This window comes from Pseudomonas faucium (genome assembly GCF_021602585.1).
GTDB classification, from domain to species: Bacteria; Pseudomonadota; Gammaproteobacteria; order Pseudomonadales; family Pseudomonadaceae; genus Aquipseudomonas; species Aquipseudomonas faucium.
This window is the reverse complement of sequence record NZ_BQIP01000029.1, coordinates 1-56,608: the sequence shown is the minus strand read 5'-3', so window position 1 is coordinate 56,608 and position 56,608 is coordinate 1. Positions and strand designations below refer to the sequence as shown.

General features: G+C 64.7%; 49 protein-coding genes, 1 tRNA gene and 3 pseudogenes (1 of these 53 cut by a window edge). 21 read left to right on the top strand and 32 right to left on the bottom strand.

Annotation, left to right across the window (positions count from 1 at the left end; translation table 11 throughout):
• Both rssB and L6D75_RS24465 read right to left on the bottom strand, forming a co-directional pair.
• Window positions 1-888: the 5' portion of a two-component system response regulator RssB gene (gene rssB / locus L6D75_RS24470; RefSeq protein WP_176514530.1), read on the bottom strand. The gene continues 297 nt to the left of window position 1, outside the view; the window shows 888 of its 1,185 coding nt (coding positions 1-888); it begins with the start codon at window positions 886-888; its stop codon lies off the left edge, out of view.
• A 294-nt stretch (window positions 889-1,182) separates the two neighbouring features.
• Complete coding sequence (locus L6D75_RS24465) at window positions 1,183-1,890, bottom strand: MlaA family lipoprotein (RefSeq protein ID WP_176514506.1); 708 nt, start codon at window positions 1,888-1,890, stop codon at window positions 1,183-1,185.
• A gap of 190 nt (window positions 1,891-2,080) precedes the next feature.
• On the opposite strand from L6D75_RS24465, the gene L6D75_RS24460 reads away from it, so the two are divergent.
• Together L6D75_RS24460 and L6D75_RS24455 are read left to right on the top strand one after the other, a co-directional pair.
• On the top strand, window positions 2,081-2,644 hold the full coding sequence (locus tag L6D75_RS24460; protein ID WP_176514508.1) for an HAD superfamily inactivated hydrolase PcrP: 564 nt from the start codon (window positions 2,081-2,083) through the stop codon (window positions 2,642-2,644).
• 122 nt (window positions 2,645-2,766) lie between these two features.
• Window positions 2,767-3,030: a DUF4404 family protein gene (locus L6D75_RS24455; RefSeq protein WP_176514510.1), complete on the top strand. Its 264-nt coding sequence runs from the start codon at window positions 2,767-2,769 to the stop codon at window positions 3,028-3,030.
• 39 nt (window positions 3,031-3,069) lie between these two features.
• Here the strand turns inward: L6D75_RS24455 and queF are convergent, their stop codons facing one another.
• The gene (gene queF, locus L6D75_RS24450; RefSeq protein WP_176514512.1) at window positions 3,070-3,900 is read right to left on the bottom strand and encodes an NADPH-dependent 7-cyano-7-deazaguanine reductase QueF; all 831 of its coding nucleotides are present in this window, start codon (window positions 3,898-3,900) and stop codon (window positions 3,070-3,072) included.
• A 68-nt stretch (window positions 3,901-3,968) separates the two neighbouring features.
• A complete protein-coding gene (locus L6D75_RS24445) occupies window positions 3,969-4,472 on the bottom strand; it encodes a cupredoxin domain-containing protein (RefSeq protein WP_176514514.1) in 504 nt (167 codons plus the stop codon).
• Between the two features lie 149 nt (window positions 4,473-4,621).
• On the opposite strand from L6D75_RS24445, the gene cinR reads away from it, so the two are divergent.
• Both cinR and L6D75_RS24435 read left to right on the top strand, forming a co-directional pair.
• Window positions 4,622-5,302, top strand: a complete 681-nt coding sequence (gene cinR, locus L6D75_RS24440; protein ID WP_176514515.1) for a two-component system response regulator CinR — start codon at window positions 4,622-4,624, stop codon at window positions 5,300-5,302.
• Entirely contained in the window at window positions 5,299-6,639 is a 1,341-nt protein-coding gene (locus tag L6D75_RS24435) for a heavy metal sensor histidine kinase (RefSeq protein ID WP_219824859.1), read from the top strand. Before cinR ends, L6D75_RS24435 begins: the two co-directional genes overlap by 4 nt.
• 18 nt (window positions 6,640-6,657) lie before the next feature.
• On the opposite strand, the pseudogene L6D75_RS24430 reads toward L6D75_RS24435, so the two are convergent.
• From L6D75_RS24430 to L6D75_RS24420, 3 genes and pseudogenes are all read right to left on the bottom strand, one after another.
• Window positions 6,658-7,881 (bottom strand): annotated as a pseudogene (locus L6D75_RS24430) (lipoprotein-releasing ABC transporter permease subunit); the annotation flags it as partial.
• A 40-nt stretch (window positions 7,882-7,921) separates the two neighbouring features.
• Window positions 7,922-8,605 carry a lipoprotein-releasing ABC transporter ATP-binding protein LolD gene (gene lolD / locus L6D75_RS24425; RefSeq protein ID WP_176514519.1) on the bottom strand — a complete coding sequence of 228 codons (684 nt, stop codon included), beginning with the start codon at window positions 8,603-8,605 and terminating at the stop codon, window positions 7,922-7,924.
• 7 nt (window positions 8,606-8,612) lie between these two features.
• Window positions 8,613-9,863 carry a lipoprotein-releasing ABC transporter permease subunit gene (locus tag L6D75_RS24420; protein WP_176514521.1) on the bottom strand — a complete coding sequence of 417 codons (1,251 nt, stop codon included), beginning with the start codon at window positions 9,861-9,863 and terminating at the stop codon, window positions 8,613-8,615.
• 93 nt (window positions 9,864-9,956) lie between these two features.
• Here L6D75_RS24420 and L6D75_RS24415 point away from each other — a divergent pair, with 93 nt between their 5' ends.
• Both L6D75_RS24415 and L6D75_RS24410 read left to right on the top strand, forming a co-directional pair.
• Complete coding sequence (locus L6D75_RS24415) at window positions 9,957-10,541, top strand: PilZ domain-containing protein (RefSeq protein WP_176514523.1); 585 nt, start codon at window positions 9,957-9,959, stop codon at window positions 10,539-10,541.
• A gap of 32 nt (window positions 10,542-10,573) precedes the next feature.
• Window positions 10,574-11,290 carry a glycerophosphodiester phosphodiesterase gene (locus tag L6D75_RS24410; RefSeq protein WP_176514525.1) on the top strand — a complete coding sequence of 239 codons (717 nt, stop codon included), beginning with the start codon at window positions 10,574-10,576 and terminating at the stop codon, window positions 11,288-11,290.
• A gap of 48 nt (window positions 11,291-11,338) precedes the next feature.
• Here L6D75_RS24410 and sthA read toward each other — a convergent pair whose 3' ends face one another.
• The 3 genes from sthA to L6D75_RS24395 form a co-directional block, all read right to left on the bottom strand.
• Window positions 11,339-12,733 carry a Si-specific NAD(P)(+) transhydrogenase gene (sthA, locus tag L6D75_RS24405; RefSeq protein WP_176514527.1) on the bottom strand — a complete coding sequence of 465 codons (1,395 nt, stop codon included), beginning with the start codon at window positions 12,731-12,733 and terminating at the stop codon, window positions 11,339-11,341.
• A 203-nt stretch (window positions 12,734-12,936) separates the two neighbouring features.
• Window positions 12,937-13,935, bottom strand: a complete 999-nt coding sequence (locus tag L6D75_RS24400) for an FAD:protein FMN transferase (RefSeq protein WP_176514529.1) — start codon at window positions 13,933-13,935, stop codon at window positions 12,937-12,939.
• A 181-nt stretch (window positions 13,936-14,116) separates the two neighbouring features.
• The gene (locus tag L6D75_RS24395; protein ID WP_176511690.1) at window positions 14,117-15,580 is read right to left on the bottom strand and encodes a glyceraldehyde-3-phosphate dehydrogenase; all 1,464 of its coding nucleotides are present in this window, start codon (window positions 15,578-15,580) and stop codon (window positions 14,117-14,119) included.
• Between the two features lie 169 nt (window positions 15,581-15,749).
• Here L6D75_RS24395 and mfd point away from each other — a divergent pair, with 169 nt between their 5' ends.
• The 3 genes from mfd to L6D75_RS24380 are packed head-to-tail and all read left to right on the top strand — an operon-like array spanning window position 15,750 to window position 23,103.
• Window positions 15,750-19,199, top strand: a complete 3,450-nt coding sequence (gene mfd / locus L6D75_RS24390; RefSeq protein WP_176511689.1) for a transcription-repair coupling factor — start codon at window positions 15,750-15,752, stop codon at window positions 19,197-19,199.
• A gap of 9 nt (window positions 19,200-19,208) precedes the next feature.
• Window positions 19,209-19,781, top strand: a complete 573-nt coding sequence (locus L6D75_RS24385; RefSeq protein WP_176511688.1) for a CsiV family protein — start codon at window positions 19,209-19,211, stop codon at window positions 19,779-19,781.
• 1 nt (window position 19,782) lies between these two features.
• On the top strand, window positions 19,783-23,103 hold the full coding sequence (locus tag L6D75_RS24380) for a DEAD/DEAH box helicase (protein WP_176511687.1): 3,321 nt from the start codon (window positions 19,783-19,785) through the stop codon (window positions 23,101-23,103).
• A gap of 117 nt (window positions 23,104-23,220) precedes the next feature.
• On the opposite strand, the gene nagZ is transcribed toward L6D75_RS24380, so the two are convergent.
• From nagZ to L6D75_RS24365, 3 genes are read right to left on the bottom strand one after another with little or no spacing between them, the layout of a single operon-like run.
• Window positions 23,221-24,219, bottom strand: coding sequence for a beta-N-acetylhexosaminidase (nagZ, locus tag L6D75_RS24375; protein WP_176511691.1), 999 nt, complete (start codon window positions 24,217-24,219; stop codon window positions 23,221-23,223).
• Window positions 24,220-24,241: 22 nt separating this feature from the next.
• Window positions 24,242-24,766, bottom strand: a complete 525-nt coding sequence (locus L6D75_RS24370) for a L,D-transpeptidase (protein ID WP_176511686.1) — start codon at window positions 24,764-24,766, stop codon at window positions 24,242-24,244.
• Between the two features lie 40 nt (window positions 24,767-24,806).
• Window positions 24,807-25,514: a TetR/AcrR family transcriptional regulator gene (locus L6D75_RS24365; protein ID WP_176511685.1), complete on the bottom strand. Its 708-nt coding sequence runs from the start codon at window positions 25,512-25,514 to the stop codon at window positions 24,807-24,809.
• Between the two features lie 220 nt (window positions 25,515-25,734).
• Between L6D75_RS24365 and lexA the strand changes: the two genes are divergently transcribed.
• On the top strand, window positions 25,735-26,343 hold the full coding sequence (gene lexA / locus L6D75_RS24360) for a transcriptional repressor LexA (RefSeq protein WP_176511684.1): 609 nt from the start codon (window positions 25,735-25,737) through the stop codon (window positions 26,341-26,343).
• Between the two features lie 13 nt (window positions 26,344-26,356).
• Window positions 26,357-26,833, top strand: a complete 477-nt coding sequence (sulA, locus tag L6D75_RS24355) for an SOS-induced cell division inhibitor SulA (protein ID WP_176511683.1) — start codon at window positions 26,357-26,359, stop codon at window positions 26,831-26,833.
• Window positions 26,834-26,875: 42 nt separating this feature from the next.
• Here the strand turns inward: sulA and L6D75_RS24350 are convergent, their stop codons facing one another.
• From L6D75_RS24350 to L6D75_RS24320, 7 genes are all read right to left on the bottom strand, one after another.
• Window positions 26,876-27,109, bottom strand: a complete 234-nt coding sequence (locus tag L6D75_RS24350) for a hypothetical protein (protein WP_133970879.1) — start codon at window positions 27,107-27,109, stop codon at window positions 26,876-26,878.
• Window positions 27,110-27,159: 50 nt separating this feature from the next.
• A complete protein-coding gene (locus L6D75_RS24345) occupies window positions 27,160-27,675 on the bottom strand; it encodes a DUF6586 family protein (RefSeq protein ID WP_176511682.1) in 516 nt (171 codons plus the stop codon).
• Between the two features lie 183 nt (window positions 27,676-27,858).
• Window positions 27,859-30,471 carry a type I DNA topoisomerase gene (topA, locus tag L6D75_RS24340; protein WP_176511681.1) on the bottom strand — a complete coding sequence of 871 codons (2,613 nt, stop codon included), beginning with the start codon at window positions 30,469-30,471 and terminating at the stop codon, window positions 27,859-27,861.
• 100 nt (window positions 30,472-30,571) lie between these two features.
• The gene (locus L6D75_RS24335) at window positions 30,572-30,823 is read right to left on the bottom strand and encodes a DUF1653 domain-containing protein (RefSeq protein WP_176511680.1); all 252 of its coding nucleotides are present in this window, start codon (window positions 30,821-30,823) and stop codon (window positions 30,572-30,574) included.
• 80 nt (window positions 30,824-30,903) lie between these two features.
• Window positions 30,904-32,079 carry an acetyl-CoA C-acyltransferase FadA gene (fadA, locus tag L6D75_RS24330; protein WP_176511679.1) on the bottom strand — a complete coding sequence of 392 codons (1,176 nt, stop codon included), beginning with the start codon at window positions 32,077-32,079 and terminating at the stop codon, window positions 30,904-30,906.
• A gap of 31 nt (window positions 32,080-32,110) precedes the next feature.
• Complete coding sequence (fadB, locus tag L6D75_RS24325) at window positions 32,111-34,258, bottom strand: fatty acid oxidation complex subunit alpha FadB (RefSeq protein ID WP_176511678.1); 2,148 nt, start codon at window positions 34,256-34,258, stop codon at window positions 32,111-32,113.
• Between the two features lie 500 nt (window positions 34,259-34,758).
• Window positions 34,759-35,196, bottom strand: a complete 438-nt coding sequence (locus L6D75_RS24320; RefSeq protein ID WP_176511677.1) for a hypothetical protein — start codon at window positions 35,194-35,196, stop codon at window positions 34,759-34,761.
• Between the two features lie 109 nt (window positions 35,197-35,305).
• Here L6D75_RS24320 and L6D75_RS24315 point away from each other — a divergent pair, with 109 nt between their 5' ends.
• Window positions 35,306-35,746: a universal stress protein gene (locus L6D75_RS24315; RefSeq protein WP_176511676.1), complete on the top strand. Its 441-nt coding sequence runs from the start codon at window positions 35,306-35,308 to the stop codon at window positions 35,744-35,746.
• Between the two features lie 110 nt (window positions 35,747-35,856).
• Here the strand turns inward: L6D75_RS24315 and L6D75_RS24310 are convergent, their stop codons facing one another.
• A complete protein-coding gene (locus tag L6D75_RS24310) occupies window positions 35,857-37,785 on the bottom strand; it encodes an ATP-binding cassette domain-containing protein (RefSeq protein ID WP_176511675.1) in 1,929 nt (642 codons plus the stop codon).
• Between the two features lie 221 nt (window positions 37,786-38,006).
• On the opposite strand from L6D75_RS24310, the gene L6D75_RS24305 reads away from it, so the two are divergent.
• On the top strand, window positions 38,007-39,935 hold the full coding sequence (locus L6D75_RS24305) for a transglycosylase SLT domain-containing protein (protein WP_176511674.1): 1,929 nt from the start codon (window positions 38,007-38,009) through the stop codon (window positions 39,933-39,935).
• A gap of 67 nt (window positions 39,936-40,002) precedes the next feature.
• On the opposite strand, the gene L6D75_RS24300 is transcribed toward L6D75_RS24305, so the two are convergent.
• Both L6D75_RS24300 and L6D75_RS24295 read right to left on the bottom strand, forming a co-directional pair.
• The gene (locus tag L6D75_RS24300) at window positions 40,003-40,806 is read right to left on the bottom strand and encodes an MOSC domain-containing protein (protein ID WP_176511673.1); all 804 of its coding nucleotides are present in this window, start codon (window positions 40,804-40,806) and stop codon (window positions 40,003-40,005) included.
• 57 nt (window positions 40,807-40,863) lie between these two features.
• Window positions 40,864-41,799, bottom strand: coding sequence for a chemotaxis protein CheV (locus tag L6D75_RS24295; protein WP_176511672.1), 936 nt, complete (start codon window positions 41,797-41,799; stop codon window positions 40,864-40,866).
• Window positions 41,800-42,152: 353 nt separating this feature from the next.
• Between L6D75_RS24295 and L6D75_RS24290 the strand changes: the two genes are divergently transcribed.
• From L6D75_RS24290 to L6D75_RS24280, 3 genes are all read left to right on the top strand, one after another.
• The gene (locus tag L6D75_RS24290) at window positions 42,153-42,665 is read left to right on the top strand and encodes a histidine kinase (RefSeq protein ID WP_371871922.1); all 513 of its coding nucleotides are present in this window, start codon (window positions 42,153-42,155) and stop codon (window positions 42,663-42,665) included.
• 321 nt (window positions 42,666-42,986) lie between these two features.
• On the top strand, window positions 42,987-43,874 hold the full coding sequence (locus L6D75_RS24285) for a sensor histidine kinase (protein ID WP_176511670.1): 888 nt from the start codon (window positions 42,987-42,989) through the stop codon (window positions 43,872-43,874).
• Window positions 43,871-44,530 carry a response regulator gene (locus L6D75_RS24280; protein WP_176511669.1) on the top strand — a complete coding sequence of 220 codons (660 nt, stop codon included), beginning with the start codon at window positions 43,871-43,873 and terminating at the stop codon, window positions 44,528-44,530. The genes L6D75_RS24285 and L6D75_RS24280 overlap by 4 nt, the downstream gene beginning before the upstream one ends.
• Here the strand turns inward: L6D75_RS24280 and yegS are convergent.
• A complete protein-coding gene (yegS, locus tag L6D75_RS24275; protein ID WP_176511668.1) occupies window positions 44,514-45,401 on the bottom strand; it encodes a lipid kinase YegS in 888 nt (295 codons plus the stop codon). The genes L6D75_RS24280 and yegS overlap by 17 nt on opposite strands.
• Window positions 45,402-45,708: 307 nt before the next feature.
• Between yegS and L6D75_RS24270 the strand changes: the two genes are divergently transcribed.
• Together L6D75_RS24270 and L6D75_RS24265 are read left to right on the top strand one after the other, a co-directional pair.
• On the top strand, window positions 45,709-47,163 hold the full coding sequence (locus L6D75_RS24270) for a mannose-1-phosphate guanylyltransferase/mannose-6-phosphate isomerase (protein ID WP_176511667.1): 1,455 nt from the start codon (window positions 45,709-45,711) through the stop codon (window positions 47,161-47,163).
• Window positions 47,164-47,217: 54 nt separating this feature from the next.
• Window positions 47,218-48,465 carry a glycosyltransferase family 4 protein gene (locus L6D75_RS24265; protein WP_176511666.1) on the top strand — a complete coding sequence of 416 codons (1,248 nt, stop codon included), beginning with the start codon at window positions 47,218-47,220 and terminating at the stop codon, window positions 48,463-48,465.
• Here the strand turns inward: L6D75_RS24265 and L6D75_RS24260 are convergent.
• Together L6D75_RS24260 and moaB are read right to left on the bottom strand one after the other, a co-directional pair.
• Window positions 48,454-49,680 (bottom strand): molybdopterin molybdotransferase MoeA, encoded by a 1,227-nt coding sequence (locus tag L6D75_RS24260; protein WP_176511665.1) that lies wholly within the window; start codon window positions 49,678-49,680, stop codon window positions 48,454-48,456. The genes L6D75_RS24265 and L6D75_RS24260 overlap by 12 nt on opposite strands.
• On the bottom strand, window positions 49,664-50,203 hold the full coding sequence (gene moaB, locus L6D75_RS24255; RefSeq protein WP_176511664.1) for a molybdenum cofactor biosynthesis protein B: 540 nt from the start codon (window positions 50,201-50,203) through the stop codon (window positions 49,664-49,666). Before moaB ends, L6D75_RS24260 begins: the two co-directional genes overlap by 17 nt.
• Before the next feature lie 175 nt (window positions 50,204-50,378).
• Between moaB and L6D75_RS24250 the strand changes: the two genes are divergently transcribed.
• Together L6D75_RS24250 and L6D75_RS24245 are read left to right on the top strand one after the other, a co-directional pair.
• Window positions 50,379-50,600, top strand: coding sequence for a YgdI/YgdR family lipoprotein (locus L6D75_RS24250; protein ID WP_176511663.1), 222 nt, complete (start codon window positions 50,379-50,381; stop codon window positions 50,598-50,600).
• An 81-nt stretch (window positions 50,601-50,681) separates the two neighbouring features.
• Window positions 50,682-50,758 (top strand) — tRNA-Pro (locus L6D75_RS24245).
• Between the two features lie 86 nt (window positions 50,759-50,844).
• Here the strand turns inward: L6D75_RS24245 and L6D75_RS27530 are convergent.
• The 3 genes and pseudogenes from L6D75_RS27530 to L6D75_RS24235 form a co-directional block, all read right to left on the bottom strand.
• A complete protein-coding gene (locus tag L6D75_RS27530; RefSeq protein WP_371871923.1) occupies window positions 50,845-51,558 on the bottom strand; it encodes a methyl-accepting chemotaxis protein in 714 nt (237 codons plus the stop codon).
• Window positions 51,559-51,729: 171 nt separating this feature from the next.
• Window positions 51,730-51,888, bottom strand: a pseudogene (locus L6D75_RS27525) (HAMP domain-containing protein); the annotation flags it as partial.
• Between the two features lie 762 nt (window positions 51,889-52,650).
• Window positions 52,651-54,411, bottom strand: coding sequence for an ABC transporter transmembrane domain-containing protein (locus L6D75_RS24235; protein WP_176511661.1), 1,761 nt, complete (start codon window positions 54,409-54,411; stop codon window positions 52,651-52,653).
• A gap of 203 nt (window positions 54,412-54,614) precedes the next feature.
• On the opposite strand from L6D75_RS24235, the gene L6D75_RS24230 reads away from it, so the two are divergent.
• Entirely contained in the window at window positions 54,615-54,788 is a 174-nt protein-coding gene (locus L6D75_RS24230) for a PA1571 family protein (protein ID WP_176511660.1), read from the top strand.
• A 158-nt stretch (window positions 54,789-54,946) separates the two neighbouring features.
• On the opposite strand, the gene pdxB is transcribed toward L6D75_RS24230, so the two are convergent.
• The 3 genes and pseudogenes from pdxB to L6D75_RS24215 all read right to left on the bottom strand — a co-directional run.
• Window positions 54,947-56,089, bottom strand: coding sequence for a 4-phosphoerythronate dehydrogenase PdxB (gene pdxB, locus L6D75_RS24225; RefSeq protein ID WP_176511659.1), 1,143 nt, complete (start codon window positions 56,087-56,089; stop codon window positions 54,947-54,949).
• A gap of 60 nt (window positions 56,090-56,149) precedes the next feature.
• Window positions 56,150-56,392, bottom strand: coding sequence for a sulfurtransferase TusA (gene tusA / locus L6D75_RS24220; protein WP_176511658.1), 243 nt, complete (start codon window positions 56,390-56,392; stop codon window positions 56,150-56,152).
• A 103-nt stretch (window positions 56,393-56,495) separates the two neighbouring features.
• Window positions 56,496-56,608: pseudogene (locus L6D75_RS24215) on the bottom strand (IS110 family transposase); the annotation flags it as partial.

The window sequence follows — 56,608 nt, the reverse complement described above, 5'->3', positions numbered from 1 at the left end:
GGTATACAGCACCGGCAGCGGCAAGTGGCCACCCACGGCGTAGGTCAGCAGGCCGGTTTCTTCGTCGATCACCCCGCCGACCATGGTCACATGCTTGCCCAGCTTGCAGTTGATCAGCCCGCGGTTGATGTGGCTAAGCACTTCCGAGGGCTTGAATTCGCGCAGCTTGCTGTTGCGCTTGAATTCGAACAGCAGGCGCGTGGTCATGAACTTCAGCAGCACCGTGACGAAGGCCGACGATGCGCCATGCCCCGACACATCGGCCAGGTAGAAGGCAATGCGCCGATCATCCACGCGGAAGTAGTCGGTAAAATCGCCCGACAGGTACAGCGACGGGATGATCTGGTGCTCGAAGGCAAACTCACCCAGGGCCCGGGGGCTCTCCGGCAGCATGTTCATCTGCACCTGGCGACCGGCGGTCTGGTCCTCCTGCAACAGGTGCAGGCTGGCCTCCAGTTCGCGGTTGGCCGCTTCGAGCTTGTCGCGGTAGCGCTGGTTTTCCAGCACCAGGCGCGAACGGTCCAGTGCCCGGCGCACCGAGTGCTCGAGCACGGCCAGGTCTTCCAGTGGCTTGATCAGGTAGTCGGCGGCGCCCAGGCGCAAGGCCTCGACCGCGTCGCTCATCACCCCGGCACCCGAGACCACGATCACCGGCAACTGCGGCGCTCGCTCGCTGATCTGGCGGATCAGTTCGAGCCCGCCCATCTGCGGCATGCGCAGATCGCAGATCACAAGGTCAGGCTGGTGTTCTTCGAAGACCTGGAGCCCCTGCTGGCCGTTACTGGCCTGAAGGACGCTGAAGCCACTGTCTTCCAGATAGGCGGCGAGGCTCGCACGGACCACGTCGTCATCATCGATGATCAGCAGCGTTGCACTGATTTTCTGCATGTGGGCGAACGGCGCCGATTTGGGGTGATGCAGGGGCGTCTGCAAGGCTGACATCCGACTGCTGGAATTCTTGGTAGTAACGCTCTACTTGAGTTGTAGGCCAATTACGCAGGCCAGGCAACCGGCAGAGGTACCTCGTAAGGCGCAGACGGTACTCCCATCCGCCAGGGGTTTCAAGCATACGAGGGTCGAGTCGCCTGCAGTTTGAACGGCAAATTCCCGGCAGTTATAAGAAAGGCCAGCACAGTGACTAAAAAGGCGACCCGAAGGTCGCCTTTTTAGTCAGGGCATGAATCAGAAATCGTCTTCGACTTCGCCGTCCTTGACCTTGAACTCGCGGTTCTGCAGGTAGGCATTGCGAATGAAGATGTACTTGTCGCCCTGGATCAGCTTCTCCGCCGACAGCAGGCTGGCACGGGTGTCGACCACGTCCAGCGCGAAGATCGAGTTGCGGGTCGGCACGTGGTCGATGTAGCGGTAGGGTTCGGTGTAGGTGTCCGGGTACTTGGCCAGGCCGTCACGCACGGTGCTCGGGCCCAGCAGCGGGATCACCACGTAGGGGCCGCTCGGCACGCCCCAGTAGCCCAGGGTCTGGCCGAAGTCTTCGTCGCTGCGGGTCAGGCCCATCTTGGTGCCGACGTCGAAGAAACCGCCCAGGCCGAAGGTGGTGTTGACGATCAACCGCGCGGTGTCCACGCCCGCGGCATGCGGCTTGAACTGCAGCAGGTTGTTGGCCAGGTTGGTGACATCGCCCAGGTTGCGGAAGATGTTGTGAATGCCGTCCTCGAGGAACTGCGGGGTGACCGCCTGGTAGCCTTTGGCCAATGGCTTGAGGGCATACGTGTCGAGGGTATCGTTGAAGCGGAAGATCGGTCGGTTGACCGCCTCCCAGGGATCCTCCTCGGTGGCTGCCTGGGTGGCCGCCACGGGTGCCAGCAGCAAGCTGGCACAGACAAAGGCCTGGGTGACTCGCTCGATCACACCGGCACCGATCCTACGCATAGATGATTCTCCATCAGAATTCTTGGCCGCAAGCGCAACGGGTCGCGCAGCTGGTAAGGCGGCAGTATAGAGGCTTGCGGGCTGATAAACAGCTTTACACATTTTTGCTCAATATTTTGTGAACATCTGTTGCCGTCACAGCACCGTAACAATCAGCGCCTAGCCTGCGGACTATTTCAGGGACGTTGCCATGCACGATGCATCCGCCTTCACCGCTGTGCTGTTCGGCCTGCGCGGTTGCCTGGTCCAGGCTGCCAACGGCAGCCCCCTGCCCGCCCCCGGCGCCCTCGAGGCCCTGGCCAGCCTGCGCCGCCAGCAAGTGCCGTGCATCTGGCTGGATGACCTGAGCAACACCCAGAGCCAGCGCCTGGCCAGCGTTTTGCCGGACTGGCTGCCGGGCCAGCGGGTCAATGCCGTGCAGTGGCCGGCGCCCAATGCCTGCTGGCAGGCCCTGATGACCCTGGACAGCCAACGCCTGGACGGCTGCGTGCTGGTCAGCGGCGAACCGCGCCTGCTGCAGTCGGGCCTCAATGCCGGGCTGTGGACCATCGGCCTGGCCGCCTGCAGCCCTTCCTGCGACCTGGGCTCACAGCACTGGCAGGCCATGAGCGCGCAAGAACAGGAGCTGGCCCGCGGCAAGGCCACCCTCGAGCTGTTCGGCCTGGGCGTGCATTCGGTGATCGACCACCTCGAAGCGCTGGACACCTGCCTGGTGGACATCGCCCAGCGCCGGCGCAAGGGTGAAAAACCCTGATCCAGGCCGTTGATGCGGATCATGCAAAGCGACGGCGAGTGGATTACGCTTGGAGACAGGTGCGAACCTTTGCCGCTTCGCTGAGGTCCATGCCTTGCCAAGCCATTGATGGAGAACAGCCAATGCCTGCCCGCGAATTGCAAGAGCGCCTGAACAGCTTGCGCGAGCAACTGGATAGAAACGTACCGCTTACCGATGAAGAACTGGCCGCGCTGCACGAGGAGGCCAGGCAGATAGAGGCGCAGCTGAAAATCGAGGAAGCCACCCCGGACAACAACCTGGTCGATGGCGTGAACCTGGCGATCGAGCGCTTCGAGGCCGAACACCCCGACCTCACCGCCACCCTGCGCAGCATTGCCAACTCGCTGCACAGCATGGGTATCTGAAACAACCAGGGGCCGCTTTGCGGCCCCTGCCATTGCACGTTACTGACGAACCAGGCGCAGATTCTTCGGGCTGATCGCCCCGGTGCTGCGGTACGGGTTGATATCCAGCCCACCCCTGCGCACATAACGCGCGTACACCGTCAGGTGCTCCGGCTGCAGCAGGTTCTTCAGGTCCAGGTAAATCCGCTCCACGCACTGCTCGTGGAAGTCGGCGTGCTGGCGGAAGCTGATCAGGTAGGTCAGCAGGCTGGCATGGTCCAGCGCCCTGCCCTTGTATTCCACCACCACACTGCCCCAGTCCGGCTGGCCGGTCACCGGGCAGTTGGACTTGAGCAGGTGGCTGTGTACGGTTTCTTCCACCTGCCGGTCCGGGCTGCACTGCAGCAACTCAGGCTGCGGCTGCTCATAATTGCTGATGGCCACGTCCAGCGCATCGATGCACAGGCCCGGCAGCGCCGTCACGCCTTGCGCCTCGACCTCGGCCAGGGTGTGCACCTGCACGCCCACGGGCTTGCCCGCGGCTGCCGACAGGTCCTTTTCCAGGCACGCGCGCAGCTCGGCGATCGAGGCGAACACGGTCTGGTTCAGCGAGTTGAGGTAGAGCTTGAACGACTTCGATTCGATGATGTTCGGCGAATCGGCCGGGATGGCGAATTCGCCAATCGCCACCACCGGCTTGCCCGACGGCAGCAGCCAGGACAGCTCGAAGCAGTTCCAGAAGTCCACGCCCTGCCACGGCAGGGTCTGGGCAGTCACGCCCAGTTCGGCCCACTTGGCCGTGCGCGGGATCGGAAACAGCAGCGAAGGGGTGTAGGTGGCGATGTATTCGCTGGACTTGCCCAGCGGAGAGTGTTCGGCAGCAGGGTGCATGGAAACTGACCTGAAGGTTCGGAAATGCACCTAGTTTACCGGTTTTACCCTGCGCCTTGGAGCGCAAGTCACTCGATGGTCAACGGCCCGACCATGCCGGCCTGGTAATGCCCCGGCACGTTGCAGGCAAACTCGATGGGGGCGGCCTTGCGGAAGGTCCAGGTCAGCTCGGCGCGCTGGCCAGGCTGCACCAGCACGGTGTTGCCGGTGTCATGGCCATGGGCGCCATGGTTCATCTGGCCGTGGTCCATGCCTTCGTGGTTCATGCCTGCGGTAAAGATCTTGCCTTGCATGGCGAGCATTTCTTTCTGGTGCTCGGCGTGCATGGCCTTGTCGCCCAGGTTGAACTCATGGGGCAGCTGGCCCTGGTTGATCAGCACGAAGCGCACGGTTTCGCCGGCCTTGACCTGCAAGCTCTTGGGTTCGAAGGCAATATCCTTGAGCACCACCTCGACGGTGCGGGTGGCCTTGGCCGCCGGGGCCGGCTCACCGAAGGCGAAGGTGTTCGCTTCGCCAGCGAAGACAGGCAGGCTTGCCAAGGCAAGCGTGGCGGCGATGAACAGTTGCTTCATGATGACTCCAGAACTTTCAACGAGATAAGGCCACTTTAAAAAGGGCTGACTGGCAGCGACCTGACAGCGAGATTACAACTTTGTCAGCTTGGGCGACGCCGGGCAGAGTCACGTATCATTTCAGCCATCACCCAGACTGCGGACACTGCATGAAACTGCTGATCGTCGAAGACCAGGCCCGCACCGGCCAGTACCTGAGCCAGGGCCTCAACGAAGCCGGCTTCGCCACTGAGCTTGCGGCCGATGGCGAGACCGGCCAGTTCCTGGCACTGACCGGCGATCACGACCTGCTGATCCTCGACGTGATGCTGCCCGGGCGCGACGGTTGGCAGATTCTCCAGGCGGTGCGCCAGGCAGGCCTGGATACCCCGGTGCTGTTCCTGACCGCCCGCGACGCCGTGGAGGACCGCGTGCACGGCCTGGAACTGGGCGCCGACGATTACCTGGTCAAGCCCTTCGCCTTCTCCGAACTGCTGGCCCGGGTGCGCAGCCTGCTGCGCCGCGGCTCTAGCCCCAGCCAGGAGACCACCCTGAGCCTGGCCGACCTGCGCCTGGACCTGCTGCGCCGCCGCGCCGAACGCGCCGGCCAGCGCATCGACCTGACTGCCAAGGAGTTCGCCCTGCTTGAGTTGCTGCTGCGTCGCCAGGGCGAAGTGCTGCCCAAGTCGCTGATCGCCTCGCAGGTGTGGGACATGAATTTCGACAGTGATACCAATGTCATCGAAGTGGCCATCCGCCGCCTGCGCCTGAAACTCGACGACCCGCACCCGACCAAGCTGATCCACACCGTGCGCGGCATGGGCTATGTGCTCGAGGAGCGCCCCGACTGATGCGCAGGCTTTCCCTCGGCACCCGCCTGGCCCTGTTGTTCGCAGCCTGTACCGCCGCCGTGTCGCTTGGCGCGGGCCTGCTGTTCAACCACGCCAGCAAGCAGCACTTCATCGAACTGGACCAGCAATTGCTGGAATCGCGCCTATCGCTGTTTCGCACCCAGCTCGCCGGCCTGGCCAACCCGGCCGACCTGCAGAACCGCCTTCCAGCCCTGCGCGAGGAGCTCAGCCACCAGGCCGACCTGGCCTTGCGCATCACCGGCCGCGATGGCGCCCCCTGGTACGCCAGCCGCGCCGCCTTGCCCGAGGCGCCCTCCACCACGGGCCTGGCGACCGTGCACGCCGACGGCATCGACTACCGCAGCCTGGCCGTGCCCTTGAACGAAAACGCCCGGCTGACCCTGTTCCTCGACATCACCCACCACCAGCACTTCCTGCAGGGCATGCAGCGCCTGATCTGGCTGACCGTGGGTCTGTCGGCACTGGCCACCGCGCTGCTCGGCGCCTGGGCCGCACGCCGCGGGCTGCGGCCGCTGCGCCAGATGGGCCAGGTGGCCGACAGCGTCTCGGCGCGTTCGCTGACCACCCGCCTGCCCGTGGAACAGATGCCCGAGGAGCTGGCGGCATTGGCCAGCACCGTGAATGCCATGCTGCAACGCCTGGACGACGCCTTCCAGCGCCTCTCGGCGTTTTCCGCCGACATCGCCCATGAGCTGCGCACGCCGCTGTCCAACCTGCTGACCCACACCCAGGTCACCCTCACCCGCCCGCGCAGCCTCGAGGAATACCGCGAAGCGCTGCACGGCAACCTGGAAGAGCTGCAGTGGATGGCGCAGATGATCAACGACATGCTGTTCCTGGCCAAGGCCGACCACGGCCTGCTGGTGCCGGGGCAGGCGCCGCTGGCGCTGCATGAGGAAGTGGACGCACTGCTGGAGTACTACGCACCGCTGGCTGAGGACGGCGAAGTGGCGCTGGTGCGCGAAGGTCAGGCGATGCTTAGCGGTGACCGGCACATGCTGCGCCGGGCCTTGTCCAACTTGCTCGACAATGCCTTGCGCTTTACCCCGGCCGGCGGGCAGATTCGCGTGTCGCTTTCGCCTGGTTCACGGATTTGCGTGGCCAATACCGGGGCGCCGATCGACAGCGCTGCGTTGCCTCGGCTGTTCGATCGGTTCTATCGCGTGGACCCGGCGCGGCGAGAAGGCAGCAGCGAGCATGCGGGGTTGGGGCTGGCGATTACCCGCTCGATCGTGCAGGCCCATGGCGGGCAGATTCGCGCGGAATGTGAGGGTGGCTGGACGCGGTTCGTGATCGAATTCGGGGCAACCCGTTAGGGCTGCCTTGCAGCCCATCGCCGGCTGCACCTGCGACGCCCGATACGCCGGGTAAATGGTCGCCAGGAAGCTCATCACCAACCCCGCCACGCAGATCATCGCCACATCCCCCCACTGCAACTCCGACGGCAAGCTGCTGATGAAGTACACATCCGAGGTAAAGATGTGCTGCCCGCTCACCCGCTCCAGCCAGCCGACGATCTGGCTGACATTGAACGCGGCGATCACCCCGAGCACCCCACCGATCAGCGTGCCGACGATGCCGATCAGGCTGCCCTGGACCATGAACGTGCCCATGATCTGCGCCGGCGTGGCGCCCAGGGTGCGCAGGATGGCGATGTCCGGCCCCTTGTCGTTCACCACCATCACCAGGGTGGCGATGATGTTGAAGGCGGCCACGGCGATGATCATCATCAGCAGCAGGCCAATCATGGTCTTTTCCATCTTCATGGCACTGAACAGGCTGCCCTGGGTGTGCGACCAGTCGTCAGCGCGGTAGGCATCGCCAAGCCCCGTGACAATCGCCTTGGACACCTGCGGCGCGGCGTACAGGTCGTGCAGCTTCAGGCGCACGCCCTGCACCTGGCCCGGCGCCCAGCGCTGCATTTCGCCGGCATCGGCGACGTGCATGTAGGCCTGGGAGCCATCGAGCTCAGCGCCGACCTTGAAGATGCCGACCACGGTCAGGCGCTGCATGCGCGGGGTGATGCCGCCCGGCTCCTTGCTGATTTCCGGCACGATCAAGGTCAGCTTGTCGCCGGTATTGAGGCGAAAGCGCCGTGCGGTCAGCTCGCCGATCACCACGCCGTATTCACCCGGCTGCAGGTCCTGCAGGCGGCCCTGGACGATATGCTGGCCGACGATCGACACCTTGCCTTCTTCGGCCGGGTCGATGCCGCTGACCTGGATCGGCTGCATCGACCCCTTGTAGGAGAGCATGCCCTCCATTTCGGTGATCGGCGCCGCCGCCATCACGGCCGGGTTCTTCAACGCGGCATCGGCGGTCGCGCGCCAGTCATCCAGCGGCTGCACGCCAAGAATCGCGGCATGCGGCACCAGGCCGAGAATGCGCGAACTCATCTCGCGCTGGAAGCCGTTCATCACCGACAGCACCACGATCATCGCCAGCACGCCCAGGGACAGGCCGATCATCGAGGTCATCGAGATGAACGAGATGAAATGGTTGCGGCGCTTGGCACGGGTGTAGCGAGCACCGATGAACAAGGGCAAGGGTCTGAACATGTACGAAAATACCCAATGAAATAAGGTGGGGCGGCCTGGCTCAGATCGCGACCAGGTGGCCGTCGTCGAGCTTCAGCACACGGTCCATCTGGCGCGCCAGGTTGAGGTCGTGGGTCACCACCAGGAACGCCGTGCGCGAGGAGCTGGACAGCTCCTGCATCAGCTCCTGGATGCCTTGGGCGGTGTGGTGGTCGAGGTTGCCGGTCGGCTCGTCGAGCATCACCAGGCCCGGGCGGTTGACCAGCGCGCGGGCGATCGCCACACGCTGACGCTCGCCGCCGGACAGTTCGGCCGGCTTGTGGTGCAGGCGGTGGCCCAGGCCCACGCGCTTGAGCAGCGCCTCGGCGCGCTCACGGGCTTCGGGGATGGCGGTGCGGCCGATCAGCAGCGGCATGCACACGTTCTCCATGGCGGTGAACTCAGGCAGCAGGTGGTGGAACTGGTAGACGAACCCCAGCTCGCGATTGCGCAGCAGGCCGCGGGCGCGCTCGCCCAGGGCCGACAGTTCTTCGCCGGCCAGCCAGACGCTGCCCTGGGTCGGCCGGTCGAGGCCGCCCAGCAGGTTGAGCAAGGTACTCTTGCCCGAGCCCGAACTGCCGACGATGGCCACCCGCTCACCGGCGTGCAGCTCCAGGTTCAGGCCCGACAACACCTGCACCGACTCCGGGCCCTCGTCGTAGGACTTGCCCAGGTTGCGGCAACTCAGAACGGCTTTATCACTCATGCGCGACTCACTCATAACGTAGCGCCTCTGCAGGCTGGGTGCGGGCCGCACGCCAGGCCGGGTACAGGGTGGCGAAGAAACTCAGGACCAACGCCGCACCACAGACCATGTACACGTCCTGGGCCTGGATCTGCGACGGCAGGTAATCGATGAAGTACACGTCGGCATTGAGGAACTTGTGCCCGATCAGTTTCTCGATGCCGGCGATCGCCGCGCTGACATTGAGCGCGGCGAGGATCCCGACCACGGCGCCGATCAGGGTGCCGATCACCCCGATCACCGTGCCCTGAACCATGAAGATGGCCATGATCTGCCCGGGCGTGGCGCCCAGGGTGCGCAGGATGGCGATGTCGCCGCGCTTGTCGTTGACCACCATCACCAGGGTGGAAATGATGTTGAACGCCGCCACCGCGACGATCAGCAGCAGCAGCAGGCCGATCATGGCCTTCTCCATGCGGATCGCCTGGTACAGGTTGCCGTGGGTGCGGGTCCAGTCGCGGCTGTAGTACTCCTGCTCGCCCAGCTGCTGGGCGATGCTCCAGGCCACTCGTGGCGCCTGGAACAGGTCGTCGAACCTCAGCCGCAGGCCCTGCACCTGGTCGGCCTTCCAGCGGTGCAGGCGGGACAGGTCGGCGATGTTGGTCAGGCCCAGGTAGCCGTCGATCTCGCCGGCGCCGACGTGGAAGGTGCCGACCACCGTGAAGCGCTTCATGCGCGGGAACATGCCGGCCGGGGTCACGCTGACCTCGGGGGCGACGAAGGTCAGCTTGTCGCCGACGGCCACGCCCAGCTTGGCGGCGGCCTTGTCGCCGATCATGATGCCCCACTCACCCGGCGCCAGCTGGTCGAGGCGGCCTTGCAGGATGAAGTTGTCGATGATCGACACCTCACGCTCGCGCGTCGGGTCGATGCCGTTGAGCAGCACCTTCTGCACCTTGCCGTCATGGGTCAGCAGGCCCTGCATCTGGGTGTAGGGCGCAACCGCCAGCACCTGCGGATTCTGCTTTACTTGTTGGGCAAGGGCAGGCCAGTCGTTGATCGGCTGGCCGCTCTCCAGCGTGGCATGCGGGATCATGCCCAGCACGCGGGTACGCATCTCGTGGTCGAAACCGTTCATGACCGAGAGCACCACGATCATCACCACCACGCCCAGGGCGAGGCCGATCATCGAGGTCAGGGAAATGAACGAGACGAAGTGATTACGGCGCTTGGCACGGGTGTAACGCGTACCGATGAATGCGAAAAGAGGTCTGAACATGTCGGGGCTTGTTCGGATGAAAGGGAACGTCCTTGTGGCGAGGCGCCTGTGGCGGCTTTACACTCGGACCACCGCCGCTACCATGGGTTCGCCATGACGACATTAGACGAAGAAGATCGCCGCGAATACTACCGCATCGAAGATCGGATCGCACTGGAAATAAGCCCCTTGAGCGCGGCCCAAGCCCTTGAGCCAGAACTGTTGCAGGATGATTCACCACTGTTCAACCTGCTCAGCGAGCTGCACCTGTCAGACTTCGAGTCACAGCACCTGCTGCGCCAATTGAGCGAGAAGGACCGCACCCTGGCGGCTTTCCTGCGGGCGCAGAACAAACGCCTGGACCTGCTCAGCGCGGTGGTCGCGCAAAGCCTGATCGGCGAGATCGGCCAGCCGCAACGGGTGATCATCTCCGAGGGCGGCGTCGAGTTCGCCCAGCCCCAGCAGATTGCCCCTGGCACCCGGGTGAAGGTGAAGATGGTGCTGATGCCACGCGCCCACGGCCTGCTGCTGCGCGGGCGCATCACCCACTGCGACCCGCGCCCGGAAGGCGACTACGAGGTCGGCACCGAATTCATCGACATGACCGATGCCCAGCGCCAACTGCTGGCCCGCTATATCCTGCAGCGCCAGCAGCAACAACGGCGCCAGCAGCTGGAACAGAACGACCCCGCCTCCTGAGCCTTATTCATTCTTGACCTGAAGGAACGAACGTGACCCTTATCTACGGCCACCGTGGCGCCAAGGGCGAAGCGCCCGAGAACACCCTGACCAGCTTCCGTCAGTGCCTGTCCCACGGCGTCAATCGCTGCGAGCTGGACCTGCACCTGTCGGCCGACAACGAGCTGATGGTCATCCACGACCCCACCCTCAAGCGCACCACCGGCCGGCGCGGCAAGGTGGCCGAACACCCGGCCGTCGACCTGGTCACCTACGACGCGCGCAAGGGCGGCCCGGGCCATGTGCAGCCCTGCCCTATCCCGCGGCTTGAGGAGTTGTTCGAGAAATGCGCCTTCGAGCACTGGCAGCTCGAAGTCAAGAGCGCCTCGCGCACCCGCGCGGCCACCACGGTGCTGGCGATCCGCGAACTGGCCCAGCAGTACGGCTTGCTGGACAAGGTGACCATCACCTCCAGCTCACGCGAGGTGCTGGGCGCGGCGCTGGAACTGGTACCGGACGTGAAACGCGGGCTGGTCGCCGAATACGCCTGGCTCGACCCGCTGAAGGTCGCGCAGAACTATGGCTGCGAGATGCTGGCGTTGAACTGGACACTGTGCACCCCAGAGCGCCTGCTCAAGGCACAGGGCCAGGGTTTGCACGTGTCGGTGTGGACGGTCAACGAACCGGCACTGATGCGCCGGCTCGCTGACTTTGGCGTGGACAGCCTGATTACAGACTTTCCCGGTTTGGCCAAGACCACCCTCGGGTAGGGCTGAAATCGGTCTCCCCGACCGGCTCAGGCCACCGGCCGGAGCCGCTCAAAAAAGCCGGTTCAGGCCGTCGTAGGCAGCTACCCGATAGGCTTCGGCCATGGTCGGGTAGTTGAACGTGGTGTTGACGAAGTACTTCAGGTTATTCAGCTCGCCCGGCTGGTTCATGATCGCCTGGCCGATGTGGACGATTTCCGAAGCCTGGTAGCCGAAGCAGTGCACGCCGAGGATTTCCAGGGTTTCGCGGTGGAACAGGATCTTCAGCATGCCCTGCGGCTCGCCGGCGATCTGTGCACGCGCCATGCCCTTGAAGAACGCCTTGCCCACTTCGTATGGCACCTTGGCCTGGGTCAGCTCCTGCTCGTTCTTGCCGATCGAGCTGATCTCCGGGATGGTGTAGATGCCGGTCGGCACGTCGTTGACGAAACGCCAGCTGCCGTTGTCGACGATGCTGCCCGCCGCCGAGCGGCCCTGGTCGTGGGCGGCACTGGCCAGGCTCGGCCAGCCGATCACGTCACCGGCGCCGTAGATGTTCGGCACGCTGGTGCGGTAGGCCTCGTCGACCTCGATCTGGCCACGGCTGTTGACCTTGATGCCGATGTTCTCCAGGCCCAGCTTGTCGGTGTTGCCGGTACGGCCGTTGCACCACAGCAAGGCGTCGGCCTTGATCTTCTTGCCCGACTTCAGGTGCAGGACCACGCCGTTGTCCAGGCCTTCGACCCGCTCGTACTCCTCGTTGTGGCGCACGGTGATGTTGTTGTTGCTGAAGTGGTAGCTCAGCGCCTGGGAGATTTCCGAGTCCAGGAAGCTCAGCAGCTGGCCGCGGTTGTCGACCAGCTCCACCAGCACACCCAGGCCGCTGAAGATCGAGGCGTATTCGCAACCGATCACGCCGGCGCCGTAGACGATCAGCTTGCGCGGGGTGTGGCTGAGGCTGAGGATGGTGTCGCTGTCATAGACGCGCGGGTGGTGGAAATCGATGTCGGCCGGGCGATACGGGCGCGAGCCGGTGGCGATGATGATGTGCTTGGCGTTGAGTTTTTCCACCACGCCGTTGGGGCACACCACTTCCACGGTCTGCTCGTCGGCGAAGCTGCCGGTGCCGAAGAACACGTCGACGCGGTTGCGCGCGTAGTAGCCGGTGCGCGAGGCAACCTGCTTGGAGATCACCTTCTCGGCGCTCTTGAGCACGTCGGGGAAGGAGAACCAGCGCGGCTCGCCGATGGCACGGAACATCGGGTTGGTGTTGAACTGCATGATCTGCCGCACCGAGTGACGCAGTGCCTTGGACGGGATGGTGCCCAGGTGGGTGCAGTTGCCACCGACCTGACGACGGCTATCGACCATCGCCACCTTGCGCCCTGCTTTGGCGGCGTTCATTGCCGCACCTTCTCCGGCCGGGCCGGAACCCAACACCACTACGTCGTAGTTGTAGACAGCCATGCGTACTCCTTCAGAACTGGCCCGCCAGCCACGGTCGCCGCGGGACTCGATCATGCCGCCGGAGCGCCATGAGAAAATTCGTGTGCAGTCTAATCAAGCGTGAACGCCGCGCACATTAACCCTTGGTCGCGTCGTAGGCCAATTTTGCCTGCACTACATATGGTTTACCGGTTCCCTGGCGTGGATCTTCCTTGCTTGCGCTTTCATTCGCCTTTCACGGCCCGTTCGAACGCGGGCGTAGCTCGGGAGACGAAGCCACCCGCCACCCGAGTCACCAGCACGGCGGCCAGGTCATGGGCAACGGCAAAATCCCAACCTTGCTCCGGCCCGAGGATCAGCAGCAGGGTCGAATAACCGTCCGCTTGCAGCGCCGAGCCATCGAGCACGGTCACCGCTGCCAGGCCATGCTCGACCGGCCGCCCGAGGCGGGCATCGAAGGTGTGCGAATAGCGCCGGCCATTCTCCTCGAAATAGTGGCGATAGTCACCCGAGGTCGACAACGCCAGGCCATCGACCGGGATGACCTGGCGGGCAATCTGCAGGTCGTCGCGCGGCAGCTCCAGGGCGATGCGCCAGGGGCTGCCATCGGGCTTGCGGCCGAGCGCCTTGAGCTCGCCGGTGACTTCGGCGACGAAGCTGGCCACGCCCATGGCGCGCAGGCGTTCGGCAATCAGGTCGACCGCGTGGCCGGCGGCGATGCTGTTGAAATCCAGCTCCACGGGGGCGTCCTTGCACAGCGCCTGGCCGTCCAGGTGCAGGTGCCGGTAGCCGACGCGCTGGCGGGCCTGGGCCAGCGCCTTGGGGTCGGGCACCTGTTCGTGGCGGGCCTGGGGGCCGAAGCCCCAGAGGTCGAGCAGCGGCTCGACGGTGAGGTCGAAGGCGCCGTCGCTCTGCTCGGCCAGGTGCTGGCCGAGGGCGACCAGTTCGAGCATGTCGGCGGGCAAGGCCAGGCACTGGTTGGCGGGGAGCTGGTTGAACTGGCTGACGGTGGAGTCGCCGCGGTAGGTCGAGTAATGCAGGTCGATGTCCTGCAGGATGGACTCGACCGCCGCCTGCACCTGGGCCGGTGCCGGGCCGCCGGGTTCGCGCACGTATTGGATGCTGTAGCTGCTGCCCATGGTCGGGCCGCCCAGGCGCTCCAGGGCCGGGCCCTGGTTGCAGGCGGTGAGGAGCATCAGGATGAACAGCAGGGCTGTGCGCACAGTTGGAGTCTCGCTTGTCGGCAACGGCCCTATCGCCGGCAAGCCGGCTCCCACGGGTACGACGGTGCTGTCATTATGGGAGCCGGCTTGCCGGCGATAGGGCCGGTAGATACACCCTAAAAGCTGGTCAAAAAAAACGGGAACCCGAAGGTTCCCGTTTCTCTAGCACTTTACAAGCGAATCAGCGTGGAAACGCTGGCGGGTTCACACCGGCCATCTCTTCCATCACGCGAACCACCTGGCAGCTGTAACCGAACTCGTTGTCGTACCAGACGTACAGCACAACGCGGTTGTCGTTGGCGATGGTCGCCTCGGCATCGACCACACCGGCGTGGCGCGAACCCACGAAGTCGGTCGAAACCACCTCCTGGGAGCTGACGTAGTCGATCTGCTTGTGCAGTTCCGAGTGCATGGCGGTCTGGCGCAGGTACTCGTTGATTTCGTCGCGGTTGGTGCCTTTCTCAAGGTTCAGGTTGAGGATGGCCATCGACACGTTAGGCGTCGGCACGCGAATGGCGTTGCCGGTCAGCTTGCCCTTGAGCACTGGCAGTGCCTTGGCGGCTGCGGTGGCAGCACCGGTTTCGGTGATGACCATGTTCAGCGGCGCGGCGCGGCCACGACGGCTGCCCTTGTGGAAGTTGTCGATCAGGTTCTGGTCGTTGGTGAACGAGTGAACGGTTTCGACGTGGCCGTTGACGATGCCGTACTTGTCGTTGATGGCCTTGAGCACCGGCACGATGGCGTTGGTGGTGCAGGAGGCGGCCGAGATGATCTTGTCATCGGCGGCGATGTCACCGTGGTTGATGCCGTGCACGATGTTCTTCAGCGCGCCCTTGCCAGGTGCGGTGAGGATCACGCGGGCAGCGCCCGGGCAGGCCAGGTGCTGGCCCAGGCCGTCGGCGTCACGCCATACGCCGGTGTTGTCGACGATCAGGGCGTTGTCGATGCCGTACTGGGTGTAGTCGACTTCGCTCGGGCTCTTGGCGTAGATGACCTGGATCAGGTTGCCGTTGGCGGTGATGGTGTTGTTGGCTTCGTCGATGGTGATGGTGCCATCGAACGGGCCGTGCACCGAGTCACGGCGCAGCAGGCTGGCACGCTTGACCAGGTCGTTCTCGGCGCCCTTGCGCACGACGATGGCGCGCAGGCGCAGGCCGTCGCCGCCACCGGTCTTCTCGATCAGGATGCGCGCCAGCAGGCGGCCGATGCGGCCGAAGCCGTACAGGACGACGTCGGTGCCCTTGCGCGCCGAAGCGTTCTGCTGGCCAACCACGTCGGCCAGTTCTTCACGCACGAACTGCTCGGCGCTGCGGCCGTTGCCTTCCTGCTTGAACTTGTTCGCCAGCTTGCCCAGGTCGACCGAGGCGGCGCCCAGCTTCAGCTCGCTCATGGCCTTGAGCAGGGGGAATGTCTCGTGGACGGACAGCTCGGTTTCGTCGGTTTGACGGTGACGCGCAAAGCGGTGTGCCTTGAGGATCGAGATAACCGAACGGTTGATCAGGCTGCGGCCATAAATCGAGCTCACCACATTGTTGTTGCGGTAGAGCTGACCGATAAGCGGGATCATCGCTTCAGCCAGAGCTTCACGATCAATCCACTCACCAAGACACTGGTCGGGCTTCTGAGTCACGGGAACCTTCCACATGTAGGGGGAGAAAAAAGGGGCTACATTATGACGCCCCAACGCGTAACCGGCAATGAGCGCCTGTCGATGCAGCGCCAGCCCGCGTCCATGCCCCTTTCCGAGCCTGACAGCACGCACTGGCACCGGTACAATCGACCTCTTTGCCGCAACGCTTGGAGTGCAATCTCCCGTGTCAGTTCTGCGCCTACCGCAACTGTCGGCCACGGCCGGCAAACAAACCTGGGGCAACCTGCCCGGGGCCGCCCTCAGCCTGGCCATCGCCGAAGCCGCCAGCAGCGCCGGGCGCTTCACCCTGTTGCTGACAGCCGACAGCCAGGCCGCCGACCGCCTGGAACAGGAGCTGCGCTTCTTCGCCCCGGAGCTGCCGGTGCTGCCGTTCCCTGATTGGGAAACCCTGCCCTACGACCTGTTCTCGCCGCACCAGGACATCATCTCCCAGCGCATCGCCAGCCTCTACCGGCTACCGGAGCTGAGCCATGGCATCCTCGTCGTGCCGATCACCACGGCCCTGCACCGCCTGGCGCCGACGCGCTTTCTGCTCGGCAGCAGCCTGGTGCTGGACGTGGGCCAGACCATCGACGTGGAGCAGATGCGCACGCGCCTGGAGGCCAGCGGCTACCGCTGCGTCGACACGGTCTACGAGCACGGCGAGTTCGCCGTGCGCGGCGCACTGATCGACCTGTTCCCGATGGGCAGCAAGCTGCCCTACCGCATCGACCTGTTCGATGACGAAATCGAAACCCTGCGCACCTTCGACCCGGAGACCCAGCGCTCGATCGACAAGGTCGACTCGATCCGCCTGCTGCCGGCGCGCGAATTCCCCATGCAGAAGGAGGAAGTGACCCGCTTCAAGGCGCGCTTCCGCGAGCGTTTCGACGTCGACTTTCGCCGCAGCGCGATCTTCCAGGACCTGGCCAGCGGCATCATCCCCGCCGGCATCGAGTACTACCTGCCGCTGTTCTTCGAAGAAACCTCGACCCTGTTCGACTACCTGCCCAGCGACACCCAGGTGTTCTCCCTGCCGGGCGTGGAACAGGCTGCCGAGCACTTCTGGAACGATGTGCGCGGGCGCTATGAAGACCGCCGCGGCGACCTGACCCGCCCGCTGCTGCCCCCGGCCGAGCTGTTCCTGCCGGTGGAAGACTGCTTCGCCCAGCTCAAGCAGTGGCCACGGGTGGTGGTCAGCGCCGACGACATCGAGGCCGGCGGCGGCCGCGAACGCTTCCCCGCCCGCGCTCTGCCCAACCTGGCCATCGAGGCCAAGGCCAACCAGCCGCTGGCGGCGCTGTCGGCGTTTCTCGACCAGTTCGACGGCCGCGTGCTGTTCACCGCCGAATCGGCGGGCCGCCGCGAGGTGCTGCTGGAGCTGCTCGAACGCCTCAAGCTGAGGCCGCAGACAGTCGAAAGCTGGGCCGACTTCATCACCGGCAGCGAGCGCCTGGCGATCACCATCGCCCCGCTCGACGAAGGCCTGCTGCTCGAAGACCCGGGCCTGGCCCTGGTCGCCGAAAGCCCGCTGTTCGGCCAGCGCGTGATGCAGCGCCGGCGCCGCGACAAACGCGGCGAGGCGGCCAACGATGCGGTCATCAAGAACCTCACCGAATTACGTGAAGGCGCCCCGGTGGTGCACATCGACCACGGTGTGGGCCGCTACCTGGGCCTGGCCACCCTGGAAATCGAAGGCCAGGCCGCCGAGTTCCTGACCCTGGAATACGCCGAAGGCGCCAAGCTCTACGTGCCAGTGGCCAACCTGCACCTGATCGCCCGCTACACCGGCAGCGACGATGCCCTGGCACCGCTGCACCGGCTCGGTTCGGAAACCTGGCAGAAGGCCAAGCGCAAGGCCGCCGAGCAGGTGCGCGACGTGGCCGCCGAGCTGCTCGACATCTATGCCCGCCGCGCCGCGCGCAAAGGCTATGCCTTCGCCGACCCGGCCGCCGACTACGCCACCTTCAGCGCCGGCTTCCCGTTCGAGGAAACCCCGGACCAGCAGAACGCCATCGAAGCCGTGCGCGCCGACATGCTCGCCGCCAAGCCGATGGACCGCCTGGTGTGCGGCGACGTCGGCTTCGGCAAGACCGAAGTGGCCATGCGCGCAGCCTTCATTGCCGTGCACAGCGGCCGCCAGGTGGCAGTACTGGTGCCCACCACCCTGCTCGCCCAGCAGCACTACAACAGCTTCCGCGACCGCTTCGCCGACTGGCCGGTGACGGTCGAGGTGATGAGCCGCTTCAAGTCGGCCAAGGAAGTGGCCGCGGCCGCCGCCGACCTTGCCGAGGGCAAGATCGACATCCTCATCGGCACCCACAAGCTGCTGCAGGATGACGTGCGCTTCAAGGACCTGGGCCTGGTGGTGATCGACGAAGAGCACCGCTTCGGCGTGCGCCAGAAGGAGCAGCTCAAGGCCCTGCGCAGCGAAGTCGACATCCTCACCCTTACCGCCACGCCAATCCCGCGCACCCTGAACATGGCCGTGGCCGGCATGCGCGACCTGTCGATCATCGCCACGCCGCCGGCGCGGCGCCTGTCGGTGCGCACCTTCGTCATGGAGCAGAACAACAGCACGGTGAAAGAAGCCCTGCTGCGTGAACTGCTGCGCGGCGGCCAGGTGTACTACCTGCACAACGACGTGAAGACCATCGAAAAATGCGCCGCCGACCTCGCCGAGCTGGTCCCCGAGGCACGGATCGGCATCGGCCACGGGCAGATGCGCGAGCGCGAGCTCGAGCAGGTGATGAGCGACTTCTACCACAAGCGCTTCAACGTGCTGATCGCCTCGACCATCATCGAGACCGGCATCGACGTGCCCAGCGCCAACACCATCGTCATCGAGCGCGCCGACAAGTTCGGCCTGGCCCAGCTGCACCAGCTGCGCGGCCGGGTCGGGCGCAGCCACCACCAGGCCTACGCCTACCTGCTCACGCCTGCGCGGCAGAAGGTCAGCAGCGACGCCGAGAAGCGCCTGGAAGCCATCGCCAACACCCAGGACCTGGGGGCCGGTTTCGTCCTGGCCACCAACGACCTGGAAATCCGCGGCGCCGGCGAGCTGCTGGGCGAAGGCCAGAGCGGGCAGATCCAGGCAGTGGGCTTCACCCTCTACATGGAAATGCTCGAGCGTGCGGTCAAGGCCATCCGCAAGGGCACCCAGCCGAACCTCGAACAGCCCCTGGGCGGCGGCCCGGAGATCAACCTGCGCCTGCCGGCGCTGATCCCCGAGGACTACCTGCCAGACGTGCATGCGCGCCTGATCCTGTACAAGCGCATTGCCTCGGCGGCCGACGAAGAAGGCCTCAAGGACCTGCAGGTGGAAATGATCGACCGCTTCGGCCTGTTGCCCGAACCGACCAAGAACCTGATTCGCCTGACCCAGCTCAAGCTGCAGGCGGAAAAGCTCGGCATCAAGAAAGTCGACGCCGGCCCCAATGGCGGCAAGCTCGAGTTCGAGGCCGAAACGCCGGTCGACCCGCTGACCCTGATCAAGCTGATCCAGAGCCAGCCCAAACGCTACAAGTTCGAAGGTGCCACCCAGTTCCGTTTCCTGGTACCGATGGAACGCCCCGACGAACGATTCAATACTCTGGAAGCGCTGTTCGAGCGCCTGACCCCACAGACTGCCTAAGGAAGATCCATGCGTGCCATCCGTTGCCTGACCTTGTTGCTCGCGCTGTTCGCGCCGGCCGCCTTCGCCGAAGGCCTGTATCAGGTGGAAATGCTCCTTGTGCGGCAGAACAGCGTGCCCGCCTTCACCAGCCCGTTCGCCCCGGAAGACTGGAGCGCCGGCGCCCCGCGCCTGGACAAGGGCGCCGAGCGGCCATTGGCACTGCAAGACGAGGCCACCCGCCTGCAAGCCACGGCCGACTACACCGTGCTGCTGCACAAGGCCTGGCAGCAGCAGGTAGGCAGCGCGCCGAGCCGCATCGCCCTGGGCGCGGGTGAAGAGCAGTTCGGCCACTTCCCGATCGAAGGCAACCTCAGCCTCACCGAGGGCCGCTTCATCGCAGTGGAGGCGAACTTCTGGGTCAACCAGCTCGACGGCAACGGCAACGTGCTGCAGAGCGAGCAGTTCAAGCAGAGCAACAGCAACATGAAAGGTGGCCAGCTGACCTTCATGGATGGCGGCCACCTTGCCCTGCTGCTGAAGGTGACCCCTCCCGGCACGCCGAAAATGCCGGTGATGGACCCGGAGATGATGGAGCAGTGATGTGAGCACGGAGGATGCGCGGCACCTGCTGAGGGCCCACCCGGGCTGGGTCGACCACATCCAGGACGGGGCCATGAAGCGGGGCCGGGCATACGCGGCGCAAGGCCGCACCCGCCTCCTGGCGCTGCACGACAAAACCATCGAAGCGACCTGCCAGGGATCGTCGGGCGAGCAGTATCGGCAGACCATCGAGCTGCTGCTCAACGGCGCCGAGCTTCGCGTCTACGGGCGCTGCAGCTGCCCGGTGGGCCTGAACTGCAAACACTGCGTGGCCGCGCTGCTGGCTGCCCAGCTGGGTGATAGCCTGCCCGACAGCCAGCCGGCGCAGCAGCAGCCTGCGCTGTCTCCGGCGCTCGACCAATGGGTAGAAACCCTCGAAGCCACCGGCCAGCAGGTGGCCGCGGCCAAGCCCGAACGCAAGGGCCCGGCCATTCACTACCTGATCCATACCGGCAACCAGCAGTGCACGCTGGAAGTGGCCAAGGGCACCCGCCAGGCCGACGGCGGCGTGCAGTTCGGCAAGATCACCTCGTTGCCTGAACTGATCTACTACCCACCCCGCTACGTCACCCAGGACGATGCCCGATTATTGCGCCTGATCGATGCCACCAACCAGGCCGTTCGCCCCGTGGTCGAGCTCGAAGGCAAGCAAGGCGCTGAGCTGCTTGGCTACGCACTGGCCACCGGGCGCCTGCATTTTTCCACCGACGCTCACCCACTGGAGGGTGGACCGGCGCTGCAGGCCGAGTTCCGCTGGGTCAGGCTGGACGATGGCAGCTACCGGGGAGCCTGGTACCAGGGCGAGCAGACCCAACTGCTGGCACTGCCCGTCGAACCCATGTACTACGTCGACCGCGCCGCGCACCTGCTGGGCAAGCTGCAGCACGACCTGGACCCTTTCATCGCCAGCCAGCTTGCCCGCGCCCCCACCGTTCCGGAACACCTGGTCGTACCCTTGAGTCATCGATTGAACGCCTTGAACCGCCAAGTCCCCACACCTACCACCGTCAACACCGAGCAACTCGAAGGCATCCTGCCCAAGGGCCACCTGACCCTCGGCAGCCTCGAATTCAGTGCCTACATGCCCAAGACCGGCCGCATGCAGCGCCAGATGCAGCATCGCGCCGCGCTGTCATTCGACTACGACGGCCTGCGCGCCAGCGGCAGCGACGACAAGCCACTGGCGCGCCTGGTCGGTACCACCAGCCAGCGCATCCGCCGCCAGCCGGCAGCCGAGCAGGCGCTGCGCAAAGCCCTGCGCGACCTCGGCTTCAAGCCCGCCACCCGCCAGAGCAAGGCATTGCCCGACAGCGCCGGCGAGATGCTGCAGCTGCCCGACGACGAAGCCTGGCTGCACTTTGCTCGCGAAGGCCTGCCGCGCCTGCGTGAGGCGGGCTGGGACATCGATATCCACCGCGACTTCGCGTTCAACCTGCAGGAGGTGGACGACTGGTACGCCAGCATCGACGAAGCGCCTGGCCACGAATGGTTCGACCTGGAGCTGGGCATCGTCGTCGATGGCCAGCGCCACAGCCTGTTGCCGATCGTGCTGCAACTGCTGCGCAGCAACCCGGAGCTGCTGCGCCCCAGCGAACTGGCCCGGCGCAGTGACGACGAACACCTGCTGATCGACCTCAACCGCGGCCGCCTGGACAGCCCGGCGCTGCGCGTGGCCCTGCCCTACGGGCGGATCAAGGCGGTAATGGGTACCCTCGGCGAGCTGTACCTGCACGAAGACGCCGCCGGGCCCAGCCTGCGCATGGACCGCGCCGACGCGGCGCGCCTCAACGACATCGAGCACCTGCCCCTGCACTGGGAAGGCGGCGCCCACGTGCGCGACCTCGGCCGGCGCCTGCGCGATGCCCGCGACCTGCAGGTCGAGCCGCCCAGCGGGCTCGCCGCCACCCTGCGCCCCTACCAGCAGCAAGGCCTCAACTGGCTGCAGGCCCTGCGCGAGATGGGCACCGGCGGCATCCTCGGCGACGACATGGGCCTGGGCAAGACCCTGCAGACGCTCGCCCACCTGCTGCTGGAAAAACAGCACGGGCGCCTGCCCCACCCGGCCCTGGCGGTGATGCCCACCAGCCTGGTGCCCAACTGGCTGGACGAGGCCCAGCGCTTCGCCCCGGGGCTGCGCGTGCTGGCCCTGCACGGCCCTGGCCGCAGCAAGCATTTTGCCAAGCTGGGCGAGTACGACCTGGTGCTGACCACCTACGCCCTGGTGCCGCGCGACCTGGAGCACCTGCGCGCCAACCCCTGGAGCGTGCTGGTGCTCGACGAAGCGCAGAACATCAAGAGCAGCACCAGCAAGGCCGCCCTCGCCGTCTGCGAGCTTGAGGCCAACCAGCGCCTGTGCCTGACCGGCACACCCATGGAAAACAACCTGGGCGAGCTATGGTCGATCTTCCACTTCCTGATGCCGGGCTGGCTGGGCGAGGTCAAGCGCTTCAACCAGGACTACCGCACCCCGATCGAACGCCACGGCGATGGCGAGCGCCTGGCGCACCTGGTCAGCCGCATCCGCCCGTTCCTGCTGCGCCGCACCAAGGAACAGGTGGCCACCGAACTGCCGGCCAAGACCGAGATGGTCCACTGGGTCGAGCTCAGCGACGCCCAACGCGACACCTACGAGGCCGTGCGGGTGGCGATGGACAAGAAGGTGCGCGACGAGATTGCCCGCAACGGGGCGTCCCGCAGCCAGATCGTGATCCTCGATGCGCTGCTCAAGCTGCGCCAGGTGTGCTGCGACCTGCGCCTGGTCAAAGGCGTCGAAAGCAAAGGCAACCAGGCAGACAAAGGCAAGCTTGGGGCGCTGCTGGAGATGCTCGAGGAGTTGCTCAGCGAAGGCCGGCGGGTTTTGCTGTTTTCGCAGTTCACCTCGATGCTGGCGCTGATCGAGCAGGAGCTGGTAAAGCGCAAGATCCGCTACAGCCTGCTCACCGGCGACACCCGCGACCGGCGCACGCCGGTGCAGCAGTTCCAGAAAGGCGACAGCGAGGTATTTCTCATCAGCCTCAAGGCTGGCGGCGTCGGCCTGAACCTGACCGCGGCGGACACGGTGATCCACTTCGACCCGTGGTGGAACCCGGCCAGCGAAAACCAGGCCACCGACCGCGCCTACCGCATCGGGCAGGACAAGCCGGTGTTCGTGTTCAAGCTGATTACCCGGGGCACAGTGGAAGAGAAAATTCAGCAACTGCAGCAGGAAAAGGCCGCGCTGGCGGCGAGCTTGCTCGATGGCGGGCAGGCGGGGCAGTGGCGCCTGGGGGATGAAGAGATCGACGCGCTGTTTGCGCCGTTGCCTGGAAAGCGCGGGCGTTAGCCTTTTGCAGCCTGAGATGGCCCTATCGCCGGCAAGCCGGCTCCCACAGGATTTTCACTGCCCTTCAGGGCGGCGCGTTACCTGTGGGAGCCGGCTTGCCGGCGATAGGGCCTGCGGTCAATCGATCAACTGTGCGTCCTTCAACGCCCCCAGCGCCTCCAGCCAACGCGGCTGCTGGCGATAGTCGGTACGCGCAAAGCCCTGCCCGCGCATCCGTGCAATACGCGGCGAAGGCTTGACCTTCAGCCGCTGCGCCGCCGTCAACGCCAGCTCCGCCGCCGCCCGGTCGTTGCACACCAGGCCCATGTCGCAACCGGCACTCAGCGCCGCCTCGATCCGGTTGGCCGCATCGCCCACCACATGCGCGCCCGCCATCGACAGGTCATCGCTGAAAATCACCCCGTCAAAGCCCAGCTCGCCGCGCAAGATGTCCTGCAGCCAGCGGCGCGAGAAGCCGGCAGGCTGGTTGTCGACTTGCGGGTAGATGACATGCGCCGGCATCACCGCCGCCAATTGCCCGCTGAGGCGGCTGAACGGCACCAGGTCGGCCTGGCGCAGTTGCTCAAGGCTACGCTCGTCGGTGGGAATGGCCACGTGCGAGTCCGCCTCAGCCCAGCCATGCCCCGGGAAATGCTTGCCGCAGGCAGCCATGCCCGCCGCGTTCATGCCACGAATGAAGGCACCGGCCAGCTGCGTGGCACGCTGCGGGTCGCCTTCGAAGGCACGGCTGCCGACTACCGCGCTGCGCTGGTGGTCCAGGTCCAGCACCGGGGCGAAGCTCAGGTCCAGGCCCACTGCCAGCACCTCGGTGGCCATCAGCCAGCCGCATTGCTCGGCCAGGTACTCGGCATTGGCATTGTCAGCAATCGCGCGCATCGCCGGCAGGCGCACGAAGCCCTGGCGCAGGCGCTGTACCCGGCCGCCCTCCTGGTCTACCGCAAGGATCAGGTCGGGGCGCACGGCGCGAATGGAGGCGCACAGCTCGCGCACCTGGCGCGGGCTGTCGATATTGCGGGCAAAGATGATCAGGCCGGCCACTTCAGGCTGGCGCAGGAGCTGGCGGTCCTCGGCGGTCAGCCATTTACCGGCGATATCCACCATCAGGGAGCCTTGCAGGCTGGCGGTCATAGGCAATCCTTCATTGCAAACTAATGGAAGCCCACTGGGGGCATGCGGCCTCGTCGATGCGCACCGGGCAATGCGCCGGTACACGCTCGAACAGGCCAAGCAGGTCGGTGTTGCGCAGGCGTATGCAGCCATGGGACAGCGGTACGCCCAAGGGTTGCGTGTCGGGCGCGCCGTGCAGGTAGATGTAGCGGCGGAACGTGTCCACCGGCCCCAGGCGATTGAAGCCGGGTTCGCAGCCACTGAGCCAGAGAATACGGGTGAGGATCCAGTCGCGGCCGGGGTATTGCGCCGCAAGCTGCGGCGCCCACAGCTCACCGGTCCAGCGCCGGCCGCAGAGCACGGCATTGAGCGGCAGGCCCGCGCCGATCTTCGCCCGCACCTGATGCAGCCCGCGCGGGGTACACCCCGAGCCGTTGCGTTCGCCGGCACCATTGCGCGCGGTGGACACCTGCAAACGCACGCGCAGCTGCCCATGGGCAAAGCCATAGAGGCACTGGTCGGCGAGGGAGATATGCAGGAAATCGAGGTCGGGCATGGGCGCTAGCTTAGCCGAAGCGCCCTGCCCCGCCCAGCCTTCAGGCCTTGGCGGTGGCGCTGGCGGTCTTGCTGCGTGGGCGCAGCTGGGCGGCGGCCATGGCATTGTCGGTGACGCCACTGTCGGCGCGCATGCCCGCTGCCAGGAATGGCACCATCAGGCGCATGACCTGTTCGATCGAGGTATTGATGCCGAAGTCGGTTTCAGCGATGGCGCGCAGCGCCTTGATACCAGACATGCTGAACGCCGCCGCGCCGAGCATGAAGTGCACGCGCCAGAACAGCTCAAGCGGCGGAATGCGTGGCGCGGCCTCGTTGACCAGCAGCATGTAGCGGCGGAACACCTTGCCGTACATGTCTTCGAGGTAGCGGCGCAAATGGCCCTGGCTCTGGCTGAAGGCCAGGCCCAGCAGGCGCATGAAGATCGACAGGTCGTTGTTGCTGCGCGGCTGCACCGCCAGGGCCTGCTCGACCAGCATCTCCAGCAGCTCCTCGAGGCTGGGCTTGTGCTCGGGCTTGGCCTGGCGCCGCTCCAGCTCGCGTTCGAGGCTGGCGCAGAACGGGCCGAGGAAGCGCGAGAAGACCGCCTGGATCAGCGCCTTCTTCGAACCGAAATGGTAGTTGACCGCCGCCAGGTTGACCCCGGCCTTGCTGGTAATCAGCCGCAACGAGGTTTCCGCAAACCCCCTTTCCGCGAACAATTGCTCGGCAGCATCGAGAATGCGTTCAACGGTTTCCGATTGGGCCATGACTACTCCGGCAGGCAGACAAACAGGTGTTTGAAACATACGTTTCAGGCCTGACCCTGTCAAGGCCAGGTGACCCGCCGGTCGCCATTTAAATGCGCCAAGCTGCAGGCTGCAAGCGACAAGATGCGCCGTTTGCCGCTTTATTGCAGCTTTGGCGCTTGCAGCGCATCCAGTACTGTATATAATCCCAGTCACTGTATAAAAAGACAGAGCGCTCGCCATGTTGAAACTGACGCCACGCCAAGCCGAAATCCTGGCTTTCATCAAACGCTGCCTCGAAGACAACGGCTTCCCGCCAACCCGCGCGGAAATCGCCCAGGAGCTGGGGTTCAAGTCTCCCAACGCCGCTGAAGAACACCTCAAGGCCCTGGCTCGCAAGGGCGCGATCGAAATGACCCCGGGGGCTTCCCGCGGCATTCGCATTCCTGGCGTCGAAACCAAGGCCGAAGACAGCGGCCTGCCGATCATCGGCCGGGTCGCTGCCGGTGCGCCGATCCTCGCCGAGCAGCACATCGAGCAATCCTGCAACATCAACCCGGCCTTCTTCCACCCGCGCGCCGACTACCTGCTGCGCGTACACGGCATGAGCATGAAGGACGTCGGCATCTTCGACGGCGACCTGCTGGCAGTGCACACCTGCCGCGAGGCCCGTAACGGCCAGATCGTCGTGGCCCGCATCGGCGACGAAGTGACCGTCAAGCGCTTCAAGCGTGAAGGCAGCAAGGTCTGGCTGATGGCCGAAAATCCCGAGTTCGCCCCTATCGAAGTCGACCTGAAAGAACAGGAACTGGTGATCGAGGGCTTGAGTGTCGGCGTTATTCGCCGCTGATCCAGGAGGCGTCATGCAACAGTTCATCCAAGCACAACAGCAGGTCCAGCTTCCCCTGTTCGAGGCCTTCCTTGCCCAACCGGTTCTGCCGGGGCTCAAGGCCACCGAGCAGGCACGCAAAAGCAGCCAGCCGGAGCTGTTCAGCGAACTGTCCTTGCGTGGCGCCCCCGAGCACTGCCAAAGCCTGCTGGCGCCGGTTTTGCGCGAACTGAGCGAAGAGCAGGAGGCCCGCTGGCTGACCCTGATCGCGCCCCCTGCCAGCCTGACCCAGGCCTGGCTGCGTGACGCCGGCCTGAACCGCGAGCGCATTTTGCTGCTGCAACCCAGCGACAACCAGAGCGCGCTGCAACTGGCCTGCGAGGCCTTGCGCCTGGGCCACAGCCACACCGTGGTGAGCTGGCTTGGCAGCGTCAATGCCACCGCACGCCAACAACTGGTGCGCGCCGCCAGCACCGGAAATGCACAAAGCCTGAACATCCGCCTTGGCTGATGTTCAGGCTTTGCCTGTCTTGCAATAGAAACCCGGGGGGGCTCAGTGCAGCACGCGAGGCCCTTCGTCGCGCTCAAGCTCACCATCGATCAGCCGACCGGCCATCTGCACACCCACACTCAGCATCGCCTTGGCGACTTCGACATGCTGGCCTTGCAGGAACGCCTTGGCGTCTTCCGAGAAATCCAGGGTTACCAAAGAGCCTTCATCCTCGGCGCGACGCAGTTCGATGCGGCCATCAGGCAACTCGACAATTTCCAGAAACGACGTAGACATAAAGGGCTGTTCTCCACGAAAGGCGGCCATTGTACCAGCCGCCGCCGCGCTCAGCACTCACTCAACGCGTCGCGGAAACGTCTCACCAGGCCTTTGAGGTTGCTGCGCCAGCTTTCCAGTTCTTCACCCGACAGCGCAAGTGGCTCGGGCTGGTCGAGATTGACGGCCTGGATCAGGGGCTGGGTGACATCGGTTTTGGGCGTTTTCTTCGCGACAGGTGGTCGGAACAAATCGGCATAAGCGCCGAGCAGTTGCGCCAACCAAGTTTCCCGCTGACGGGCCAGCTCCAGCAATTCGGCCACTTCAGGAATGGCAATGGCACTCAGCGCGTCGTCGGCCAGCAGTTGCTCGACGCTTGGCGCCATGGGCAGGCGATAGTAGCCAGCAATTTCGTGGCACAACCCCAGCAGCGCGCCATAGAGGTGGAACAATGCCGACTCGCGTTCGGCCTGGACTAGGCCCTGGGCATTCATCGCCTGGCTATCGGCCGCCTTGGCCATGGACTCCAGGGCAAGGCCGGCGAAGAACAGCTTCTGGTTGGTGCGGGTGTAGAGTTCCTGGGCCATGTCGAGTGGCCTCCTTTAGGCTGCAAGGCGAATAGCTGCAGTTTCAAGGATCGAGGGGTGCTTGTCACCAATGAAATGGGGCCGCTTCGCGACCCATCGCCGGCAAGCCGGCTCCTACAGATCTGTGGGAGCTGGCTTGCCAGCGATAGGCCGCAAAGCGGCCCCATTCACAGCACCGAAAAATCAGCGCTTGTCTTCGACCTTCCAGGCATTGCCGTCGTAGAAGGCCTTCCAGCCAGTCGGCTTGCCATCGACCTCGGACTGTACGTACTGCTCCTTAGTCTTGCGGCTGTAGCGGATCACCGCCGGGCGCCCGTCCGGATCCTTCTGCGGTGCATCGCAGAGGAAGTGGTATTTCGGGTCGATCTCGTGCTTGTGCGGCAGAATCTCCAGCACCAGCGGCGCGCGGGTTTCACGGTTTTTAGGGAACTGGCTGGCGGCCAGGAACAACCCCGAAGCACCGTCGCGCAGCACGTAAGTGTCGTCGACCTTCTCGCACTTGAGCTCCGGCATGTCCACCTTGTCCATCTTCGGTGGCGCAGCCTCGCCGCTCTTGAGCAGCTTGCGGGTGTTCTTGCACGCAGGGTTGGTGCAACCGAAGAACTTGCCGAAACGGCCGGTCTTGAGCTGCATCTCGCTGCCGCACTTGTCGCACTCAAGGCTTGGCCCTTCATAACCCTTGATGCGATAGCTGCCCTCCTCGATCTCGTAGCCGGCGCAATCTGGGTTGTTACCGCAGATATGCAACTTGTGCTTCTCGTCGAGCAGGTAGGCATCCATGGCCGTGGCGCAGATCGGGCAGCGGTGCTTGCCACGCAGCACCAGCGATTCGGATTCACCCTCGTCGTCGGCGGCAATCTCGTCGCCCGGCACCAGGTTGACGGTGGCCTTGCAGCGCTCTTTGGGCGGCAAGCTGTAACCGGAGCAGCCCAGGAACACGCCCGTGGAGGCGGTACGAATCATCATCGGCCGGCCACATTCCTTGCACGGAATGTTGGTCATGGTCGGCTGGTTGGCGCGCATGCCGTTCTCGGCAGACTCGGCGGTCAACAGCTTCTTGCTGAAGTCACCGTAGAACTCGTCGAGCACGTGCTTCCAGTCGCGTTCGCCGTGGGCCACGTCATCGAGGTTCTCTTCCATGCCGGCGGTGAAGCCGTAGTCCATCAGGTTGGAGAAGCTCTCCGACAAGCGCTCGGTGACGATGTCACCCATCTTCTCGGAATAGAAACGGCGGTTGTGCAACGTCACATAGCCGCGGTCCTGGATGGTCGAAATGATCGCCGCATAGGTCGACGGGCGGCCAATACCGCGCTTTTCCATCTCCTTGACCAGGCTGGCTTCGGTGAAGCGTGCCGGCGGCTTGGTGAAGTGCTGGCTCGGGTCGAGCTGGATCAGCTTGAGCACCTCGCCCTGGCCCATTTCCGGCAGCACGTCGTCTTCGCCCGGCTTGCTCTGCTGTGGCAGCACGCGGGTGTAACCGTCGAACTTGAGGATACGGCCCTTGGCGCGCAGCTCGAAGTCGCCTGCAGCCACGGTGACGCTGGTGGACAGGTATTGCGCGGGCGGCATCTGGCAGGCCAGGAACTGGCGCCAGATCAGCTCGTACAGACGCTCGGCGTCACGCTCCATGCCGGTGAGCTTGGTCGGGTGCGTGTTGACGTCGGACGGGCGAATCGCCTCGTGCGCCTCCTGGGCGCCTTCCTTGCTGCCATACACCACGGGCGCTTCCGGCAGGTACTGCTTGCCGAACTCGTGCTCGATGTAGCTGCGTGCCATGTCCACCGCGTCGGCCGACAGGTTGGTCGAGTCGGTACGCATATAGGTGATGTAGCCGGCTTCGTACAGACGCTGGGCCATCATCATGGTCTTCTTCACCCCGAAGCCCAGGCGGTTGCTCGCCGCCTGCTGCAGGGTGGAGGTGATGAACGGTGCCGACGGCTTGCTGCTGGTCGGGCGGTCTTCACGCTTGATGACGCTGTAGCTGGACGCCTTGAGCTTCTCCAGCGCGGCCATGGCCTGGGCTTCGTTGAGCGGCTTGAACGCCTCGCCCTTCTCGCGGGCCACCTCGAAACGCACCTTGGCGTTCTTGGCAGTGCCGAGGTCGGCGTGCACTTCCCAGTACTCTTCCGGGTTGAAGGCACGGATCTCGCGCTCACGCTCGACCACCAGCTTCACCGCCACCGACTGCACGCGCCCTGCCGACAGGCCACGGGCAATCTTGGCCCACAGCAGCGGCGAGACCATGTAGCCCACCACGCGATCGAGGAAGCGCCGCGCCTGCTGGGCATTGACGCGGTCGATATCCAGCTCGCCTGGCTGCGAGAACGCCTCCTGGATGGCCTTCTTGGTGATTTCGTTGAACACCACGCGCTTGTAGCGGCTGTCGTCGCCGCCGATGGCTTCGCGCAGGTGCCAGGCAATGGCTTCCCCTTCGCGGTCCAAGTCGGTTGCGAGATAGATGGTGTCGGCATCCTTGGCCAGGCGGCGCAGCTCTTCGATCACCTTTTCCTTGCCGGGAAGGATCTCGTACTTGGCCTTCCAGCCGTGATCGGGGTCGACGCCCATGCGCGCCACCAGCTGGCGGCGTGCCTTCTCTTTCGGCGACAGGGCCGGAGCCTCACCCGCAGCGGCCTTTCCACGCTTGGCGGCCGGCTCTTTGCTGGCGCTGGCCGAACCGCTGGTGGGGAGGTCACGGATGTGGCCGATACTCGACTTCACCACGTACTGGTTGCCCAGGTACTTGTTGATGGTCTTGGCCTTGGCCGGGGATTCCACAATGACCAGCGATTTGCCCATGGATCGGAGTATTCCTGAATCTGAAGATGAAAAACGCGTCAGGTGCCGGACGCGGCACCGCTATATATAGTGGCAAAAGAGTGAGGTCAAGCGCGGTCGTTCACTCGTGCGACTTGCCAGGCACTAAAGGCAGCCCCTCTTCGGCCTTGACCAAAGCAAAGCGTGGCACCTGCTCACCGTCAACCTCGACGGACTCCTGGAACATCGAAAGTGGCCGCACCCAGTAGCTGTAATCACCATACAGGCATTGGTAGAAGACCATCCACTCTTCGCTCTCGGAGTGCCGTGCAACACTGAAGACACGGTACTCAGGCCCTTTGTAATGCCGGTATACGCCTGGTTGTATCTGCATGCCGCTTACCCTCTTGAAACAAATTCCGTAAAAAAACAAAAACCGGGGCACGAGGCCCCGGTTGCTGCCTTGCGACGCGATCAGACGCGTTCGAAGACAGTGGTGATGCCTTGGCCTAGGCCGACACACATGGTGGCGACACCCAGGGTACCGCCATTCTGCTTCATGACGTTGAGCAGGGTGCCGGAAATCCGTGCACCAGAGCAACCGAACGGGTGGCCCAAAGCGATGGCGCCGCCGTGCAGGTTAACCTTCTCATCCATCTTGTCGAGCACTTTCAAGTCTTTGAGCACTGGCAGGGCCTGTGCAGCGAAGGCTTCGTTGAGCTCGATGAAGTCGATATCGGCCATGGTCAGGCCGGCACGCTTGAGGGCTTTCTGGGTCGATGGCACCGGGCCGTAGCCCATGATTGCAGGGTCGACACCCGCCACGGCCATGGAACGGATCACCGCCAGCGGCTGGATGCCGAGGTCCATGGCGCGCTGGCCGGACATGACGATCATGCACGAGGCGCCGTCGGTGATCTGCGACGAAGTACCAGCAGTTACGGTACCCCCTTTGGGGTTGAACGCAGGCTTGAGCGAAGCCAGGCCTTCGAGGGTGGTTTCCGGGCGAATGGTTTCGTCGAAGTCGAACACCTTCAGGAAGCCGTTCTCGTCATACCCCTGCATCGGGATGATCTCGTCCTTGAACTTGCCTTCGACTGTCGCCTTGTGGGCGAGCTGGTGCGAACGCAGGCCGAACAGGTCCTGCTGCTCACGGGTGATGCCGTGCATCTTGCCGAGCATCTCGGCCGTCAGGCCCATCATCCCGGAGGCCTTGGCCGCGTGCAGCGACATGTGCGGGTTGGGATCGACGCCATGCATCATGCTGACGTGGCCCATGTGCTCCACGCCACCGACCACGAACACATCGCCGTTGCCGGTCATGATCGCCTGGGCAGCGGTGTGCAGCGCGCTCATCGACGAGCCGCACAGGCGGCTGACGGTCTGCGCAGCCGAGGTGTGCGGGATCTGGGTCATCAGCGAGGCCATGCGGGCGATGTTCCAGCCCTGCTCCAGGGTCTGGTTGACGCAGCCCCAGATCACGTCCTCGACTTCTTTCGGGTCGACCTTGCCGTTGCGTTCGAGCAGCTTGCTGATCAGGTGCGCCGACATGTCTTCGGCGCGGGTGTTGCGGTGCATGCCACCCTTGGAGCGGCCCATCGGCGTGCGACCGAAGTCGACAATCACCACGTCTCTTGGATTGAGGCTCATATCAATATTCTCGCTCTAACTCGTTGGCCGCTCAGTTGAAGAAGCGCTGGCCGTTCTTGGCCATTTCACGCAGCTTGGCGGTCGGGTGGTACAGCGGCCCCAGGTCGGCGTACTGGTCGGCCAGGGCAACGAATTCGGCCACGCCGATCGAGTCGATGTAGCGCAGCGCACCACCGCGGAAGGGAGGGAAGCCAATGCCGTAGACCAGGCCCATGTCCGCTTCGGCAGCCGTTTCGACGATGCCGTCTTCCAGGCAGCGCACGGTTTCCAGGCACAGCGGTACCATCATCCAGTTGATGATGTCTTCGTCAGTGACTTCACGCTGCTCGAAGATGACCGGCTTGAGCACGTCGAGCACGGTGGCATCGAAGACCTTCTTCGGCTTGCCGCGCTTGTCGGTCTCGTAGGCGTAGAAGCCCTTGCCGTTCTTCTGGCCCAGGCGGTTGGCCTCGTACAGGGCGTCGACGGCGGAGCGGCGATCGTCCTTCATGCGGTCCGGGAAGCCTTCGGCCATCACGTCGCGGCCGTGGTGGCCGGTGTCGATGCCGACCACGTCCATCAGGTAGGCCGGGCCCATCGGCCAGCCGAACTTCTCCATGACCTTGTCGATGCGCACGAAGTCGACGCCAGCGCTGACCAGCTTGGCGAAACCGCCGAAGTACGGGAACAGCACACGGTTGACCAAAAAGCCCGGGCAGTCGTTGACCACGATCGGGTTCTTGCCCATTTTCTTGGCGTAGGCCACGGTGGTGGCGACGGCCACTTCACTGGACTTCTCGCCACGGATGACTTCGACCAGCGGCATCATGTGCACTGGGTTGAAGAAGTGCATGCCGACGAAGTTCTCGGGGCGCTTGAGCGCCTTGGCCAGCAGGTTGATGGAGATGGTCGAAGTGTTGGAGGCGAGGATCGCGTCCTCTTTGACCTGGCCTTCCACTTCCGCCAGCACGGCCTGCTTGACCTTCGGGTTCTCCACCACGGCTTCGACGACGATGTCGACGTTAGCGAAGTCGCCGTAGGACAGGGTCGGGCGAATGGCGTTGAGCGCCTCGGCCATCTTCGCCGGGGTCAGGCGGCCTTTCTCGACGCGCTTGCCGAGCAGCTTGGAGGCTTCGTTCAGGCCCAGCTGGATGGCTTCCTCGCGGATGTCCTTCATCAGGATCGGCGTGCCTTTGACAGCCGACTGATAGGCGATGCCGCCGCCCATGATACCGGCGCCGAGCACGGCAGCCTGTTTCACGTCGTGGGCGATCTCGTCGTGGGCCTTGGCCTTGCGCTTGAGCTCCTGGTCGTTGAGGAACAGGCCGATCAGGCTTTCGGCGACCGAGGTCTTGGCCAGCTTGGCAAAACCTGCCGCTTCCACTTCCAGGGCCTTGTCACGGCCGAAGTTGGCGGCCTTCTGGATGGACTTGATGGCTTCGACCGGCGCCGGGTAGTTCGGGCCGGCCTGGCCGGCAACAAAGCCCTTGGCGGTCTCGAAGGCCATCATCTGTTCGATGGCATTGAGCTTGAGTTTTTCCAGCTTGGGCTGGCGCTTGGCCTTGTAGTCCAGCTCGCCGCTGATGGCGCGCTTGATCAGGTCCAGGGCACCGGCCTGCAGCAGCTCGGGTGCGACCACGGCGTCGACGGCACCGACTTTCAGGGCGTCTTCGGCGCGGTTTTCCTTGCCGGCGGCGATCCACTCGATAGCGTTGTCCGAACCGATCAGGCGCGGCAGGCGCACGGTACCGCCAAAGCCCGGGTAGATCCCCAGCTTGACTTCCGGCAGGCCGATCTTGGCGCTGCTGGACATGATGCGGTAGTCGGCCGCCAGGCACATTTCCAGGCCGCCACCCAGGGCGATGCCGTTGATGGCCGCCACGGTCGGCACTTCGAGGTCTTCGAAGGCATTGAAGATGCGGTTGGCTTCCAGGTTGCCGGCAACCAGCTCGGCCTCGGGCAGCTTGAAGTTATCGACGAATTCGGTGATGTCGGCGCCGACTATGAACACGTCCTTGCCACTGCTGACGATCACGCCTTTCACCGAGGCGTCGGCCTTGATGGCGTCGACGGCCTGGCGCAGCTCTTCCAGGGTCAGGCGATTGAACTTGTTGACGGACTCACCCTTGAGGTCGAACTTCAGTTCGACGATGCCGCTTTCAAGAGCCTTAACCGTGATGGCTTTACCTTCGTAAATCATCAACTGATCTCCACGATATGGAAGCTGAACTGTACACGCCGATCGCTGGTGGGAAAGCAGCCTATCGCTGCCCTCGCACCAGGCACACCCGTCAGCGCGCTAGTCGGGATTCTGTACGAGCGGTGTGACATACAAACGCTCAATTCATACGCCCGTTTGATTTGGGTATGCACACATTCTCCGAAAAGATCCGCGTTGTCAAATGCTCGCAAGCAGGGTGAAAACGCGACTTTGCGGTCATTTTCCATAGTCCGTGTGCAAAACGTGATGACAGTGATCGCAGATCATTCATGTCAGCAATCGACCACAAACCACGCACAATGCTGCATTTTTCTCATGCGCAGGTTCAAAGCTGGCTACACTGCTACTCGCTCCATGAAATTCCCGGCCTGCCTGGCCTTTTCTGCACTGCAGAAACGACAAAGCGGCAACCTGGCAGCACCTCCAAGGGTGCTGCCAGGTTGCCGCTTTGTCGTTGCAGCGCGAGCGTTATGACGCCATCAGGCGAGGGTTTCGAACGCGTGGGCAATATCCTGCAATACAGATTTATCACCGCGCTCGCTCCAGTACAGGGCGAGCATGCGCTTGTCGGCCTCAACCTTGTAGACGGTTGCCGGCAAGCGCGCGAACACCTCGCTCAGGCGCGGCTCCTCGCACACTTCACGCCACTGGTTCCACCACACGCCAGGGCTGACCTGCCAGTAACACCAGCTGTCCTCATGGCCTCGGCGCCGCGCCCGGTGGTATTGCGGGCATGGGCTCGGTGGCTCGTTTTCCAGCCAGTGCGGCCACTTCTGCGGCGCCAGCTGCATGGCCAGGCCCATGCGCCGCGCCTCCAGGCGCAGGGTCATCTGCTCGCCCTGCTTGCGCGACAGGCGCAGCCACGAAAGCGGGCTGAGAATCAGCGCAAGGATTGACACCACCAGCCATACCGTCATATCTGTAGATTCCATAAAGCGTTGCAAATGAGCGGGTTACTCGGTTTCACGGATGACCTGCCCGAAAGCGACCATACTTCTACTATCGCGATTGTCAGGAGTACAGCTCATGTCCTACGAACATCTTCTGGTCGCCGTCGACCTCACCGAAGAGTGCGACCCGGTGATCAAACGTGCCATGAAGCTCGCCGAACCGACCGGTGCCAAGGTTTCGCTGGTACATATCGTCGAACCCATGGCCATGGCCTTTGGTGGTGATGTGCCGATGGACCTGTCGCAACTGCAACAGCAGCAGTTCGACCAGGCCAAGGAGCGCATGGACCGGCTGTTCAACAAGTACCCGGACATCAACCGCGGTGATTCGCACCTCACCTACGGCCAGCCGCGCCAGGAAATCCACCAGCTGGCCAAGGACCAGCAGTGCGACCTGATCGTGGTGGGCAGCCATGGCCGGCATGGCCTGGCGTTACTGCTCGGGTCCACTGCCAATGACGTGCTGCATGGTGCGCCGTGCGATGTGCTGGCGGTGCGGTTGCAGAAGAAGGAATGATGTAGCCGGTACCGGCCTCATCGCCGGCAAGCCGGCTCCCACAGGGTTAGCTCAGATATTGAGAACCGTGTGGGAGCCGGCTTGCCGGCGATGAGGCCCGAAGGCCGAACTCAGCCTTCCAGCTCAGCCCAACGCTCTACCAGTACATCCAGCTCGCCCTGCAGTTTCTCGATCTGCGCCAGCACCGCCGTAGTCTCGGCGATCGGGCGCTGATAGAAGCCCGCAGCATTGACCTCTTCCTGTGCCACCGCCATGCGCTGCTCCAGCGCATCGATCTGCCCTGGCAACATCTCCAGCTCGCGCTGCAGCTTGTAGCTGAGCTTCTTCTTCGCCGCATCGGCCGCAGGTGCTACCGGCGCAGGCGCTGCTTCCTCAGCCACCTTCTCGACCACCGCACTGTTGAGCTCGGACTTGCCGCCCTTGCTCTCGGTGACGCCCAGCAGCTTCGGCGAACCACCCTGGCGGATCCAGTCTTCGTAGCCGCCAACATACTCGCGCACCTTGCCCTGGCCTTCGAATACCAGGGTGCTGGTGACCACGTTGTCGAGAAATGCCCGGTCGTGGCTGACCATCAGTACCGTGCCCTTGTAGTTGCACAGCACTTCTTCGAGCAGCTCGAGGGTTTCCACGTCGAGGTCGTTGGTCGGTTCGTCGAGCACCAGCAGGTTGGCCGGCTTGCTGAACAGCTTGGCCAGCAGCAGGCGCGCACGCTCACCACCAGACAACGCCTTGACCGGCGTGCGGGCACGTTGCGGGCTGAACAGGAAATCGCCCAGGTAGCTCAGCACATGGCGGCTCTGGCCATCGATGTCGATGAAGTCGCGGCCCTCGGCCAGGTTGTCGATCACGGTCTTTTCCAGCTCGAGCTGGTGGCGCATCTGGTCGAAATAGGCGACTTCCAGCTTGGTGCCGCGCTCGACCTTGCCCGAGGTAGGCTCCAGGTCGCCGAGCATCAGCTTGAGCAGGGTGGTCTTGCCGGTGCCGTTGGCGCCCAGCAGGCCAATGCGGTCTTCACGCTGCAGGACCATGGAGAAGTCCTTGACCAGCATCGGGCCGCCCGGGTGCGAGAAGCTGACGTTCTCCAGCACCATCACCTGCTTGCCGGACTTTTCCGCCGCTTCGATCTGGATGTTGGCCTTGCCCTGGCGGTCGCGCCGCTCGCTGCGCTCGACGCGCAGCGCCTTGAGCGCGCGCACCCGGCCTTCGTTACGGGTACGACGGGCCTTGATGCCCTGGCGGATCCACACCTCTTCCTGGGCCAGGCGCTTGTCGAACAGCGCGTTGGCGGTTTCCTCGGCGGCCAGGGCGGCCTCCTTGTGCACCAGGAAGCTGGCATAGTCGCCGTTCCAGTCGATCAGCCCGCCGCGGTCCAGTTCGAGGATGCGCGTGGCCAGGTTCTGCAGGAAGGAACGGTCGTGGGTGATGAACAGCACCGCGCCGTTGAAGCCGCTCAGGGCCTCTTCCAGCCAGGCGATGGCGCCGATGTCCAGGTGGTTGGTCGGCTCGTCGAGCAGCAGCAGGTCGGGCTCGGACACCAGTGCCTGGGCCAGCAGCACGCGGCGGCGCCAGCCACCGGAGAGCTCGGCCAGGGTCTTCTCGGCAGGCAGCTGCAGGCGGCTCAGGGTGCTGTCCACCACCTGCTGCAGGCGCCAGCCGTCACGGGCCTCGAGCTCGTGCTGCACGTGCATGAGCTTTTCCAGGTCTTCGTCGCCATGGATGTTCTGGCTCAGGTGATGGTATTCGGCCAGCAGCTCGCCCACGCCGTCCAGGCCGGCGGCAACCACGTCGAACACGCTGCGCTCATCGGCCACCGGCAGCTCTTGCGGCAGTTCGCCGATCTTCAGGCCAGGGGCGCGCCAGATCTCGCCGTCATCGCCCTTCTGCTCGCCCTTTACCAGGCGCAGCATGCTGGACTTGCCGGTACCGTTGCGGCCGATGATGCACACCCGCTCGCCACGGGCGATCTGCCAGGACACTTTGTCCAGCAGCGGCATCGCGCCGAATGCGAGGGACACATCGCTGAATTTGAGCAGGGTCATGTTCGTCTCCAGAAAGCGGGCGCGCATTCTACCTGAGTTGGCCCATTCCGGCATTAAGTTGACTGCGCCGCCAGGGCATTGCGACATCCGGTCGACGTTAACGCATTGATACAAGCAGAGTGCTTTCACCCGCTGCCGGCAAACGGCTAAGCTAAGGGCAATGCTTCCAACCGTGCTGGCTACGCCGTCACTTTCCCATGGTTCAACTGCCCGGACGTATCATGCGCAGCCGCCTGTTACAGATTGCTTCCTGCCTGCTGCTCACCGCCGCTACCGCCCATGTGGCGCAGGCCGCCGACCTTACCCTGCAGCGCCAGTACTACGATGAGGCCAAGCGTGCGCTGGCCAAGGGCGACAAGGGCCCTTACCTGCGCTATGCCCAGGCCCTGCGCGATTACCCGCTGACGCCCTACCTGGCCTACGACGAACTCACCGCACGCCTGAAAAGCGCCAGCAACGAGGAAATCGAAGGGTTCCTCGCCAAGCATGGCGACCTGCCCCAGGCCAACTGGATGAAACTGCGCTGGTTGCGCTGGCTGGCCGAACGCGGCGAGTGGGACACCTTCGTCAAGTACTACGACCCCAAGCTCAACTTCACCGAGCTGGACTGCCTCAATGGCCAGTACGAACTGAGCCACGGCAAGCGCGCCGAAGGCTATGCCAACGCCGACAAGCTGTGGAACGTGGGCAAGTCGCAACCGGCCGCCTGCGACACCCTGTTCGGCATGTGGGCTGCCGAAGGCCAGCTCACCGAGGCCAAGCGCTGGAACCGCGCCAAGCTGGCGGCCCAGGCGCGCAACTACAGCCTGGCCAGCAGCCTGGTGCAGGGGCTCACCACCCTCGGCCCGCAAGGCCGCCTGCTGATCGATGTGGCGCAGAAGCCCGAGCTGCTCAACCAGCCTTCGCGCTTCATGCCGGCCAACGAAGCGATGTCCGACGTGGTCAGCCTCGGCCTGCGCCGCCTGGCCCGCCAGGACCCTGACCGGGCCATGGCGTTGCTCGACGACTATGCCCAGCGCATGCACTTCTCCCGCGACGAGAAGGTCGCCATCGCCCGCGAGATCGGCCTGACCCTGGCGCGCCGCTACGACCCGCGCGCCCTGGACCTGATGACGCGCTACGACCCGGAACTGCGCGACAACACCGTCAGCGAATGGCGCCTGCGCCTGCTGCTGCGCCTGGGCCGCTGGGAAGATGCCTACGAGCTGACCAAACGCCTGCCGCAGGACCTGGCCACCAGCAACCGCTGGAAGTACTGGCAAGCGCGCAGCCTGGAGCTGGCCCAGCCGAACAACCCGCAGGTTCCACAGCTGTACAGAAACGTGGCGCGCGAGCGTGACTTCTATGGTTTCCTCGCCGCCGACCGGGCGCAGACGCCGTACCAGTTGAACAACAAGCCGCTGGTGCTGAGCCCGGCCCTGGTCAGCAAGGTGCGCAACACCCCGGGCGTGCAGCGCGCGCTGGAGTTCCATGCTCGCGGGCAGATCGTCGAAGGCCGCCGCGAGTGGTACCACGTCAGCCGCCACTTCACCCGTGACGAAATGGTCGCCCAGGCCCGCCTGGCCTACGACCTGCGCTGGTACTTCCCGGCCATTCGCACCATCAGCCAGGCGCAGTACTGGGACGACCTGGACATCCGCTTCCCGATGGCCCACCGCGATACCCTGGTACGCGAAGCCAAGGTGCGCGGGCTGCATTCGAGCTGGGTGTTCGCCATCACGCGCCAGGAAAGCGCCTTCATGGAAGATGCACGCTCCAGCGTCGGCGCCAGCGGCCTGATGCAGCTGATGCCGGCCACGGCCAAGGAAACCGCGCGCAAGTTCAGCATTCCGCTGGCATCGCCACAGCAGGTCTTCAATCCGGACAAGAACATTCAGCTGGGCGCCGCTTACCTGAGCCAGGTGCACAGCCAGTTCAATGGCAACCGGGTGCTGGCCTCGGCGGCCTACAACGCGGGCCCAGGGCGGGTACGCCAGTGGCTCAAGGGCGCCAAGCACCTGAGCTTCGACGTGTGGGTGGAGTCGATCCCGTTCGACGAGACGCGCCAGTACGTGCAGAACGTGCTGTCGTATTCGGTGATCTACGGGCAGAAGCTCAATGCGCCACAACCGCTGGTGGACTGGCATGAGCGGTATTTCGATGACATGTAAGTGATCGTGGGCCTGTGCCGGCGCTGTGGCGGATTCATCCGCGACAGGGCTGGCACAGCCTTGATTGTCACTCCAGGATTTCCACTTCCATCCCCACTTCCAGCCAACCGCTGCCATCCACGGCCAGGTTCTGCCCGAACAGGATATCCCCCTCCTTCTCCCGGAAGGTCTTCAAGGTGGTCAGCGGTTCACGGTCTGGGCTGCGCTCCCCAGTCGTCGGATCGAGCGTGGTAAAGATGCACCGCACGCTGGGCTTGAGCACGCGAAACTCCAGCGCGCCTATGCGAATCCGTTTCCAGCCGTCCTCGGCGAAGGGCTCAGTACCCTGCACCACCAGGTTGGGCCGAAAACGCAACATCTCCATCGGCCGCCCTACCCGCCGGCTCAACTCATCCAGCGAGCCCTGGCCTATCAGCAGCAATGGGAAACCATCGGGAAACGCCGCGCGGTCACTGTTCAGGCCGTAGCCGCTGGGCAGGTAGCGCGCCCGCTGCTCGGGGCAATGGACCAGGCGCACCGGCTTGCCCAGCAGCTGCGACAACCAGGCCGCCGCCTCATCGCCCGCGTCGGGCACGCGCAAGGTGTCACGCCAGATGGTCACCCCACGCAGGCTGTCGTCGCCAGCCGGCACCGCCACCCGCAGCGCTGCCAACCCCGGCGCCTGAAGCAGCAGCTCGCCGGCTTCGCCTTCGCTTGCCTTGAGCTGCCCTAGCTGGGGCCATGCACGCTGGGTAAGGAAGCGTCCGTTCTCTTCCTCGACCACCATCCAGCGGCGGTCCCCCTGCAACCCCAGCAGGCCCACCGGCGAGCCCTGCAAGCGTTGCGCCTGCCCCGACTTCACCGGGTATCGATACAACTCACTCAGAAACATCCCTGCCTGCCTCGTGCCATGCCAAAACGCCAAGCTTATACCTGGCAGGCCCAGGGATCACGCAGTGGCAGCATCCAGCAGCAGGCGTTGCTTGACCACATCGACCAGGCGGTCGGGCTGGAACTTGGAAAGGAAGTTGTCGCAACCCACCTTTTTCACCATCGACTCGTTGAAGCTGCCCGACAGCGAGGTATGCAGCACCACGTACAACTGGCGCAGGCGCGCATCGCTGCGAATCTCGGTAGTGAGGCGGTAGCCGTCCATCTCCGGCATCTCGGCGTCGGTGAACACCATCAGCAGTTTTTCGCACACATCCCCACCGGCGTCGGCCCAACCCTTGAGCATGCGCAGGGCCTTCAGGCCATCGCTGGCCACATGCAGTTTCACCCCCAGTTGCGAGAGGGTGTCACGCAGTTGCGCCAGCGCCACGCTGGAGTCATCCACCAATAGCACTTCACGGCCACGTGCACGCGCCAGCACCGGGTCGGCGAGCTTGTCGCCGGACACCCTGGCGTTGTAGGGCACGATTTCGGCCAGCACCTTCTCCACGTCGATCACCTCCACCAGCTGCTCGTCCACCTTGGTGATGGCCGTCAGGTAGTGTTGGCGGCCGGCGCTGGTGGGCGGCGGCATGATGGCTTCCCAGTTCATGTTGACGATGCGGTCCACCCCACCCACCAGAAACGCCTGCACCGAGCGGTTGTACTCGGTGACGATGATGGTGCTGTCCGGCCCCGGCTGCAGCGGGCGCATGCCGATCGCCTGGGACAGGTCGATCACCGGCAGGGTCTGCCCGCGCAGGTTGACCACGCCGCAGACGAACGCATGGCGCTGGGGCATCAAGGTCAGCTTGGGCAGTTGCAGCACCTCCTGCACCTTGAACACGTTGATCGCGAACAGCTGGCGACCGGCCAGGCGAAACATCAGAATTTCCAGTCGGTTCTCACCCACCAGTTGCGTGCGTTGGTCTACCGTGTCGAGAATGCCAGCCATTGGAAAACCCCCGGGCTTGAGTGGGAAAAAGGTGAATTCATTCACCCTGTATCGGCCGCTTGGGACGCAGCTTGACCCCCGCGAGAAAATGCCGCACAGGCAATTGATATCACATTACCATCATGCTTTACTGCGGGCATCGCCACCTTGGATCCATTCACGCGCTCAAGCGTCGCACCCTAGGCAACCATCAGGGAAACCCCTAGTGGCAATCGGGTGCAACCTGATGTTCGCGATATCCTTTAGCCATTAATGTGACGCCATTCTCACTGCATGAATGGAGTCAGGCTCTTGCTAGCGATCGACATGGCGTGGCCATCCCTTGCTCCTGCCCTACGCGCCGGAGTGTCATGATGGACAACATCGTCTTCCCCAACAGCGCCTTGCAGGAGTTCCTGCTCGATGCGCAGGTCTTGCTGACCCAGACCCAGGAATGCCTGCAGCACCTGGAGCTGATCGCCAATGACCCGGACGCCTGTCACTGCCTGAACAACGCCCTCGACACCCTGGCCCGCCGCGCCAGTGGCCTGAACCTGCACGAAGTCGCCCATTACGCCGCAGCCCTGCAGGCGCTGCTCGCGCCGGCCTGCCAGCAGTTGCACGTGCACAGCGAGGTGCTGCCTGCGCTGGATGCCTGCCTGACCCTGCTGGCCTGGCAGCTGGAACTGGTGGACCTGCGCACCGGCCGCCTTGCCCTCGATACCAGCGAGCAAGCGGCGCTGCTGCACGACCTGGCCAACGCGCTCGGCCAACCCGTGCCGCAAACGTGTGCCCCTTGCCATGAAACTGGCAGTAGCTGCCTCCACCCCCATGCACCTGTGGCTAAACACTCGCATGCACTAACAAGTGCATCCAGGCGCAACTAAAGGCACTGTACGCGGTTATTTCAACGCACACTTGTCAGGTGATAAGCAGCTATTTCGAGCCATACGCCAACAGTGGCACATCGCCACTTATCGGCACCGTCGAGCCCCCGTGTTCCCCCCGTAATTCCTGAGCTTTCAAAGCATTACCCGGTCGCGACCAAAGCAGTTCGAAGTGATACCATGCGCACTAACAAAACCCGGCCACCCGTATATGAATCGCTTTCCACGCGCACTTGCCCAGTGTTGAAAGCTCGACGCCAACGCCTCTGGTAAAACATGTGCAAGGCCTCCATCAGCAAGACTTCAGTGGCTTCCCAATCTATGTCCCCACGCTTGAAGATCCCTCTGCGTCGCTGTTCTCGCGCCACCTTGCTGCGCTGGGCGACGGCGATGCTGTGCGTGGTGTCGCTGATCGCCAACCTGTCGCTGGTGGCCCTGCAGGCCCTGCCCGCTGGCCTGCTGCTGTTGCAGCTCATCGCCACCCTTGGCGTCTGCTGGCACCTGAGCCACGGCGCACGGTCGATCAGCATGCGCCCGGCGGAACTGGCCGACCGCATGCTCAAGGTGCAGGAAAGCGAGCGCCAGCATCTGAGCCGCGAACTGCATGACGACATCGGCCAGCTGCTGACGGCCGCCAAACTGCAGCTCGACTGGCTGCAGCGGCGCGTGCCTGGCGAGCTGCAAGCCCACTGCGGCGCCTTGCGCAGCACCCTGGAAGACTCCCTGAGCAAGGTGCGCGACGTCTCTGCCATCCTCAACCCGCGGCAACTGGCCAGCCTTGGCCTCGAGGCCAGCCTGCGCGCGCACCTGGTGCGCACCCTGGCAAACAGCGACGTGCACTGGAGCCTGGAGTGCCAGCAGCGGCTGGGCGGGGTGTCGGAGGAAGTGGCCATGGCAGCCTTTCGCATTACCCAGGAAGCGGTGACCAACATGTTGCGCCATGCCCAGGCAAGCAACCTGACCATCCGCCTGCAGCGCAGCCCCAGCGGCTTGGCCTTGATGATCCAGGACGATGGCCTGGGCTTCATCCCCGCCAGCAACCCGGCCGAGGCGGGCCAGCGTGGCATGGCCGGCATGCAGGAGCGCGCCACCGCACTCAAGGGCAGCTTGCAAATCACCAGCCAGCTGGGCCTGGGCACGCGTATCGAAGCCTTGTTCCCGTGGCCACCGCGCACCCATGAACGTGCCAGGACTCCGCACTCGCCATGACCTGTAGATTGCTGCTGGTGGATGACCACTCGCTGATCCGCGCCGGGGTACGTGCCCTGGTGTCCGATATCCCCGGCTACACCGTGGTTGGCGAAGCCGACGATGGCGACCAGTTGCTCGAACAGGCCCTGCAGCTGGCGCCCGATATCGTCCTGCTGGACATTTCCATGCGCTCGACCAGCGGCCTGGATGCCCTCACTTCCCTGCGCGCCACCGGCAACACCTGCAAGGTGCTGATCCTGTCCATGCACACCGACCCGGACCTGATCATGCGCGCACTGGAAAGCGGCGCCCACGGCTACCTGCTCAAGGATGCCACCGCCACCGAGCTCGAGCAGGCGCTGACCGCGTTACGCAGCGGCGAGCGCTACTTGAGCCCGGCCATCGCCCACACCGTGATCAACCAGGCGCTGATGCGTGCCCAACGCGGCAAGCAGGCGCCCGCCGACCGCCACAACCTGACCGCACGGCAACTGGAAATCCTGCGCCTGATCGTGCGCGGCAAATCCACCCGGGAAATCGCCAGCGGCCTTGGCCTGTCGATCAAGACCGTGGAAACCCACCGCTCGCAAATCATGAAGCGCCTGCAGATCTACGACGTGGCCGGCCTGGTGCTGTTTGCCGTGCGCGAGAAGATCATCAGCCTGGACGACTGAGCAGCGGCGAGTTCGCCGGCAAGTGCAGGCGCAAGGCCGCGGGGCAGGCCTCGAAGCGCAGGCTGTTGGCCTGCAGCGGTTCGCCATCGAGGTTGATGTCCAGGCCTTTGGAGCACTTGATCTCGACCCAGGGCAAGCGAGCCCGCACGAACAGCCCCTGCCCTGCCAGCAACTCGCGCAACGCGCCGACCACTTCCTGCGGCGCCGGCAAGATGGCCACGTCGAGCAAACCGTCGTCCACCCACGCCTGCGGGCACAACACCTGCCCGCCGCCGGCCTGACGGCCATTGCCGATGCCCAGCGCCAGCAGCTCGCCCTGCCACTGGAAGCCCGGCCCGGTCAGCTCCACCGTTGCAGCCTGCAGCTCGCTGAAACGGGACAGGCCGGTGAACAGGTAGGCGGCGGCGCCCAGCACCTTCTTCAAATCCTCGGACGTGCTGGCGGTAACCTGGCTGCCAAAGCCGCCCGTGGCCATGTTCAGGAACCATTGATCGCCCACACGCCCCAGGTCGATTGGCCGCGCCGGCTGGTCGAGCAAGGCCAGGGCTTCGCCAGGCTGCAGTGAAACCCCGGCGGCCTTGGCAAAGTCGTTGGCGGTGCCCAACGGCAGCAGCGCCAGGCTGGCATCGGTGGCCGCCTGGCCCATGGCCTCGGCCACATCGCGCAGGGTGCCATCACCGCCGCCGGCGACCACATGGGTGTAGCCTGCCGCCAGCGCTTCGCCGACCAGGCGCTGGGCATCACCCGCTTCCCAGGTCACCCGCACATCCAGTTTCCAGCCCCGCTCGCGCATGGCCGACACGGCCTGGCGCACCTCTTCGTTCATCGCCTGCTTGCCATGCAGGATCAACATCGCCTTGCGCGTTTGCATAGCGCCTCTCCATGGGGGCTTGTCAGTCCAGATCTCGACCACAGGCGCAGGCAGAATGCTGCATGCCTGCGGCAAATTCATTACGGCTCGAAGGGTTATTTACCCAGAAACGTACAAAAAATAGCCAGATTCACACAAATATCATTGAAAGCTTTTCGCATTGGGCGCATGATCGACAAAATTTTGGCCTTCATGGATGATGCCGCTGTGAAAAGTCGGTTTTTTGACTTTGCCCGCCAGAACCCTGACAGGTCGCTAGTTCCCCTTCATCGCGCCGCCACCCGGCGCCCTGAGTCGAGGCTGTGAAATGAGCGTTCTGATCCCCTGCATCATCGCTGGCGGTGCTGGCACTCGCCTGTGGCCGGTATCCCGCGAGGCCATGCCCAAACCCTTCATGCGCTTGCCCGATGGCCAAAGCCTGTTGCAAAAGACCTTTGCCCGCGCCAGTGCGCTACCGGGTGTGGGCCGCGTGCTGACGGTCACCAATCGTGAAGTGTTCTTCCGCACCCAGGACGAGTACCGCCAGGTCAACCCCGGCAACCTGCCGCTGGATTACCTGCTCGAAACCAACGGGCGCAACACCGCCCCCGCCATTGCCGCAGCCGCGCTGCACTGCGCGCGGCACTACGGTGAAGACAGCGTGCTGCTGGTGATGCCCGCCGACCATGTGATCGAGGACTTCGAGGCGTTTGCCGTAGCGGTGGGCCAGGCCCAGGCACTGGCGAGCGAAGGCTGGTTGAGCACCTTCGGCCTGCTGCCCGACCGCGCAGAAACCGGCTTCGGCTACATAGAACAAGGCCCGGCGCTGGGCGAACACGCCCATCAGGTTGCCGCCTTCGTGGAAAAACCCGACGCCCTTACCGCCCGTGAGTACCTCGAAGGCGGTCGTCACCTGTGGAATGCCGGCATGTTCTGCCTGCACGTGGGCACCCTGCTGGCCGAGCTGCACAAGCACGCCCCGCAAGTGCTGGCCAGCGTCAGCGAATGCCTCGAACGCAGCGCGATCAAGCAGGGCGATGGCACCCTGCAGGTGGAGCTAGACCCCGAAAGCTTCGCCCAGGCCGAGGACATCTCCATCGACTACGCGCTGATGGAGCGTTCCGACCGGGTGGCCGTGGTCCCCTGCGAACTGGGCTGGAACGATATCGGCAGCTGGGAGGCGGTGCGCGGTCTGCGCCACAGCGACGACGACGGCAACCACTGCAACGGCGAGACCGTGCTGCACGACGTGCACAACTGCTACATCGATTCGCCCAAGCGGCTGGTCGGCGCGGTGGGGCTGGACAACCTGATCGTCATCGATACACCCGACGCCCTGCTGATCGCCGATGCCGCGCGCAGCCAGGAAGTCAAGGTCATTGCCCAGCAGCTCAAGCACCAGGGCCACGACGCCTACCGCCTGCACCGCACGGTCACGCGCCCGTGGGGCATGTACACCGTGCTCGAGGAAGGCCCGCGCTTCAAGATCAAGCGCATCATGGTGCGCCCTGGCGAGTCGCTGTCGCTGCAGATGCACCATCACCGCAGCGAACACTGGATCATCGTCAGCGGCATGGCCTGCGTGACCAACGGTGAAGAAGAGTTCCTGCTCGACACCAACGAGTCGACCTTCATCAAGCCTGGCCGTACCCACCGCCTGACCAACCCCGGCGTCATCGACCTGGTGATGATCGAGGTGCAAAGCGGCGAGTACCTGGGCGAAGACGACATCGTGCGCTTTACTGATATCTACGGACGCGTCCCGGCAGCAGCGATTGGCTGAGTGCACTCAGGGGGCGCGTTTTTTGTCCGCGGCCTTTCACGAGGATTCCGGTTCATGCGCATACTCTGGACGCTGCCCTACCTGCCCTGGCCCACCACCAGCGGCTGCAAGACCCGGCAATACCACCTGCTGCGCGCCCTCGCGCAGCATGGCCATCGGATCACCTTGCTGGTGCAGTCCAAAGTGCCCCTCAGCGATGCCACCCGCGAAGCCCTGGAACCGCTGCTCGAGCGCCTGATCGTGATCCCCAGGCGCGCCGTGCACAGCCCGCTCAACCTCTTGGCCTCGCCGATCATCGACTACCCCATGCGGGCGATCATCAACGGCCTGGCGCCGTGCCTGCGGCATCGCTTCGAGCAGTTGCTGGACGAGCCCTGGGACGTGATCCAGATCGAGCACAGCTACAGCTTCCAACCGTTCGAAAAAGCCCTGCAGGCCCGCGGCCTGCCCTACATGCTCACCGAGCACACGCTGGAATCGGTGATGGGCGCCGCCTGCCACGATCGCCTTCCACTGTGGCTGCGCCCCCTCAATGCCTTCGACCGCTGGCGCTATCGGCGCTGGGAACAGCGCGTGCTGCGCCAGCCCAGCGAGGTGGTGGCGGTGAGCGCGCACGACGCCGAGCTGATCGGGCAGATCAGCGGGCGGCCGGTGAACGTGGTGGTCAACGGCGTCGACTGCGACTACTACCAGGACGTGCGCCCGGCCCTGCACAGCCAGCGCCTGCTGTTCGTCGGCAACTTCGAGTACGGCGCCAACCAGGAAGCGGTCGAATGGGCGCTGGAGGAAATTCTCCCGCAAGTGTGGATGAGCAATCCGGCGGTGCGCCTGGCGATTGCCGGGCATGCCCTGCCGGCCAGCTGGAAACTGCACTGGAATGACCCGCGTATCGAATGGATCGGCTATCGCCCCGACCTGCGCGAGCTGCAACGGCGCTCGGCGCTGTTCTTCGCGCCGCTGCGCTACGCCGGGGGCTCCAAGGTGAAGACCCTCGAAGCCATGGCCGCCGGGCTGCCGGTGATCACCACTCGCAAGGGGGTATCAGGGCTTGCGGCGAACAACGGCGAGCACTACCTGGGCAGCGATGACGGTGACCAGCTGGCGCTGTCGATCACCCAGCTACTCAACCAGCCCTGGCGCATGTGCCAGATGAGCGAGGCCGGCCGCCAGTTTGCCCGGCAACGCCATGACTGGAGCGTTGCCGCGCAGCAACTGGAAAACGTGCACATGCGCCTGACCCAGTCGGCGCCGGCCGATCTCACCCAACGCGGCGCGAGCTGGGTCGGCCGCTCAACCGAGTAGTTCGCTCAACGGAATGAACGGCACGCTATCGCCCACCTTCGGCGTGCTGCCTTCACGCACCTCGACCAGGCCCTCGGCCCAGGCGGCGCTGCGCAGCACGCCGGAGCTCTGGTTCTTGTAGATACGCACCTGGCCATTGTCGATGCGGGCGCGCAAGTACTCGCGCCGGGTACCGGCCTTGGGCCAATCGAAACCTGCGGGAACGTCGAACTGCAGCGGCGTGACGGCGCTTACCCCCTGGCGCCGCAGCAGGTAAGGCCGGGTGAGCAAGCCAAAGGTGACCAGCGTCGAGGCCGGGTTGCCGGGCAGGCCAATCACCGGCACGCCCTGGTAGTGGCCGAAGGTCAACGGCTTGCCCGGTTTGATCGCCAGCTTCCACAGCGCCAGTTCACCCGCTTCGCGCAGCGCCGCGCCCAGGTAGTCGGCCTCGCCGACGGAAACGCCGCCGGTGGACAGGATCAGGTCGACATCGCCCAGGCTGGCCAGGCACTCACGGGTGCGCGCCAGGTCATCGGGCAGGATTCCCATGTCGCGCACCTCGCAGCCCAGGCGCTGCAACCAGCTCACCAGCAGGCGCCGGTTGCTGTTGTAGATCTGCCCCGGGCCCAGCGGCAAGCCTGGCTCGACCAGTTCGTCACCGGTAGACAGCACGGCCACGCGCACCCGGCGCACCACCTGCAGGTGGGCATGCCCCAGGGTCGCCGCCAGGCCCAGCTCGATCGGCCCCAGGCGCGTGCCGGCCACCATCACCTGCTCGCCCTTGCGGGTTTCCTGGCCTTGCGGGCGAACGTTCTGGTCGAGCTGCAAGGGCTCGAGGAAGCGCACCCGGCCGTCTTCGAGCACCTGGGTGTTTTCCTGCATCTCGACGCAATCGGCACCGGCGGGCAGCGGCGCGCCGGTGAAGATCCGCGCGCAGGTGCCAGGCTGCAGCGGCTCGGGGGCGTGACCGGCGAAAATCCGCTGGCTCACCGGCAACGGCTCGCCCACGTTGTCGGCCAGGCGCAGGGCATAGCCGTCCATGGCGCTGTTCGGCCACGGCGGTAGATCGAGCGAGGCCACCAGGTCGGTTGCCAGCACGCGGCCCTCGGCTTCAGCCAGGGAAACCTCTTCGAGCTCTTTGATCGGCGCTGCCTCGGCCAGTGCCAGCAGGCGTTCGAGGGCTTCTTCCACCGGCATCAGCGGCCGGGCTTGGGTTGCCTCAGCCACGGCTGTCACAGGCCGCTACCTGCTTCAGGTGGGGCACGAAGTTGCAGGGGCGATGACGGGCGTCGAGCTGTTCGGCGAGGATGCCGTCCCAGCCGGTGCGCACGGCATTGGTCGAGCCTGGCAGGCAGCACACCAGGGTGCCGTTGGCCAGGCCGGCCAAGGCCCGCGATTGCACGGTGGAGGTGCCGATGTCAGGCACGGAAATCTGCCGGAACAGCTCGCCGAAACCGTCCACCTGCTTGTCCAGCAGGCAGGCCACGGCTTCCGGGGTGCTGTCGCGGCCGGTGAAACCGGTGCCGCCGGTGATCAGCACCACTTGCACGCTGTCGTCGGCAATCCAGGTGGCGACCTGGGCGCGGATCTTGTACAGGTCGTCCTTGAGCAGCACGCGGGCGGCCAGCTGATGGCCCGCGCCGGTCAGGCGGTCGACGAACATCTGGCCGGAGGTGTCGGTTTCGAAGGTACGGGTGTCGCTGACCGTCAGCACGGCGATGTTCAGCGCCACGAAGGGGGTATCTGCCTTGGCTTTCATGAGTGTCCGTCGCAGGAGAGGGAATCGCGCATTTATATCACAGCAGGCCCCACGCCAGCCTTTGCAGATCCAGGTCAACACCTCGTCAACAAGGCTATGCTGAAAATGCAAAGGAACTTGCGCAGACGCACCGCGTCATAAACGTCATCTAGCACCATTGCACTGGAGAAACACGATGATTCAACGGACTCTTCCCGCCTTCTTCCTCGCCCTCGGCCTTGGCGCCCTCGCCGGCTGCGCTTCGCCGAGCGTGATCACCCTGAACGATGGCCGCGAAATCCAGGCGGTGGACACCCCATCCTTCGACGAGGACTCCGGGTTCTACGAATTCAAGCAGCTCGACGGCAAGGTCATGCGCCTGAACAAGGACCAGATCCGCACCGTCAAAGAGCTCTGATTTGCCCCCTGTTTTGAGCATAAGCCCTTTTAACAACAAGGGCTTGCGCTCGAAAATGCGATGCAGTAGGATTTCGTTCATCGGAGTGTAGCGCAGCCAGGTAGCGCGTCTCGTTCGGGACGAGAAGGCCGCAGGTTCGAATCCTGTCTCTCCGACCAAATCCTGTTCAAAAAGCCCGCCTTGCGCGGGCTTTTTGTTGCCTCGAAAAAAACACCGGGCGCTTTTGCGAGCGCCCGGCGTCCTCTCACGCGGTAAGCCGCGAGGTCACTTCGCCCAGCTGCCCCGACAGCCCATGCAGACGCTGCCCGGCCTGCTCGGTGTGCTGCACGGCCTCCTGGTTGGCCGTGGCGATACGGGTGATTTCGATCAGGTTGCGCGAGATGTCTTCGGCGACGCTGGTCTGCTCCTCGGCCGCCGTGGCGATCTGCCGGTTCATGTCGCGGATCGCCTCCACCGCAGTGGTGATGCGCTGCAGCATCTGCCCGGCCTGCTGCACCTGCTCGGCGCCCTCCTCGCTGCGCTGCTGCCCGCTCTCGATGGCCTTGACCGCTTCCAGCGCGCCCGACTGCACCGCCTCGATGATCTGGTGAATTTCGGCAATCGAGGCTGCGGTGCGCTGGGCCAGGCTGCGCACCTCGTCGGCGACCACGGCAAAACCACGCCCGGCCTCGCCGGCACGGGCGGCTTCGATGGCCGCGTTGAGCGCCAGCAGGTTGGTCTGCTCGGCAATGCCGCGGATCACTTCCAGCACCTTGCCGATGCGCGAGCTGTCGTTTTCCAGGTCGCGGATCACCGCCGCGGTGCCGGCGATTTCACGGTTGACCACGCCGATGATATCGATGGTCTGCTGCATGACCTGTTCGCCGGCCTGGGCACTGTGGTCGGCGTCATCGGCAGCCCGTGCCGCTTCGGCCGCGTGGCGTGCCACTTCCTGGGCGGTGGCGGACATTTCGTGCATCGCCGTGGCCACCTGGTCGGTGCGCTGGAACTGGTCATGGGTGCCGCGGGCCATGTCGCCGGCGATGTTGCGCAACTGGCCACTGGCGCCTTCGAGCTCCTGGGCGTTGTCCTTGAGGCGGCCCACGGTGTCGGCGAGAAAATCGCGCAGGGTATTGGCAGCCCGCGCCAGGCGGCCCAGCTCGTCCTCGCGGCGGCTGTCGACGCGCGCGGCAAAGCGGCCCTGGCTCAATTGCGCAACGTACTCGATCAGTTGCCGGATCGGCTCGATCAGGCTGCGGTTGACGCGCCACAAGCTGAGCAGGCCCACCAGCAAGGCCGAACCGAGCATCACCAGCACGCCCACCCATACCGTGCGTTCGGCGCTGGCATTGATGCTGGTGGCGCGGGTGCGGGCCTCGGCGCGCAACTGCTCGACCAGCGCGCTCATCTGCTCGCTGGCCGCACGGTCGACGCCTTTGACAGCCTGGTCACCCGCCACCGGGTCGCCACCGGCAGCCAGAAACGCCTGGCGCCCCTGCGCATAGGCCAGGCCCAATTGCCGGTGGCTGTCACGCAGCTGCTGCAAGGGCGCCTTCAATGCCCCATCGCTGCTGTCGATCAATTGCCCGAGCAATTGCTGAACCTGCTGCTCGCGCGCCTGGAACTGCTGCCAGTACTTGTCCAGCTCGGCCGGCTGGCGCCCGCGCAGCAGCACGTTCTTCCATTCCTGCACCTGGATCTTGAACTGCAGGTTGGCTTCATCGATGGTTTGCGAAGCCCGCAGCGGCCCATCGACCAGTTCGGCATAGCCCCGCACGCTGGAGGACAGGAACTGGAAACACACCAGGGCGATCAGCAGGATCGCCGCCAGGCTGGCGCCGAGCAAGGTGAGAATTTGCACTCTGAGGGATTTACGCAACATCGCGGATCTCGGGAACAAGAAAGTAGGAAACGGCGCCATTGGCAGCGCCGCGACAGACATCCATGTCCTCGTTCGCAGGCCAAAAAAAAGCTGCCATCGGTCGATAGCAGCCAGGTCGAGCACTTACGCAACAGTTGAAGCTCATACTCTCAGGCAATTGCTACAGAAATGTTACAAATTGACGATGGCCTAACCGTTGCTGAACTGCAGTGCGGCCAGGCGCGCATACAACGCGTTTTCTTCGATCAATTGCCGATGGCTGCCCACTGCCACCACCTGCCCCTTGTCGATGACGGCGATACGGTCGGCATGCTGCACCGTGGCCAGGCGGTGGGCGATGACCAGCGTGGTGCGGCCCGCCATCAGACTGGGCAGGGCTTGCTGGATCAGGTACTCGCTCTGCGCATCGAGGGCGCTGGTGGCTTCATCGAGCAGCAGGATCGGGGCATCCACCAGCAACGCGCGGGCAATCGCCAAGCGCTGGCGCTGGCCACCCGACAGGCCGATGCCGCCCTCGCCGAGCAGGGTCTGGTAACCCTGGGGCAACTGGCGGATGAATTCGTCGGCATGGGCGCCGCGTGCGGCCGCCTGCACTTCGGCCAGGCTCGCCTCGGGCCGGCCATAGCGGATGTTGGCTTCGACGGTGCCACGAAACAGCGCCGGGTTCTGTGCCACCAAGGCGAACTGACGGCGCAGGTCGCTGGGCTCAAGCGCGGTGATCGGCACGCCATCGAGCACAATGCGCCCTTGCTGGGGGTCGTAGAAGCGCAGCAGCAAGTCGAACAAGGTCGACTTGCCTGCCCCCGAAGGCCCCACCAGCGCCAGCGTCTGGCCGGGCTCGATGGCCAGGCTGAGGTGGTCGATGGCCGCCACCGTGGGCCGCGAAGGGTAGGCAAACACCACCTGCTGCAACTCGATGCGCCCGCCGCCAGGCTGCTGCAGTGCCACCGGCGCCTCGGGTGGCAAGATCGCGCTGCGCGCCGCCAGCAATTCGGCGATGCGCTCGGCCGCACCGGCGGCGCGCTGCAGTTCGCCGATCACTTCGCTGAGGGTGCCGCAGGCACTGCCGACGATCAGGCTGTAGAACACGAACGCCGCCAGGTCGCCCGCCGAGATGCGCCCGGCGATCACATCCATGCCGCCGACCCACAACATCACCCCCACCGCGCCCAGCACCAGCACGATCACCAGGGTGATCAGCCAGGCACGCTGGGCGATGCGCCGGCGGGCCACGGCAAAGGCCGCCTCGACCGTGTCGGCGAACAGCGCCTGGTCGCGTGCCTGGTGGTTGTAGGCCTGCACGGTCTTGATCTGCCCCAGGGTTTCGGCCACGTAGCTGCCCACGTCCGCTACCCGGTCCTGGCTTTGCCGCGACAGCCTGCGCACGCTGCGGCCGAACAGCAGGATCGGCGCCAGCACCAGCGGCAGGGCCAGCACCACGATGCTGGTGAGCTTGACGTTGGTGATGAACAACAGCACCACGCCACCGATCACCATCAGCACATTGCGCAGGAACATCGACAGCGACGAGCCGATCACCGACTGCAGCAGGGTGGTGTCGGTGGTCAGCCGCGACTGGATTTCCGAACTGCGGTTGTCTTCGAAGAAGCCCGGGTGCAGCCCGACCAGGTGATCGAACACGGCCCGGCGGATGTCGGCCACGCAGCGCTCGCCGATCCAGGAAACCAGGTAGAAGCGGCTGAAGGTGCCGATCGCCAGCGCCAGCACAAGCAGCAGAAACAGGCCGATGGTCTGGTTGAGCTGGTGCGCCGAGCGGGTCATGAAGCCCTGGTCGACCAGCAGGCGGATGCCCTGGCCCATGGACAGGGTGATGCCTGCGGTCACGATCAGCGCCAGCAATGCCAGCAGGGCCTGACGGCGGTAAGGGCGAATGAATTGCCAGCCGAGGCGCAAGGCGCGGCGTTGGCGAGTGGAAACCGGTTCGGGCATGACGCAGACCAGGGCAGCGGGAAAAACGCAGACTACCACCCTCGCGCCGCTCGAGTGGCTATAGCCCAACGTTCTAAGGGGCCTCTGGAGGTTTTTGCCGCTTTCTGTTGGACTGTGGAAGTCCGTGGCACCTGTAATTTCTTGTCACAGGCCGGTCACGGCACAGGTTTACCTTGATATTGGACCTGATGAGGAGACAGTGAATGAGCTTGCAGCATGGCAGCGACTCCCCGAAAACCCAGAGCGCCCCGCAACCCAAGGCCTGTGGCTCGATCATCGACGCCGACGGCCATGAGGTTCCGATTACCGAGCAGATGATCCAGCAGGCTTGCAAGAAGCTTGAGGAAAGCCGGGTCGAAAAAGTGCGAAAGGGTTGAACTGCGAATGCCTTGCGACCCGGCGCTTGCGCCGGGTTTTTATTGCCTGGGAAAGGTGCTTGGGCCTCATCGCCGGCAAGCCGGCTCCCACAGAACCAGCGCCGAACCTGTGGGAGCCGGCTTGCCGGCGATGAGGCCGGAGCAGCATCACAACACCGTCAGACCACCACCCCACCCAACGCACTGACCATCTGCACCAGCTGCGGCGCCTCGCCCCGCACCCGCACTGCCAGCCCTTCGATCTCGCGCCGCGGCGGGTAATGCTTGCGCAGCTGATCGAACGCGGCGCGCTGCTCGCCCACATCGTCACTCAGGCTGCGGCGGAAATCGGCATCGTCACGACGCGGGTCATACACTGCCCGGCACAAGGTCGCCAGCGCCCACTCAAGGTCTGCCTCGCCATCCAGCTCGACCTGGGCCAAGGGCGGGCGCGGCAGCAAGTCGGCCAGTTGCACCTGCTCTGCCTGGCCAAGGAACCGGCACAGGGCCTGGTAGATCTGCGCCGTGCCGCGCTGGCGGCCATCCAGGCTGTAGCCTGCGATGTGCGGCGTGGCCAGGGTGCACAGGTCGGCCAGTTGCAGGTCGACCTGCGGCTCGCCTTCCCATACATCCAGCACGGCGTGCACGTCTTCGCGGTCAAGCAGCAGCTCGCGCAGGGCCGCGTTGTCGACCACCGGCCCACGGCTGGCGTTGACCAGCCAGGCGCCGGGGCGCAGGCGCGCCAGCTGCTCGGCCGCCAGCAGGTGCCAGGTGGGGTGCTCGCCGTCACGCTGCAGCGGCGTGTGCAGGCTGATCACGTCGCACCGGTCGAGGATGGCCTGCAGGCTGACGAAGTCGCCGCCCTCGCGCGCCTGGCGCAGCGGGTCGCAGACCAGCACCTGCCAGCCCAGACCGCGCAGCACGCGGACCAAGCGGCCGCCCACTTCACCGGCACCGACCACGCCATACACGCGCTGCGCCAACCCAACGCCGTCGAGCTCGGCCAGGGTCAGCAAGCTGCCCAGCACGTAGTCGACCACGCCGCGGGCGTTGCAGCCCGGGGCGCTGCTCCAGTGGATGCCGGCCTCGGCGAAGTAGCCAAGGTCGAGGTGGTCGGTACCGATGGTGCAGGTGCCGACGAAGCGCACGTTGCTGCCTTCGAGCAGTTGCCGGTCGACCTTGGTCACCGAGCGCACCAGCAGCACATCGGCGTCTTTGACGCTGGCCGCGTCGAGGCTCCTGCCGGGGTAACGTCGGATCTCGCCGAAGCCTTCGAAGAAGGCATCGAGCAGCGGGATATTCTCGTCGGCAACTATCAACATGGCGCTCTCCTGTCAGGGGAACGCAGTGTAGGCGCTACGGCGGGCGGGTTCCAGCGCGGCTCAGTCGGCCTTCTTGCGGATCCAGTAGAGGAAGGTGCCCGCCTCTTCCTGTTGCTGCAGCAGCTCGTGGCCGAGGAAGTTGCAGAACTTGGGGATGTCGCGACGGGTCGAGGGGTCGGTGGCGATGACCTTGAGCAGGCCGCCGGCGGCCAGCTTGCGCACGTGCTGGTGCAGCATCATGACCGGCTCCGGGCAGTTCAGGCCGGTGGCGTCGAGGATCGCGTCAGGGGTGAAGTCAGTCATGGAGGGCTCCGCAAATGATCGCTATTGTGGCGCATAGTGGCGTGTGGACCAAGGGGGGCCATGGGCCCCGATCGCCGCGTCGCCGCCGCACCTGTGGGAGATTCTATGGTTGGGGGCAAAGTTTTTTGCCCCCGTTACTGATGTATTCGCTTTGGTTTTTCATCAGGGCGAACGCAATTCTGGCTAATTTCCGGGACAGGATGACGAGGGCCTGCG

Bases quoted from the DNA above. Each gene is read 5' to 3' on its own strand.
- L6D75_RS24465 (WP_176514506.1), bottom strand. From the start codon at position 1,890: ATGCGTAGGATCGGTGCCGGTGTGATCGAGCGAGTCACCCAGGCCTTT.
- L6D75_RS24460 (WP_176514508.1), top strand. From the start codon at position 2,081: ATGCACGATGCATCCGCCTTCACCGCTGTGCTGTTCGGCCTGCGCGGT.
- L6D75_RS24455 (WP_176514510.1), top strand. From the start codon at position 2,767: ATGCCTGCCCGCGAATTGCAAGAGCGCCTGAACAGCTTGCGCGAGCAA.
- queF (WP_176514512.1), bottom strand. From the start codon at position 3,900: ATGCACCCTGCTGCCGAACACTCTCCGCTGGGCAAGTCCAGCGAATAC.
- L6D75_RS24445 (WP_176514514.1), bottom strand. From the start codon at position 4,472: ATGAAGCAACTGTTCATCGCCGCCACGCTTGCCTTGGCAAGCCTGCCT.
- cinR (WP_176514515.1), top strand. From the start codon at position 4,622: ATGAAACTGCTGATCGTCGAAGACCAGGCCCGCACCGGCCAGTACCTG.
- lolD (WP_176514519.1), bottom strand. From the start codon at position 8,605: ATGAGTGATAAAGCCGTTCTGAGTTGCCGCAACCTGGGCAAGTCCTAC.
- L6D75_RS24420 (WP_176514521.1), bottom strand. From the start codon at position 9,863: ATGTTCAGACCTCTTTTCGCATTCATCGGTACGCGTTACACCCGTGCC.
- L6D75_RS24415 (WP_176514523.1), top strand. From the start codon at position 9,957: ATGACGACATTAGACGAAGAAGATCGCCGCGAATACTACCGCATCGAA.
- sthA (WP_176514527.1), bottom strand. From the start codon at position 12,733: ATGGCTGTCTACAACTACGACGTAGTGGTGTTGGGTTCCGGCCCGGCC.
- L6D75_RS24395 (WP_176511690.1), bottom strand. From the start codon at position 15,580: ATGTGGAAGGTTCCCGTGACTCAGAAGCCCGACCAGTGTCTTGGTGAG.
- L6D75_RS24385 (WP_176511688.1), top strand. From the start codon at position 19,209: ATGCGTGCCATCCGTTGCCTGACCTTGTTGCTCGCGCTGTTCGCGCCG.
- L6D75_RS24370 (WP_176511686.1), bottom strand. From the start codon at position 24,766: ATGCCCGACCTCGATTTCCTGCATATCTCCCTCGCCGACCAGTGCCTC.
- L6D75_RS24365 (WP_176511685.1), bottom strand. From the start codon at position 25,514: ATGGCCCAATCGGAAACCGTTGAACGCATTCTCGATGCTGCCGAGCAA.
- lexA (WP_176511684.1), top strand. From the start codon at position 25,735: ATGTTGAAACTGACGCCACGCCAAGCCGAAATCCTGGCTTTCATCAAA.
- sulA (WP_176511683.1), top strand. From the start codon at position 26,357: ATGCAACAGTTCATCCAAGCACAACAGCAGGTCCAGCTTCCCCTGTTC.
- L6D75_RS24350 (WP_133970879.1), bottom strand. From the start codon at position 27,109: ATGTCTACGTCGTTTCTGGAAATTGTCGAGTTGCCTGATGGCCGCATC.
- L6D75_RS24345 (WP_176511682.1), bottom strand. From the start codon at position 27,675: ATGGCCCAGGAACTCTACACCCGCACCAACCAGAAGCTGTTCTTCGCC.
- topA (WP_176511681.1), bottom strand. From the start codon at position 30,471: ATGGGCAAATCGCTGGTCATTGTGGAATCCCCGGCCAAGGCCAAGACC.
- L6D75_RS24335 (WP_176511680.1), bottom strand. From the start codon at position 30,823: ATGCAGATACAACCAGGCGTATACCGGCATTACAAAGGGCCTGAGTAC.
- fadA (WP_176511679.1), bottom strand. From the start codon at position 32,079: ATGAGCCTCAATCCAAGAGACGTGGTGATTGTCGACTTCGGTCGCACG.
- fadB (WP_176511678.1), bottom strand. From the start codon at position 34,258: ATGATTTACGAAGGTAAAGCCATCACGGTTAAGGCTCTTGAAAGCGGC.
- L6D75_RS24320 (WP_176511677.1), bottom strand. From the start codon at position 35,196: ATGACGGTATGGCTGGTGGTGTCAATCCTTGCGCTGATTCTCAGCCCG.
- L6D75_RS24315 (WP_176511676.1), top strand. From the start codon at position 35,306: ATGTCCTACGAACATCTTCTGGTCGCCGTCGACCTCACCGAAGAGTGC.
- L6D75_RS24310 (WP_176511675.1), bottom strand. From the start codon at position 37,785: ATGACCCTGCTCAAATTCAGCGATGTGTCCCTCGCATTCGGCGCGATG.
- L6D75_RS24305 (WP_176511674.1), top strand. From the start codon at position 38,007: ATGCGCAGCCGCCTGTTACAGATTGCTTCCTGCCTGCTGCTCACCGCC.
- L6D75_RS24300 (WP_176511673.1), bottom strand. From the start codon at position 40,806: ATGTTTCTGAGTGAGTTGTATCGATACCCGGTGAAGTCGGGGCAGGCG.
- L6D75_RS24295 (WP_176511672.1), bottom strand. From the start codon at position 41,799: ATGGCTGGCATTCTCGACACGGTAGACCAACGCACGCAACTGGTGGGT.
- L6D75_RS24290 (WP_371871922.1), top strand. From the start codon at position 42,153: ATGGACAACATCGTCTTCCCCAACAGCGCCTTGCAGGAGTTCCTGCTC.
- L6D75_RS24285 (WP_176511670.1), top strand. From the start codon at position 42,987: ATGTCCCCACGCTTGAAGATCCCTCTGCGTCGCTGTTCTCGCGCCACC.
- L6D75_RS24280 (WP_176511669.1), top strand. From the start codon at position 43,871: ATGACCTGTAGATTGCTGCTGGTGGATGACCACTCGCTGATCCGCGCC.
- yegS (WP_176511668.1), bottom strand. From the start codon at position 45,401: ATGCAAACGCGCAAGGCGATGTTGATCCTGCATGGCAAGCAGGCGATG.
- L6D75_RS24270 (WP_176511667.1), top strand. From the start codon at position 45,709: ATGAGCGTTCTGATCCCCTGCATCATCGCTGGCGGTGCTGGCACTCGC.
- L6D75_RS24265 (WP_176511666.1), top strand. From the start codon at position 47,218: ATGCGCATACTCTGGACGCTGCCCTACCTGCCCTGGCCCACCACCAGC.
- moaB (WP_176511664.1), bottom strand. From the start codon at position 50,203: ATGAAAGCCAAGGCAGATACCCCCTTCGTGGCGCTGAACATCGCCGTG.
- L6D75_RS24250 (WP_176511663.1), top strand. From the start codon at position 50,379: ATGATTCAACGGACTCTTCCCGCCTTCTTCCTCGCCCTCGGCCTTGGC.
- L6D75_RS27530 (WP_371871923.1), bottom strand. From the start codon at position 51,558: ATGCACGAAATGTCCGCCACCGCCCAGGAAGTGGCACGCCACGCGGCC.
- L6D75_RS24235 (WP_176511661.1), bottom strand. From the start codon at position 54,411: ATGCCCGAACCGGTTTCCACTCGCCAACGCCGCGCCTTGCGCCTCGGC.
- L6D75_RS24230 (WP_176511660.1), top strand. From the start codon at position 54,615: ATGAGCTTGCAGCATGGCAGCGACTCCCCGAAAACCCAGAGCGCCCCG.
- pdxB (WP_176511659.1), bottom strand. From the start codon at position 56,089: ATGTTGATAGTTGCCGACGAGAATATCCCGCTGCTCGATGCCTTCTTC.
- tusA (WP_176511658.1), bottom strand. From the start codon at position 56,392: ATGACTGACTTCACCCCTGACGCGATCCTCGACGCCACCGGCCTGAAC.